41 protein-coding genes and 1 pseudogene (1 of these 42 running past the window's edge) are annotated in these 46,168 nt (G+C 72.1%); 25 read left to right on the plus strand and 17 right to left on the minus strand.

What is annotated here, in order from left to right; all coding sequences use genetic code 11:
• A protein-coding gene (locus Vau01_RS44580) for an SDR family NAD(P)-dependent oxidoreductase (RefSeq protein WP_204006313.1) crosses the window boundary here: on the plus strand, window positions 1-601 show its 3' portion. 143 nt of this gene lie to the left of the window's left edge; 601 of the gene's 744 nt are visible here — the last part of the coding sequence; the start codon falls outside the window, past its left edge; its stop codon occupies window positions 599-601.
• Here the strand turns inward: Vau01_RS44580 and Vau01_RS44585 are convergent.
• The 3 genes and pseudogenes from Vau01_RS44585 to Vau01_RS44595 all read right to left on the minus strand — a co-directional run.
• Complete coding sequence (locus Vau01_RS44585) at window positions 591-1,085, minus strand: glutathione peroxidase (protein ID WP_275424013.1); 495 nt, start codon at window positions 1,083-1,085, stop codon at window positions 591-593. The genes Vau01_RS44580 and Vau01_RS44585 overlap by 11 nt on opposite strands.
• A 9-nt stretch (window positions 1,086-1,094) precedes the next feature.
• Window positions 1,095-2,108: an ABC-2 membrane transporter-related protein gene (locus Vau01_RS44590; protein WP_204006315.1), complete on the minus strand. Its 1,014-nt coding sequence runs from the start codon at window positions 2,106-2,108 to the stop codon at window positions 1,095-1,097.
• 50 nt (window positions 2,109-2,158) lie between these two features.
• A pseudogene (locus Vau01_RS44595) lies at window positions 2,159-2,827 on the minus strand (ABC transporter ATP-binding protein); the annotation flags it as partial.
• Between the two features lie 107 nt (window positions 2,828-2,934).
• Here Vau01_RS44595 and Vau01_RS44600 point away from each other — a divergent pair.
• Window positions 2,935-4,050: a sensor histidine kinase gene (locus Vau01_RS44600; RefSeq protein WP_204006318.1), complete on the plus strand. Its 1,116-nt coding sequence runs from the start codon at window positions 2,935-2,937 to the stop codon at window positions 4,048-4,050.
• A complete protein-coding gene (locus Vau01_RS44605) occupies window positions 4,047-4,700 on the plus strand; it encodes a response regulator (RefSeq protein ID WP_204006319.1) in 654 nt (217 codons plus the stop codon). The genes Vau01_RS44600 and Vau01_RS44605 overlap by 4 nt, the downstream gene beginning before the upstream one ends.
• On the opposite strand, the gene Vau01_RS44610 is transcribed toward Vau01_RS44605, so the two are convergent.
• Window positions 4,600-5,817: an RsbRD N-terminal domain-containing protein gene (locus Vau01_RS44610; RefSeq protein WP_204006320.1), complete on the minus strand. Its 1,218-nt coding sequence runs from the start codon at window positions 5,815-5,817 to the stop codon at window positions 4,600-4,602. The two genes, Vau01_RS44605 and Vau01_RS44610, sit on opposite strands and share 101 nt — an antisense overlap.
• A gap of 142 nt (window positions 5,818-5,959) precedes the next feature.
• Here Vau01_RS44610 and Vau01_RS44615 point away from each other — a divergent pair, with 142 nt between their 5' ends.
• The 5 genes from Vau01_RS44615 to Vau01_RS44635 all read left to right on the plus strand — a co-directional run bounded on the left by Vau01_RS44615 (window position 5,960) and on the right by Vau01_RS44635 (window position 10,247).
• Window positions 5,960-7,189 (plus strand): YncE family protein, encoded by a 1,230-nt coding sequence (locus Vau01_RS44615; RefSeq protein ID WP_204006321.1) that lies wholly within the window; start codon window positions 5,960-5,962, stop codon window positions 7,187-7,189.
• Between the two features lie 14 nt (window positions 7,190-7,203).
• Window positions 7,204-8,031 carry an endonuclease/exonuclease/phosphatase family protein gene (locus tag Vau01_RS44620; protein ID WP_204006322.1) on the plus strand — a complete coding sequence of 276 codons (828 nt, stop codon included), beginning with the start codon at window positions 7,204-7,206 and terminating at the stop codon, window positions 8,029-8,031.
• Complete coding sequence (locus tag Vau01_RS44625) at window positions 8,028-9,110, plus strand: sensor histidine kinase (protein WP_204006323.1); 1,083 nt, start codon at window positions 8,028-8,030, stop codon at window positions 9,108-9,110. The genes Vau01_RS44620 and Vau01_RS44625 overlap by 4 nt, the downstream gene beginning before the upstream one ends.
• The gene (locus Vau01_RS44630; RefSeq protein WP_204006324.1) at window positions 9,107-9,757 is read left to right on the plus strand and encodes a response regulator; all 651 of its coding nucleotides are present in this window, start codon (window positions 9,107-9,109) and stop codon (window positions 9,755-9,757) included. Before Vau01_RS44625 ends, Vau01_RS44630 begins: the two co-directional genes overlap by 4 nt.
• An 82-nt stretch (window positions 9,758-9,839) precedes the next feature.
• Window positions 9,840-10,247 (plus strand): hypothetical protein, encoded by a 408-nt coding sequence (locus Vau01_RS44635; RefSeq protein ID WP_204006326.1) that lies wholly within the window; start codon window positions 9,840-9,842, stop codon window positions 10,245-10,247.
• 74 nt (window positions 10,248-10,321) lie between these two features.
• On the opposite strand, the gene Vau01_RS44640 is transcribed toward Vau01_RS44635, so the two are convergent.
• Together Vau01_RS44640 and Vau01_RS44645 are read right to left on the minus strand one after the other, a co-directional pair.
• Window positions 10,322-11,857, minus strand: a complete 1,536-nt coding sequence (locus Vau01_RS44640; protein ID WP_204006328.1) for a hypothetical protein — start codon at window positions 11,855-11,857, stop codon at window positions 10,322-10,324.
• Between the two features lie 116 nt (window positions 11,858-11,973).
• Window positions 11,974-13,011 (minus strand): DUF2278 family protein, encoded by a 1,038-nt coding sequence (locus Vau01_RS44645; protein ID WP_239152351.1) that lies wholly within the window; start codon window positions 13,009-13,011, stop codon window positions 11,974-11,976.
• A gap of 90 nt (window positions 13,012-13,101) precedes the next feature.
• Here Vau01_RS44645 and Vau01_RS44650 point away from each other — a divergent pair, with 90 nt between their 5' ends.
• Window positions 13,102-14,211, plus strand: a complete 1,110-nt coding sequence (locus tag Vau01_RS44650; protein WP_204006332.1) for an amidohydrolase family protein — start codon at window positions 13,102-13,104, stop codon at window positions 14,209-14,211.
• A gap of 1 nt (window position 14,212) precedes the next feature.
• Here Vau01_RS44650 and Vau01_RS44655 read toward each other — a convergent pair whose 3' ends face one another.
• A complete protein-coding gene (locus tag Vau01_RS44655; protein WP_204006334.1) occupies window positions 14,213-15,061 on the minus strand; it encodes a class I SAM-dependent methyltransferase in 849 nt (282 codons plus the stop codon).
• A gap of 89 nt (window positions 15,062-15,150) precedes the next feature.
• Here Vau01_RS44655 and Vau01_RS44660 point away from each other — a divergent pair, with 89 nt between their 5' ends.
• Genes Vau01_RS44660 through Vau01_RS44680 form a run of 5 tightly spaced genes read left to right on the plus strand, consistent with a single transcriptional unit; the run spans window position 15,151 to window position 21,390 of the window.
• On the plus strand, window positions 15,151-18,243 hold the full coding sequence (locus Vau01_RS44660; RefSeq protein WP_204006336.1) for an ATP-binding protein: 3,093 nt from the start codon (window positions 15,151-15,153) through the stop codon (window positions 18,241-18,243).
• 59 nt (window positions 18,244-18,302) lie between these two features.
• Complete coding sequence (locus Vau01_RS44665; protein ID WP_204006337.1) at window positions 18,303-19,865, plus strand: GAF domain-containing protein; 1,563 nt, start codon at window positions 18,303-18,305, stop codon at window positions 19,863-19,865.
• 44 nt (window positions 19,866-19,909) lie between these two features.
• Entirely contained in the window at window positions 19,910-20,311 is a 402-nt protein-coding gene (locus Vau01_RS44670) for a DUF3224 domain-containing protein (RefSeq protein ID WP_204006338.1), read from the plus strand.
• On the plus strand, window positions 20,308-20,841 hold the full coding sequence (locus tag Vau01_RS44675) for a MarR family winged helix-turn-helix transcriptional regulator (RefSeq protein WP_204006339.1): 534 nt from the start codon (window positions 20,308-20,310) through the stop codon (window positions 20,839-20,841). Before Vau01_RS44670 ends, Vau01_RS44675 begins: the two co-directional genes overlap by 4 nt.
• An 18-nt stretch (window positions 20,842-20,859) precedes the next feature.
• Window positions 20,860-21,390, plus strand: a complete 531-nt coding sequence (locus Vau01_RS44680; protein WP_204006340.1) for a DUF4240 domain-containing protein — start codon at window positions 20,860-20,862, stop codon at window positions 21,388-21,390.
• A 3-nt stretch (window positions 21,391-21,393) separates the two neighbouring features.
• Here the strand turns inward: Vau01_RS44680 and Vau01_RS44685 are convergent, their stop codons facing one another.
• Window positions 21,394-22,143, minus strand: coding sequence for an SDR family oxidoreductase (locus Vau01_RS44685; protein WP_204006341.1), 750 nt, complete (start codon window positions 22,141-22,143; stop codon window positions 21,394-21,396).
• A gap of 116 nt (window positions 22,144-22,259) precedes the next feature.
• Here Vau01_RS44685 and Vau01_RS44690 point away from each other — a divergent pair, with 116 nt between their 5' ends.
• Window positions 22,260-23,144, plus strand: a complete 885-nt coding sequence (locus tag Vau01_RS44690) for a helix-turn-helix transcriptional regulator (RefSeq protein WP_204006342.1) — start codon at window positions 22,260-22,262, stop codon at window positions 23,142-23,144.
• A 114-nt stretch (window positions 23,145-23,258) separates the two neighbouring features.
• Here the strand turns inward: Vau01_RS44690 and Vau01_RS44695 are convergent, their stop codons facing one another.
• A complete protein-coding gene (locus tag Vau01_RS44695; RefSeq protein WP_204006343.1) occupies window positions 23,259-23,756 on the minus strand; it encodes a protein-tyrosine phosphatase family protein in 498 nt (165 codons plus the stop codon).
• A gap of 94 nt (window positions 23,757-23,850) precedes the next feature.
• Between Vau01_RS44695 and Vau01_RS44700 the strand changes: the two genes are divergently transcribed.
• Window positions 23,851-25,071: an MFS transporter gene (locus tag Vau01_RS44700; protein ID WP_204006345.1), complete on the plus strand. Its 1,221-nt coding sequence runs from the start codon at window positions 23,851-23,853 to the stop codon at window positions 25,069-25,071.
• Here the strand turns inward: Vau01_RS44700 and Vau01_RS44705 are convergent.
• Window positions 25,052-25,933: an AraC family transcriptional regulator gene (locus Vau01_RS44705; RefSeq protein WP_204006347.1), complete on the minus strand. Its 882-nt coding sequence runs from the start codon at window positions 25,931-25,933 to the stop codon at window positions 25,052-25,054. The two genes, Vau01_RS44700 and Vau01_RS44705, sit on opposite strands and share 20 nt — an antisense overlap.
• A gap of 74 nt (window positions 25,934-26,007) precedes the next feature.
• Here Vau01_RS44705 and Vau01_RS44710 point away from each other — a divergent pair, with 74 nt between their 5' ends.
• Entirely contained in the window at window positions 26,008-26,961 is a 954-nt protein-coding gene (locus Vau01_RS44710; protein ID WP_373320392.1) for a sigma-70 family RNA polymerase sigma factor, read from the plus strand.
• On the opposite strand, the gene Vau01_RS44715 is transcribed toward Vau01_RS44710, so the two are convergent.
• Complete coding sequence (locus tag Vau01_RS44715; protein WP_204006351.1) at window positions 26,866-27,231, minus strand: STAS domain-containing protein; 366 nt, start codon at window positions 27,229-27,231, stop codon at window positions 26,866-26,868. The genes Vau01_RS44710 and Vau01_RS44715 overlap by 96 nt on opposite strands.
• 79 nt (window positions 27,232-27,310) lie before the next feature.
• On the opposite strand from Vau01_RS44715, the gene Vau01_RS44720 reads away from it, so the two are divergent.
• Window positions 27,311-28,522, plus strand: a complete 1,212-nt coding sequence (locus Vau01_RS44720; protein ID WP_204006353.1) for an FAD-binding oxidoreductase — start codon at window positions 27,311-27,313, stop codon at window positions 28,520-28,522.
• A gap of 1 nt (window position 28,523) precedes the next feature.
• Here the strand turns inward: Vau01_RS44720 and Vau01_RS44725 are convergent, their stop codons facing one another.
• Together Vau01_RS44725 and Vau01_RS44730 are read right to left on the minus strand one after the other, a co-directional pair.
• Window positions 28,524-29,837 carry a LuxR C-terminal-related transcriptional regulator gene (locus Vau01_RS44725; protein WP_204006355.1) on the minus strand — a complete coding sequence of 438 codons (1,314 nt, stop codon included), beginning with the start codon at window positions 29,835-29,837 and terminating at the stop codon, window positions 28,524-28,526.
• A gap of 130 nt (window positions 29,838-29,967) precedes the next feature.
• Window positions 29,968-31,587, minus strand: coding sequence for a peroxidase family protein (locus tag Vau01_RS44730; RefSeq protein WP_204006357.1), 1,620 nt, complete (start codon window positions 31,585-31,587; stop codon window positions 29,968-29,970).
• Between the two features lie 289 nt (window positions 31,588-31,876).
• On the opposite strand from Vau01_RS44730, the gene Vau01_RS44735 reads away from it, so the two are divergent.
• Window positions 31,877-33,034 carry an acyl-CoA dehydrogenase family protein gene (locus Vau01_RS44735; RefSeq protein WP_204006359.1) on the plus strand — a complete coding sequence of 386 codons (1,158 nt, stop codon included), beginning with the start codon at window positions 31,877-31,879 and terminating at the stop codon, window positions 33,032-33,034.
• The gene (locus Vau01_RS44740) at window positions 33,035-33,790 is read left to right on the plus strand and encodes an SDR family NAD(P)-dependent oxidoreductase (RefSeq protein WP_204006361.1); all 756 of its coding nucleotides are present in this window, start codon (window positions 33,035-33,037) and stop codon (window positions 33,788-33,790) included.
• On the opposite strand, the gene Vau01_RS44745 is transcribed toward Vau01_RS44740, so the two are convergent.
• From Vau01_RS44745 to Vau01_RS44755, 3 genes are read right to left on the minus strand one after another with little or no spacing between them, the layout of a single operon-like run.
• Entirely contained in the window at window positions 33,787-34,305 is a 519-nt protein-coding gene (locus Vau01_RS44745) for a hypothetical protein (protein ID WP_204006363.1), read from the minus strand. The two genes, Vau01_RS44740 and Vau01_RS44745, sit on opposite strands and share 4 nt — an antisense overlap.
• A gap of 27 nt (window positions 34,306-34,332) precedes the next feature.
• Window positions 34,333-34,911: a TetR/AcrR family transcriptional regulator gene (locus Vau01_RS44750; protein WP_204006365.1), complete on the minus strand. Its 579-nt coding sequence runs from the start codon at window positions 34,909-34,911 to the stop codon at window positions 34,333-34,335.
• A 45-nt stretch (window positions 34,912-34,956) separates the two neighbouring features.
• A complete protein-coding gene (locus tag Vau01_RS44755) occupies window positions 34,957-36,744 on the minus strand; it encodes a hypothetical protein (protein WP_204006366.1) in 1,788 nt (595 codons plus the stop codon).
• A 102-nt stretch (window positions 36,745-36,846) separates the two neighbouring features.
• Between Vau01_RS44755 and Vau01_RS44760 the strand changes: the two genes are divergently transcribed.
• Together Vau01_RS44760 and Vau01_RS44765 are read left to right on the plus strand one after the other, a co-directional pair.
• Window positions 36,847-38,370, plus strand: coding sequence for an alkaline phosphatase D family protein (locus Vau01_RS44760; RefSeq protein ID WP_204006367.1), 1,524 nt, complete (start codon window positions 36,847-36,849; stop codon window positions 38,368-38,370).
• A gap of 2 nt (window positions 38,371-38,372) precedes the next feature.
• On the plus strand, window positions 38,373-39,557 hold the full coding sequence (locus Vau01_RS44765; RefSeq protein WP_204006368.1) for a hypothetical protein: 1,185 nt from the start codon (window positions 38,373-38,375) through the stop codon (window positions 39,555-39,557).
• A gap of 499 nt (window positions 39,558-40,056) precedes the next feature.
• Here the strand turns inward: Vau01_RS44765 and Vau01_RS44770 are convergent, their stop codons facing one another.
• Window positions 40,057-41,328, minus strand: a complete 1,272-nt coding sequence (locus Vau01_RS44770; RefSeq protein WP_204006369.1) for an extracellular catalytic domain type 1 short-chain-length polyhydroxyalkanoate depolymerase — start codon at window positions 41,326-41,328, stop codon at window positions 40,057-40,059.
• Between the two features lie 240 nt (window positions 41,329-41,568).
• On the opposite strand from Vau01_RS44770, the gene Vau01_RS44775 reads away from it, so the two are divergent.
• From Vau01_RS44775 to Vau01_RS44785, 3 genes are read left to right on the plus strand one after another with little or no spacing between them, the layout of a single operon-like run.
• Complete coding sequence (locus Vau01_RS44775; protein WP_204006370.1) at window positions 41,569-42,126, plus strand: hypothetical protein; 558 nt, start codon at window positions 41,569-41,571, stop codon at window positions 42,124-42,126.
• Between the two features lie 43 nt (window positions 42,127-42,169).
• Window positions 42,170-43,204 (plus strand): hypothetical protein, encoded by a 1,035-nt coding sequence (locus Vau01_RS44780; RefSeq protein WP_204006371.1) that lies wholly within the window; start codon window positions 42,170-42,172, stop codon window positions 43,202-43,204.
• Complete coding sequence (locus tag Vau01_RS44785; RefSeq protein WP_204006373.1) at window positions 43,201-46,035, plus strand: ATP-binding protein; 2,835 nt, start codon at window positions 43,201-43,203, stop codon at window positions 46,033-46,035. The genes Vau01_RS44780 and Vau01_RS44785 overlap by 4 nt, the downstream gene beginning before the upstream one ends.
• Window positions 46,036-46,168 lie beyond the last annotated feature (133 nt).

Below are 46,168 nucleotides of genomic sequence, written 5' to 3' on the forward strand. Positions count from 1 at the left end.
CAAGGAGCTTCCGCGGGCGACGTTCGTCGCCGCGGATCTGAGCCGACGGGACGCCCACCGGCGCGTGCTCGACACGGCGCTGGACCACTTCGGCCGCCTCGACATCCTCGTCAACAACGCGGCGGTCAACGCGCTCGGGCCGGCGATCGGGGCCACCGAGGAGGACTTCGACCGGCTCGTCGCCCTCAACTACAGGGCCGTGTTCTTCCTGACCCAGGCCGCGCTGCCGGCGCTGGTGGCGAGCGGCGCCGGGCGGGTCATCAACGTCAGCTCGATCGGGACCATCAAGACGTTCCCCGGCGGGGCGGTCTACAACTCGACGAAGGCGGCGCTGGACAACCTGACCCGCAGTTGGGCGCAGGAGCACGGCCCCGACGGCGTGCGGGTGAACGCGGTGAACCCCGGCCTCGTGGCCGACGGGCCGATGGCGGCGCCGGTGCAGGCGTTCCTCGACATCGAGCGCGACGTGATCCCGACGATTCCGGCCCGCCGGCTGGCCACGGCGGCGGACGTCGCGGCCGTGGTCACGTTTCTGGCGGGACCGGGAGCGGACTTCCTCAACGGCGTGATCCTGCCGCTCGACGGTGGCCTCACCGCGTGAGCGACGACTCCACGGCCGCGACGAGCGCCGGGTCGTCGGGCGTGACCCGCGGCGAGAACCGGGCGGTGACCTGCCCACCCGGCGCCACCAGGAACTTCTCGAAGTTCCAGCGGATGTCGCCGGTGTGACCCTCGGCGTCGGGGGTGTCGACGAGGACGTCGTAGAGCGGGTGCCGGCCCGCGCCGTTGACGTCGACCTTCTCGGTGATCGGGAACGTGACGCCGTAGGTGGCGCTGCAGAACTCCGCGATCTCCTCGGCCGTGCCCGGCTCCTGCCCGGCGAACTGGTTGCACGGCACGCCGAGCACGGTGAACCCGCGGCCGGCGTACTGTTTCTGCAGCGCCTCCAGCCCGTGATACTGCGGGGTGAGCCCGCACTTCGACGCCACGTTGACGACCAGGACGGTCCGGTCCTGGAACTCACCGAGGTTCAACGGCTCGCCCTGCAGGTCGTGGATCGCCACGCCGTAGAAGTTCTGTGCCACGTCAACAATCTATACCCGACGGCGGACGATCCACCTCCCGCCCAGCACCAGGAGCGCACCCGCACCCAGGTACAACGCCAGTTCGAGCCACTGGAACGTCCAGTAGCGCGTGTTCGGCTGGTACACGACGTCGACGTGGAGGTCGAGCGCGCCGAGGCAGGCGGCGGTGTCGCCGAACGTGCCGGTGGCGCCGGTCCGGGGTGCCTCGGTGAAGCAGCGGTCGAACTCGGTGCGGCTCAACGGTTTCCCGTCGGCGGTGCGCAGCACGCTCGCGTCGGTGACCCACGCGTCGTCCACCGTGACGCCCTTGACCACGGCGGCGCCGGTGATGCTGCCGAGCCCCCGCGCGGCGTTGATCGCGTCGGCGGTCATCGCGATCCGGACGTGCTCGCCGGGCAGGTAGTGCGGCCGCACCAGGTTCGGCACCGCGAACTGGATGACGACGACCGCGAGCAGCGTCAGCGCCATCGCGGCCAGCGTGCGGCGCAGCAGCATGCCGACGACGGTTCCCAGCACCACCGCGAACGCCGCGTAGCCGACCGGCGCGAGGTTGCGGGCACCGAACACGACCGTCTCGAACCGGTCGGCGCCGATCCGGTCGACCGGGGCCGCCGCCCACGTGAGCGCGGCGCTGAGCGTGCCGCCGAACGCCATCGCGACACCGGCGACGACCAGAACCTTGACGGTGAACCAGGTGCGGCGGGAGACGCTCTGGTTCCACACCAGCCGGTGGGTGCCGGTCTCCAGTTCCCGCGCCACCAACGGCGCACCCCAGAACACGCCGACGAGCACGGGCGCGAGGCCGATCGCACCGGCGAGGTAGAGCAGGAGATTGTTGTAGTCGCCGTGGAACTGGCGCATCGCGGCCGCGCAGTCGCCACCGGCGTCGCACCGGCCGCGGTAGGCGTCGTAGGCGCTCCGGATGTCGGTGCCGAGGTACAGAAGACAGGCCAGGGCGACGGCGAGCAGCGCGGCGCCGAGGAGCGCGGGCGCGCGGAACTGCCGCCAGGTGAGCCAGATCATCGCTCCGCCCTTCCGAGGTGGTCGAGCACGAGGTCCTCCAGGTTCTTCCCGTGGGCGGCGCGCAACGGGCCGACGTCGCCGGCCACCTGCACCCGCCCGCCGCTGAGCACGATGACGTGGTCGCACACCTGCTCGATGTCGCCGAGCAGGTGCGACGACAGCACCGCGCTCGCGCCGAGTTCGGCGACGAACTCCATCAGGTTGCGCAGGAAACCCTGACGCGCCAACGGATCCAGCGCCGCCGCCGGCTCGTCGAGGATGAGCAGTTCGGGCCGCTTGGCGGCGGCGATCGTCAACGCGAGTTGCGCCCGCTGGCCGCCGGACATCCGGCCGGCCTTCTGCGCCGGGTCGAGGCCGACCTGCGCGATGCGGCGCCGCGCCAGCGCCGCGTCCCAGGTGGGGTTGAGCTTCGCGCCGAGGCGCAGGTGTTCGGCGACGCTCAACCCCGCGTAGACCGGCGTGTCCTGCGCGACGAACCCGACCCGCGCGAGCTTCGCGGCCGGCCGCGAACCGAGCACCCGCAGCGTGCCCGACGTCGGCTCGATCAGCCCGCACGCCACCTGCAGCAGCGTCGACTTGCCCGCGCCGTTCGGGCCGACCAGGCCGACGATCCGGCCGTGCGGAACCGTGAGCATCACGCCGGACAGCGCGTAGCGGCGCCCGTACCGTTTCGTCAGACCGTCGGCGTGGAGCACCGGCGGTGATTCATCATGTGGCATGAGCTCATCCTGGAAACCGGCCCGGGCGCGGGCATCGGTCCGAAGCAGGGGAGCGACCGTTCTTTCGACCGGTTCGCGGCGCGGCCGGTTCTCCTAGCGTGGGTGGCATGAAGATTGCCGACCTGGGCCTCACGGCCGCTCTCGCGGCCGCGCTTGCCGCCGCGATCGCGATCGAAGCCGTCGCGGTCGCGCAGAGTTGGGGCGCGCGGTACTGGATCGCCGGCGGCGTCGCGGCCGTCGTCGCGGGCGCGCTGGCGCTGCTGCGGCGTCGCGACCGTCGCTGGACGGCGGTCGCCGGCCTCGGCGTCGCCGGGGTCGCGATCGCGGTGTCCCGCCTGGCCGAACTGCCCGCCGAGCCGGGGCCCGCGCTGGCGCTGGCGCTGGCGGTACTCGTGGGGTCGGCGGTGCGGATGCTGCCGGTGCGGTGGTCCGCCGCCATCGCCGGTGGTGGCCTGGCGGTGGTCGTCGCCGGATTCCTCACCGTGCGGCCGGAGTCGTCCGGTGCGGCGGCCGACATCGCCGCGGTCATGTGGCTGGGCGGGACGACGGTCGGGTTGGCGCTGCGGGTGCTCGACGCGCGGGCGGCGGCCACGGAAGGGGCGGTGCGCCAGCAGGAGCGGCTGGAGCTGGCCCGGGAGTTGCACGACGTGGTCGCCCATCACATCACCGGCATGCTGATCCAGGCGCAGGCCGCGCAGGTCGTGGCGCGGCGCGATCCGGCGGCTCTCCCGGCCACACTCGGCGGAATCGAAGCCGCCGGCACCGAGGCGCTGTCGGCGATGCGCCGGGTGGTCGGTCTGTTGCGGGACGCCGACGACGCGGCGCCGGCCTCGGCCGGCCCGGAGAACCTGGCCGAACTCGTCGAACGGTTCGAGCGGCAGGGCCCGCCGGTGCGACTGTCCATAAGGGACGATGGGGCCGGCTGGCCGCCCGAGCTGACGAGCACGGTGTACCGGGTGGTGCGCGAGGCGCTCACGAACGTGGCGCGGCACGCGGCGGGCGCGCGGTCGGTCGCCGTGACCGTCGACAGTGGACCGATGGGCGTCACCGTCGAGGTCACCGACGACGCGCCGGCGGCGGCTCAACCGTCGCGGGGTGGCTTCGGGCTGACCGGCATGCGGGAACGGGTCACGAGCCTCGGCGGCAGCGTCGACGCGGGCCCGCGTCCCGGCGGCGGCTGGACGGTGTCGGCCACGCTGCCCGTCCCGGTGGGTCGACCGTGACCATCTCCGTGCTGATCGCCGACGACCAGGCGATGATCCGCGGCGGCCTGCGCCTGATCCTCGAGGATCAGCCCGACATCACCGTGGTGGGCGAGGCCGTCGACGGCGTCGACGCCGTCGAGCAGGCCCGGCGGCTGCGCCCGGACGTGTGCCTGGTCGACATCCGGATGCCGCGGGTCGACGGCATCGAGGTCACGCGGGCGCTGGCCGGTCCGGGTGTGGTGAACCCGTTGCGGGTCATCGTGGTGACGACGTTCGACCTCGACGAGTACGTCTACGGCGCGCTGCGCGGCGGCGCGGTGGGCTTCATCCTCAAGGACGCCGGCCCGGCGCTGCTCGTCGAGGCGGTGCGGGCGGCCCACAACGGCGACGCGCTGGTGTCGCCGTCGATCACCGTGCGGCTGCTCAAGCACCTCAACGCCGTCCGGTCGCCGGTGGCCGACGCCCGGAACACGTTGTCGGAGCGGGAGGTCGAGGTGGTGCGGGAGATCGCGCGGGGACGCACGAACCAGGAGGTCGGCGCGGAACTGTTCATCTCACTGAGCACCGTCAAGAGTCACGTGTCGACCATCCAGACGAAGTTGGGCCTGCGGAACCGGGTGGAGATCGCCGCATGGGCGTGGGAGAACCGCGTGGCGGAAGGCTCGTGAGCCAGGTGTGCAGCGCCCACCACCAGCGGAGCGTCTCCAGGACGGTGAGCCGCTGGTCGGCGTCGGCCGGCGCGCCGGTGAGGTCGTGCAACCGGCGCAGCCGGTACCGCACCGTGTTGGGGTGCACGTGGAGCGCCGCCGCCGTCTGGTCGAGCCGCTGGCCGTGGTCGAGGTAGCTGAGCCCGGTCGAGGCGAGTTCGCGGTGGAACGCGTCGGCCGGGCGTAACCGGTCGAGCAGCGAGTCGCGCAGCAGGCCGGCCAGGTCGGGATGCCCGCCCAGCACCGTCTCGCCGGCGAGGTCGGTCACCGCGTGCACGCCGCGCCGGCCGAACCGCTCGGCCGCGAGCCAGGCCGCGACGCACAACCGGTACGCGTCGGCGGCCTCGGACAGCAACACCGGCGGCGTGAACACGAGCAGCGTGGCCGGGTCGGCGCCGGCGGGACCCGGTGGCCGTGGGGTGAGGCCGGCGATCCGCCCCTCGACCGCGCCCAGCAGGCCGTCGCAGCGGTGCGCGGGTGGGCGCTCGGCGTCCGGGTCGCCGTAGACGAGGCAGTGGTAGCGGGCGCCCGGATGCAGGCCGAACCGGGCCAGTTCGTCGGCGTCGGGGTCGGTTCCGGCGCGCTCGCGGAGCAGCAGCCGGCGCAGGAGACGGGCCGCCGCGTCGGCCCGGTCGCGGGCCAGCCGGCGCTCGGCCGCGTGATAGCCGTCGACGAGGTGCCGCTCCATCGCGCCGGCGTAGCGTTCGAGTGCCAGCGCGCCGGTCAGGAGATCGTCGTGCGGGATCCCGGCCGCGCGGCCGCGCTCGATCGCGATCTCGAACACGCGGGTGCGGCCGGCCCGGACCCCGCACAGCAGGGCGGCGAGCGGTATCCCCTGCGCGGCACGGTCGGCGCCCAGCCGCTCGGCCTCGCCGAAGTCGGGCTCGCCGGCGCCGGCCAGTCGTTCGAACACCGCCAGGCCGGCGTCGAGCAGGACGGTGACGTGGCGGCGGGTGTCGGCGTCGGGCAGCCGGGCGATCTCCGGCGCGGCCGTGCGCGCGGCGGCGACCACCTCGTCGACGACGCGCGGATCGGCCCGGAGTTCCCGCACGAGTGGGCGCAGCGAACCGGTCGTCACGGCGTGCCTCCCGTTGTGACCCGGGCACAACCGCCGGTTCCGGCGTTGGGTCCGGGATCCTATCGATGGGCAGCGATCAGCGGTTTGCTTAGGTTACCGCAGCGTAACTTCGCTGCGCGTCCCGCCGCCTTGGGAGAATCCCGTGAGACACACCCGCGCGAGTCTCGTCATCGCCACTCTGCTCTCCGTTTTCGTCGTCGCTCCCGCACCGGTGCTGGCCGCGCCCGCCATGCAGCAGGTGATGTTCGTCGGCAACAACTGGGACGGCACCGTCGACGTCATCCGGCCCACCGGCACCTACGCCAAACTCGGCCGGCTCAACGTGGTGCCCGACCGCAGCCAGCGCCTGTGGGAGATCTACCTCAACCCGATCCGGCTGGCCTTCTACCTCGGCATCCAGCAGGGCCCCGGCGAGGGGCACGACCAACTCGTCGACGACATGTACGCCACCCCCGACGGCACCGCGCTCGTGGTGTCCCGGCCGAGCTTCGCCGACGTCGTCTCGATCGACCTGCGCACCGGCGCGCTGCGGTGGCGGTTCCCGGTGTCCGGCTACCGGTCCGACCACATGGCCGTGTCGCCCGACGGCACCCGGGTCGCGGTGTCGGCGTCCACATCGAACACCGTCCACATCCTGAACATCAACACCGGCGCACAGCTCGGCTCGTTCGCCACCGGCGACAAGCCGCACGAGAACGTGTTCACCGGTGGCGGGCGGTACCTGTGGAACATGTCCATCGGCGAGGTGAACACCGACCTCGACGACCCGTGGCTGGACTTCACGAAGGGCGACCGGCGCATCACGGTCGCCGACACCACGACGTTCCAGGTGGCCCGGGTCATCGACATGCGGAACCGGCTCGACGCCGCCGGCCGCAGCGACCTCTCCGACGCCGTGCGCCCGGCCGTGTTCACCCCCGACGAGTCGAAGCTGTACTTCCAGGTGTCGTTCTTCAACGGGTTCGCCGAGTACGACGTCGCGACCGACCGGATCACCCGGGTCAAGACGCTGCCGAAGAACCCCGCGACCAGCGAGGACCGCACCACCTGGGTCAACGACTCCCGGCACCACGGCCTGTCGATGAGCCCCGACGGCACCAAGGTGTGCGTCGCCGGGACCATGGACGACTACGCCACCGTGGTCGACCGGACCACGCTGCAGGAGGGTCCGTTGGTGACGGCGAGCAAGCCGTACTGGGCGACCGTCAGCGGCGACGGCCGCGACTGCGTCATCTCCGAGTCGGGCTCCGACCGGGTGACCGCGATCAGCTTCGCCACCGGCCAACGCGTCGCGACCGTGGCCGTGGGTGACCACCCGCAACGGGTCCGGATCGGGCGGATCCCCGCCACCTGGACGGCGCCGGCCGCCTGACTACCGTTTGACCGGTGCCCCTGCGTGTCATGACGTTCAATCTGAAGTACGCGAGCGCCGACGGTCCGCACCCGTGGCCCGACCGGCGGCCGCTGGTCCGCTCGTTGCTCGCCGCCGAGCGGCCCGACCTGATCTGCACCCAGGAAGGGCTCGCCGGCCAACTCGACGACGTCATGGCCGACCTCGGCACGGCGTACGGGTTCATCGGCACCGGGCGAGACGGCGGCACGCGGGGCGAGTACACGGCGATCCTGTACCGGATCGAGCGGCTCGCCCCGGTGCGCGACGGCGTCTTCTGGTTGTCCGGCACGCCCGACGTGGTCGGCTCGAACACGTGGGGCGCCCGCTGCGTGCGGATGGTGACCTGGGTCCGGTTCCGCGACGCGGTGACCGGTGGCGAGTTCTGCGCGGTGAACACCCACCTCGACCACATCAGCGAAAGCGCCCGGCAGCGGTCGGCGGCGCTGATCCGCGACCGGATCGCCGCGTTAGCGTCCGATATTCCTGTCGTGCTGGCCGGTGACTTCAACACGCCGGCCGGCCCCGACAGCCCCACGTACGAGACGCTGACCGGCGGACTTGTCGACACCTGGACGGCCGCGGCGCGGCGCGGGCCGGCGTACGGCACGTGGCACGGCTTCGGCCCGGTGGTCGTCGACGGGCCGCGCATCGACTGGATCCTGGTCACGCCGGACATCGCGGTGGAGGAGGCGACGGTCATCCCGTTCCGGGACGGCGACCGGTTCCCGAGCGACCACCTGCCCGTGCAGGTGCGCCTCCGGCTGCCGTCGCCTCCCTCGGCGACAAAGCCGGCTGACAGCCATGCCACAGTGATGGGGTGAGACGCGCGCTGGCCGTTCTGTCCGTCGGAGCGTTCCTGACGCTCGCGGTCGACACGATCGGGTCCGACGGATCGCGGCTGTCGCTCGCGCTCGCCGCGGTGTACGTCCTGGTCGCCACCGTCGGGTTCGAGCGGGTGTCGGGGCGGTGGGCCGGCTACGCGTACGTCGGTTTCCAGTTGCTGCTCGGGTACGCGATCTTCGTCAACTCGCCGTCGGTCGGCGCGACGCTGCTGCTCGTGGTCCTCGTGAGCCAGAGCGTGCTGCTGGTTCCGATGCCGGCGGTGGCGGCGATCGTCGCGGTCATCCCGTTCTTCCACGCGGGCATGGAATGGCGGGCCGGGGTGCGCGAAGGCGTCGGGCTGCTCGCGGCGGCCGGGTTCGCGGCCGTCGTCACCACGCTGCTCGTGCGGGAACAGCGGGCCCGCACCGAACTGGCCGAGACGCACGGGCGGCTCCGCGAGTACGCGCTGCAGGCGGAGAAGCTGGCGGCGGCGGAGGAGCGCAACCGGGTCGCCCGCGACATCCACGACGGGCTCGGGCACGCGCTCACCGTGGTGCAGATGCAGATCAAGGCGGCCCGCGCGGTGCTCGTGGCCGATCGGGAGAAGACCGACGAGGTCCTCGCGAAGGCACAGGAGCAGGCGGAGGAGGCGCTCCGGGAGGTGCGCCGGTCGGTCGCGGCGCTGCGCGAGCCGGCTGCGCCCGTCCCCTTGCCGGAGGCCCTGAAGGCGCTGGCGGAGGAGACCTCGGCCGCGGGGGTGCCGACCACGCTCGACATCGCGGGCACCGTGCGGCAGCTGCCGGAGCAGGCCCACGAGACGCTGTTCCGCGCCGCCCAGGAGGGTTTGACGAACGTGCGCAAGCACGCCCGGGCGACGCGGGCCGGGCTGACATTGGACTATTCGCAGGCGGCTCTGGTGCGCCTGGAAGTGCGGGACGACGGAGTGGGCGACGAACCCACCGAACGGGGCTTCGGGTTGCTGGGAATCGAGGAACGGGCGGCGCACGCCGGTGGCGTCGCGGCGCTGGAGTCGGTGCCCGGCAAGGGTTCCACGCTGAGCGTCGAGGTTCCGGCGTGACGGTGAGGGTGGTGCTGGTCGACGACCAGTCGCTGTTCCGCGAGGCGCTGGCGACGCTGCTCAGCGTGCGCGACGACATCGAGGTGGTGGGCGAGGCCGGCAACGGCGAGGAGGCGGTGCGGCGGTGCGCCGAACTCGCCCCGTCGGTGGTGCTGATGGACCTGCGGATGCCGGTGCTCGACGGCATCGCCGCGACCCGGCGGCTGCGGGCCGAACAACCGGGCGTGCGCGTCATCGCGCTGACGACGTTCGACGACGACGAGGACGTGTTCGCCGCGCTGCGCGCCGGTGCCGTCGGGTACCTGCTCAAGGACGTCTCGTCGGCGCGGTTGGTGGAGGCGATCCTCGCCGCGTCGCGCAACGAGTCGGTGCTGCAGCCGTCGGTCGCGGCCAAGGTGGTGGCGCGGTTCGCGCAACTGCCGGCCGACGACCGCCCGCGCCCGCAGCCGCTCGTGGTGCCGCTCAGCGACCGCGAACTCGACGTCGTGCGCCTGCTGGCCGACGGCCGCAGCAACCGCGAGATCGCCGACGCGCTGCACCTCGCCGAGGGTACGGTGAAGAACCACGTGACCAACGTGCTCGGCAAGCTCGGCGCCCGCGACCGCACCCAGGCCGCGCTCCGCGCCCGGTCACTGGGTCTCCTGTAAGCGGGGTCATGCCGGAACCGTGACCGGAGACCATGACCTCCGGCACGTCACAACACGGCGCGCGGGCGGCAGCATTCGTGCCATGCCATCCACCACCAAGCCGGAATCGCGGGCCCGCGGGCACCTGCGGTTCGCCCTCCACTACGTCGAGATGGTCGTCGCGATGTTCGTCGGGATGATCGCGCTGGGTCCGCTCGTGACGTGGCTGATTCCGTCGGTGCACGACCGCGCCGACGTGTCCGCGCTCGTCATGGCCACGAACATGTCGATCGGCATGGCGGTGTGGATGCGGATCCGCCGCCACTCCTGGCCACGGATCGCGGAGATGTGCGCCGCGATGTACGTGCCGTTCCTGGTGGTGCTCGTGCCGTTCTGGCTCGGCGCCGTCGACGGGGACGCGGTGATGATGGTCGGCCACGTCCTGATGCTGCCGGCGATGCTGGCCGTGATGATCTGGCGCCGCGGCGACTACTACCATCACCACCACTGAGCAGCGGGCCGGTCCTCGTCGAGGGCCGGCCCGCTTTCTATGTGGTGGTGCCTACTCGATGACGGCGCCCGTGCTCAGCTGGCGCCCGGCCGGCGACCGGCGAAGTACAGGCCGAAACCGATGATGATCAGGGTGACGCCGAGAGTGGCCGTGAGAGCGGCGTTGGGACCGGTGATCGGCAGGCCGTCTTCGCCGGTGAACTCGACCTTGGCGGTGTTGTTCGCGGTGTCGGGGTCGGACGAGCCGCCCCGGGCGACGACGGAGCCGGCGGTGCTGACGGCTCCGGTGATCTTCACCGTGAACGTGACGGTGTACGTCTCGTTCACGGCCATCGCCCACCGCATGCACCGGTACACCGACCTGCCGACCTGGTTCATGGTCTCGTCGACCTTGCCGTCGACGACGCCGTGGCAGTAGTTGCCGTCGCCCGCGGGGACCTGGATGCCGGTCACCTGTACGCCGGCCGGGAACGTGACCACGAACGCGGCGTTGTACGGGTTCTCCGGGTTGGAGGTCTCGCCGTCGGAGACGCCGTTGATGAAGGCGGGACCCTTGTTGGTGAGCCCGACCTTCACCGACACGGTGTCGCCGACCTTGCCCTTGGCGGTGGCGCCCTGCGCGGCGACGTCGGACGGGTTCGCCGGCGTGGTGATCCGCACGTTGCCCTGGTTGTCGGTGTAGTCGACGTCGGCGGTGGCGGCCTGCTGGCCGACCGGCTGGCGCTGGAAGCCCAGCGCCGGGCCGGTGCCCAGCGGCCACTGCTCCCAGGGTTCGTCGAGGTCGGTGCCGTTGGCGATGACGTCGGCGCGGTAGGCCACGAACGTCTGCCCCGGTACGTCGGCGGTGACCTTGGCCGACACCGCCACCGCGGACGTCGCGACCTCGCCCGGCTCCAGGTTCAGGGCGTCGACGACGCAGACCGCCGCGGGATTCGTGCCCTCGGGTGCGTAGTGGCAGTTGCTGAACCGGTCGGTGAGCGCGGCGAAGCGGTCGGTGGCGAAGCCGACGACGAGCGTCTCGGCGGGCCGGTCGCCCTGGTTGCGGAACTCCGGCCGGAAGGTGACCGTGCCGCCCGGCGTGGAGGCGTTGGTGAAGTCGCGCGCGCGCAGGTCGGGGCCGGGCTCGGCGATCCGGAGCTGGTAGGTCTGCTCCGAGGTGCGCGCGCCGGTTGCGGTGACCGTGACGGCGACCGACGCCACGTCGCCGACCTTCGCGGTGCTGCCGGCGGTGAACACCAGGTTGAAGTCGCCGTCGGGACCGGAGCCGGAGCCGGTGCTCTTGGTGCACGTGAACACGCCGCTCGTCGCCGAGCACCCGGGTACCTGGGCGGCGAGCTTCGCTTCGATGATGCCGGGCGACTTCGTGGTGTCGACCTTCACGGTGACGTCGGCGGGCAGCGTCGCGCCGCCCACGCTGTAGGCGTTGTAGTAGACCGGCACCGACTTGCCCGCGGTGCCGATGGCCAGCGCCTGCGCGCCGAGGTAGCTGGAGGTTCCGACGTAGGTCTCGGCCGCTAGCGCGGGACGCGGCAGCCCGGCGAGAACGAGGACGGTGACCGTGAGCGCGGCGGCCGCCCGGATGAGCCGGCCAGTGGCGCGGGAAGGCGACAACGCTCGATCCCCCTGTGTCGAGTCGACATCAATGATCGCAGCGTATGTTTCGGACTGCGTGGTGGCGACCCGGCAAAACAGACATCAAGCGTATCGATGCATCGAATCGATAACACTCAGCGGGAGAAGCGCACGAACCTGTCGTCGCCCTTCGCGTCGTCGGCGGTGAACACCACGGCGTCGACGTGCCGGCCGGCCGGATCGCGGAGCATCAGGTTGCCGCCGTTGTTGCTCAGTTGCGCGCCGGACCCGTCGAGCGGCACCAGCACCGACCCGCCGGGTGCCAGCGTGAGGCCGGCGATCGTGGTGACGCGGTTGTTGCGGTCGACGAGTTGCCAGCCGTCGAGCGGGGTCTCGGCGTTGGCGAGGTTGCCGATGACGACGACCTCCCGGCCGGCGTCCGGGCCCGCCGGGTTCAGCAGCGCCCGTTCCAGGTAGACCGGTCCGGCGGTGGACGTCGCCGGGGGCAGCGCGCCGCCGATGAGTTCGCGAATTGTCTTCGCGCCGGCCGCGGCGGCGCCGGACTCGGTGGTCGGCACCCGTTGCGTCTGGAACGCGAGGAACAGCCCGACGAAGCGGTCGGGGTGGGCGAGGATCAGCCCACCGTCGCGGAACACGCCGTTGTCGCCGGCGAACTGGCCGACGTTGCCCTGGTTCAGGTGGATGTTGTGGATGCCGTGCAGGCCGTCGGTGTTGCCGAACTCGCGGTCGATCGGCTTGTTGAGGTTCCGGTCGAACCGCGAACCGAACGCGTACACCTCGCCGCCGGCCTCGGCGCACGAGCGCAGGTGCAGGATCAGCAGGTCCTGGAGGTCGTCGGCGGGCTGGTCGCCGCTGGGCCGGAGCGCCACGCCCGACTCCCACGCGAACAGCGGCGCCCGCACGTAGTCCACTGTGGACGTCGCCGACGGCGGCGCGGCCGTGAACCCGGTGGGCAGCACGGGAAGCCCGGCGAGGAGCGGGTGCCCGCGCAGCGGGTCGACCAACCAGTAGACGACGTGCGACGCGTCGCTCGACTGCACGTTGACGGCGATCCGCCACGGCTGGCCGGTGCCGTCGAGCACCCGGATCTGCAGGTGCGGCGAGGACCCGTCGCCGTCCTCACGCACCCAGCGGTCGATCGAGCCGCGCAGCACGCCGTAGTTGCTCACCATGGTCGCCACCTCCGACTCCATCAGAGGGCCGGCGCGGGATGTTCGGACATCTGTGTCGGCACGACGACACCGGGATGACAAGATCGCATCATGGCCCGACCAGCGATGACCGGGATGGTCCCCTCCGAGGAGGCGGCCAGTTCGCATCCTTTGTACGACCTGCCGTTGCGGCGCTGGACGCCGCGAACGCAACTACGGGTGGCGGCGAGCGAGGTGACCGGGCCGCGGTTCCCCGTGATCGACGCGCACAACCACCTCGGCCGCTGGCTCACCGACGACGGGTCGTGGATGGTGCCCGACCCGGCCGCGCTGATCGACCTCATGGACCGCAGCGGCGTCCGCGCGATCGTCAACCTGTGCGGGCGGTTCGGCGCCGAACTGGCCGAGAACATCGCCCGGTACGACGCGGCCCATCCGGGCCGGTTCGCGACGTTCTGCCACGTCGACTGGACCGAACTGACCACACCCGGTTTCGACGAACGGATCGCCGCCGGGCTGCGCGCGTCGGTCGCGGGGGGTGCGAAGGGCCTCAAGGTCTGGAAGGACCTCGGGCTGCACCGCCGCGACCACGCCGGAAACCTGGTGCTGCTCGACGACGACCGGCTCGCTCCACTGTGGACGGAGGCGGCCGCGCTGGGCATTCCCGTTGCCGTGCACACCGCCGACCCCAAGGCGTTCTTCGACCCGATCGACGAACACAACGAGCGCCTCGAACAACTGCTGCGCTATCCACAGTGGTCGTTCGCGGGGCCCGAGTTCCCGGCGTTCGAACGTCTCATAGACGCTTTTGAATCGATGGTCGCGGCCAACCCGGCCACGACGTTCATCGGCGTGCACGGCGGCTGCTACCCGGAGAACCTGGGCCGGGTGGGCGACATGCTCGACCGGTACCCGAACTTCCACATCGACATCGCGGCCCGGCTGGCCGAACTCGGCCGCCAGCCGCGGGCCGCCCGCGACCTGTTCACCCGGCACCGCGACCGGGTGCTGTTCGGCACCGACCGGTTCCCGCCCGACGGACGCTCGTACCTCCTGCACTACCGGTTCCTGGAGAGCGCCGACGAGAAGTTCCCGCACGACCCCGACGGCGACGAGCTGAGCGGCCGGTGGGCGATCGACGGCCTCGACCTCGACGACGAGACCCTGCGCGCGATGTACGCCGGCAACGCGATGCGGCTGATTCCCGCGCTGGCCGCCTGATTCAGCGGGTTCCGGAGACGACGAGCATCTCGCACGGACCGGTGAACCCGTCCGGGCCCTCGAACGCGGTGAGCGCGTCGGCGATCTCCCGCCAGGCGGCCGCCCGTCCGTCCGGGTCGAGGCCGGCGAGCATCTGGTGCAGCGCGCCGAACGACTCCTGTTCGAACCGGACGCACTCGGCCGCGCTCGCCATCCGGACCGGCGACGGCACCGCCGTCACGGTCACGTCGTTGAATCCCGCGTCCCTGAGCGCGGCCTCGGCCACGCCGGGCCCGCCGAGACTGAAGGGGCCGGGCTGCCCTGGTGCCGGCGGCGGCAACTGGGCGCGGCGGCGGATGATGCCGACCGGGATCGCGAAGAAGCCGTTGCGGTCGGCCGTGGAGTAGACGACGCACGAGACGCGCCCGCCCGGTCGCAACGCCGATCGCATCCCGGCGAGCGCGGCCCGCTGGTTCGGGAAGTAGATCAACCCGACGCGCGAGATGACCGCGTCGAAGGCGCCACCGTCGAGGTTCTCGCCGTCGACCTCCCGGGTGTCGATGTTGGTGAGGCCCGCGTCGGTGGCGGCCTTCGCGGCGTACTCGAGGATCGCGGGTGAGATGTCCGTCGCGAGGACGTGACCGGTGGGCCCGGCCCGCCGGGCCGCCGCGATGCTCTGCCCGCCGGCGCCGGCCGCCACGTCGAGCACCCGGCTGCCGGCGGTGACACCGGCCGCGTCGAGCATCAGGTCCGTCGCCGGGCCGAGCCAGGACTCGATCGCCGGGCCCCACCGGTGCCAGGCCTCGGCGGCGTCCTGCCACTGCGCGCGGGTGGTGGTCTTGTACTTCGCGGGATCGAATTGATTGTTCATACCCGGTACCGCGCCAGAACGGGCCTGGCGAGGGTCAGATTTCGGCTGGCACTTCCCGCGCGACCGGGTGACGGGGCGAGAATGCCGGCATGGCGGAGTTCGTCGGACGGGCGGAACCGCTCGCGCGGCTGGCCGCGGCCTATCGCGCCGGCATTGGGGCCGGCAGTGAGGCCGGCGCCGGCTGCGGCGCCGGCCTGGCGCTCGTCACCGGTGAGGCCGGCATCGGGAAGACCGCCCTGCTGTCCCGGTTCGCCGCCGATACGGCGGAAGCGGGCGCAACGGTGGTGTGGGGGACCTGCTGGGACGGTGACCAGGCGCCCGCCTGGTGGCCCTGGACCCAGGCGTTGCGCGTCCTGCTCGACCGTCGCGACGACCTGCGGGCGCACGCCGACCCGCGGCTCGCCGCCGTCGTTCCCGACCTGGGTGCCGGGCCCGGCGGCACGGTTCGGCTGCCCGTCTTCGACGCGGTCGCGCGGCTGCTGATCCACGCCGCCCTCGACGGTCCCGTGGTGGTGATCCTCGACGACCTCCAGTGGGCCGACCGGTCCACCGTGGACCTGATGCGCTACCTCGTGCACCGGGTCGAGGCCCGCGGGGTGCTCCTCGTGGGCGCGTACCGGCCGGCCGAGCTCGGCGGCGGTGCGGCGGACACGCTCGCCGATCTCGCCGCGGCCGCCGAACTGGTGACGCTGCGCGGGCTGCCGCCGGGCGACGTCGACGACCTGGTGCGGACCGTCGCCGGTGACGCCGCCGCGGCGCGCTGGGCCGGCTCGGTCTACGAGCGCAGCGGTGGGCACCCGTTCTTCGCCCGCGAGTTGTGTCACCTGATCATGGCGGGTGGCCCGGCCGACGGTGTGCCCACCGCGATCCGGGAGGCCATCGCCCGGCGGCTGGCCCGGTTGCCGGCCGCCTGCGCCGCGGTGCTCGACGTGGCCGCGGTCGCCGGGGCGACGGTCCAACCCGACGTGCTCGCCGACGCGGGCGGGGAACCGCTGACGGCGGTGGTGGAACGGATCGCCGAGGCGACCGCGGCCGGCGTCCTGGCACCGACCGGCGAACGCTTCGCACACGACCTGTACCGGGAGACGATCTACACCGGGCTGCCCCCGACGCGCCGGCTCGACCTGCACCACCGGGTCGCGCTCGCGTTGGTGCGCCGCGACGAGCGGGGCAGCGAGGTGTTCCCGGCCGAGTTGGCCCGCCACTTCGCCGCCTCGGCCGCGGTGGCCGGTGCGGCGACGGTGCTGCACTGGGCCCGGGCCGCCGCCGATGCGGACAGCGCCCGGTTCGCGTTCGCCGACGCCGCGGAGCACCTCGCCCGGGCCCGGGGCGCGGTGACCGCCGCGGGTGGGACGGTGACCGGCGCCGACCTGATCCGCCTGCTCACCGCCGAAGCCGACCTGCGCCTGCGGGCCGGTGCGTCGGGTGCGGCCCGGGTACTGCTCGACACGGCCTGGACGCGCGCGCTCGGCACCGGCACCGCCGGCACTGCCAGCCCCGCCGGCACCGCCGGCACTGCCGACCTGCTCGTCCCGGTCGCGCTCGGCCTGGAGCGGGTCGGCGCCCGCTTCGCGATGCCCCGCACCGAGCTGATCGACGTCCTGGAGACGGCCCGGGCGGCGGTGGCCGACCGTCGCGACGCGGACGAGGCGCGCGTGACCGCCGCCCTGGCCCGCCAGCTGCAGCACTCGGTGCCGGCCGACCGGTCGCGGGCCCGGCCGCTGGCCGAGCGGGCGGTGGCGACCGCGCGTGCCCTCGACGACCCGTCGACGCTCGCGAGCTGCCTGCTGGCCCACCACGACACGCTGTGGACGCCGGGTACGGCCACCGAGCGGGCCGCCGTCGCCGCCGAGATCGCCGACCTCGCCCGGCGGGCCGGTGACGTGGAGCGGTACGCGCAGGCGGTGCTGCTGACCGCGAACGCGCAGCTGGAGAGCGGATCGGCGGGCTTCCGCGCGTCGATGGTGCAGTTCCGGTACCTCACCGAGCGGCTCCGCGAGCCGCGCCACACCTACCTGCTGCGGACCCGGCAGGCGGCGCTGGCGCTGCTCGACGGCGACATCGAGCGGGGCGAGCGGCTCAGCGCCGAGGCGGCCGCGCTGGGGGAGGCGGTGGGCGACCGGGACACCGGCAACGTCCGGATGTCGCAGCGCCTGGAGGTCGTGCGGGCCCGGGCCGACCCGGTCGAGTTGCGCGCCACCGCGGCGGAGGCGGTCCGGTGGTGGGTGGGCGCGCCGGCGCACGCACACGCGGTCGCGGCCGGGTTCGCGGCCCGGGCCGGTGAGCTCGAGCTGGCCCGGCGGGAGGTCGACACGGTGCTCGCGCTCGACGACTGGCGCAGCGACCGCTCGTACCTGTGGTCGATCTTCGTCGGGGAACTGGTCGTCGCCGCGATCGCGCTCGGCGACCGGGACCTGAAAGCCGCCCTGCTCGACGACCTGCTGCCGATCGCCGACACCTGCGCGGTCAACGGGGCATTCGTGTGTTTCATGGGCGCGCACGCACACCGGGTGGGGTTGCTGTACGCGGCACTCGACCGGCCCGAGGAGGCGGTCCACTGGTTGACCCGGGCGCTGGACACCCACCGCCGGCTCGGCGCCCGGGCCTGGGCGGAGGAGACGCGCGGCGCGCTGGATCGACTGCACGCTGTGCCCGTCACCTCGAAAGAACCCACGGCGGCGGCCACGCTGCGCCGGGTGGGTGACATGTGGGAGGTCCGCTATCGCGACCGCACCGCCTACGTGCGTGACGCGAAGGGCCTGCACGACCTGGCCGTGCTGCTGGCGCGGCCGGGTGTCGACGTCGCGGCGCTGCACCTGATCGCGCCGGGGGCGACCGGGGAGCGCGCCGAGCCGGTGCTCGACCGGCGGGCCGCGGCCGAGTACCGGCGCCGGCTCGGCACCCTCGACGAGGACATCGCCGCGGCCCGGGCGCGGTCCGACGCGGGCGGGCTCGCCCACGCCGCCGACGAGCGGGACCGGGTGCGGGCGGAACTGCGCCGGGCCACCCGGCCGGGCGGAGCGCCGCGCCCGCTGGGGATGACCGCGGCCGAACGCGCCCGGAAGGCCGTGACCGCACGCATCCGGGACGCGATCCGCCGGATCGGCGCGGCCCACCCCGACCTCGGCGTGCACCTCGACCGAACCGTGCGGACCGGGACGATCTGCCGGTACGACCCCTGAGTCGAGATGCTCAGGATCGACCCGCCACTGCCGATCAGGCACCTGACGAGGAGGTCCAGGTGGGGTTGTTCGGTGGGGGGAAGTCGGCCGTCGGGTCCGATTCCGGCGGCTCGGGCGCGGACGAAGGGCGGGCCAACGTCGGCGCGATTCTCGCCGTGATCAGTGCCGTGGCCGACGCGAGCAGTTCCGAAGAGGCCGCCGACATCGCCCTGGAGACCGTGCGCAACCGCTTCGGCTGGGCGTACGGGTCGTACTGGCGGATCGACCCGGACGCGCGGGTGCTGCGGTTCGTCACCGACTCCGGCACCGTCAGTGAGGAACTCCGCAACGTCGCCATGCAGGCGACGTTCGCGCAGGGGGTCGGCCTGGCCGGCCGGGCCTGGCGCAGCCGCGACCTGGTGGTCGTCAAGGACCTGGCCGAGCTCACCGACTGCGTGCGGGCACCGGTCGCGCAGCGCGCGGGCATGCGCAGCGGCGTGTGCTTCCCGCTCTTCGAGGCGGGCAACGTCGTCGGCACCATGGACTTCTTCTCCACCGCGGCCCTCGACCCGTCGGAGGACCGCAAGGAGACGCTGCGGGCCATCGGGATGCTCGTCTCCCAGTCCCTGGAACGGATCGCGGAGGCCGAGCGTCAGGCGGAGGCCGCGCTCGACCTCAGCGCGGTGAACACGGTGCTGCGCGATCTCGCGACCGCGACCACGGAAGAGGCCGGGATCCGGCACGCGCTGGACTCGATCCGGCAGGGCTTCGGGTGGCAGTACGGCTCGTTCTGGAAGGTCGACCCGGCCACGGGCGAGCTCACGTTCGCGCAGGAGTCCGGCAACGCGGGGGACGAGTTCCGCAGCGTCACGCGGTCGGCGTCCTTCAAGGAGGGTGTCGGCCTCGCCGGCCGGGCCTGGCAGGCGCGCGACATGGTGTTCGTGCCCGACCTCGGCGACCTGTCCGACGTCCGGGCGCCGGCCGCGCAACGGGCCGGGGTCAAGGCGGGCGTGTGCCTGCCGCTGGTCGTCCACGGCAAGGTGGTCGGCACGATGGACTTCTTCTCGACGCGGGCGATGCGCCTCAGCGACAGCCGCCAGGCCGCGCTGCGCAACACGGCGCAACTGATGTCACAGGCGTTGCAGCGCATCGCCGAGTCCGGCCGCATGTCGACGGCGGGCCAGGAACTGGTCACCTCCATCGAGGAGGTGGAGCGCAACGTCATGCAGGCGACCAGCGTGGCGAACGAGGCGCAGGCGCTCACCGGCAAGGCCAACGAGGCGGTGAACCGGCTGGCCCGCTCCAGCGACGAGATCGGCAAGGTCATCAAGGTGATCAGCGCGATCGCCGAGCAGACCAACCTGCTGGCGCTGAACGCGACCATCGAGGCGGCCCGCGCGGGCAGCGCCGGCAAGGGCTTCGCCGTCGTGGCGAGCGAGGTCAAGGATCTCGCGCAGGGCACCAGCCGCGCCACGGACGACGTCACCAAGCTCATCGACACGATTCAGGGCGACGCGACGAGCGTCGTCGACGTGCTGGCGGCGATCGGCAACATCGTCGAGCGCATCAACGCGAGTCAGGCGGTGATCGGCGGCGTGCTCACCGAGCAGGCGGCGACGACGCGCGAGATCGTCAACGGCTGAGCCCGTGTTTTGACATGTGACTGACTCACACATATGTTGGGTGTATGAGTGAGATCCTGGAAACCAAGCTCACCATCGACAATTGGGACGAGAAGCCGTACCGGGAACTGCCCGACGGCACGAAGTTCACCCGCGCCGAGGTCGTCCTGTCGGGCACCGACGTCACCGCGGCGACTTTCGAGGCGCTGATGTTCTACCGGGCCGACGGCACGAGTTCGTACGTCACGGTGATGCGCGTCGAGGCGACGCTCGGCGGCCGCACCGGCGCGTTCGTGCTGCGCGGCGAGGGCGCCTACGACGGCACCACGGCGCACGGCACGTCGGAGATCGTGGCCGGCTCGGGCACCGACGGGTTGGCCGGAATCGCCGGCACCGCCGAGAGCGTGTCGACCCACGCCGACTACCCGTTCATGCCGCTCACCGTCACCTACACAATGGACCGGTGACGGGCGAACGCGAGGCGAACGTGCTGGGTGCCCTGGCGCAGGCCGTCACCGACCGCACCACGGCGGCCATCACCGCCGCCACCGGGCAGTCGCCCTCGGCCGCCGCGGCGCTGACCGCCCTCGACCAGTTCCTCGACCGGCCGACGCTCGACCGGCTGCGCCTGGTGCTCGGGCTCACGCCGTCGGGCGCGGTGCGCCTGGTCGACCGGCTCAGCCAGGCCGGACTGGTGACCCGTGGCCCGGGCGGCGACGGCCGGTCGCGCTCGGTGATGCTCACCGAACGGGGCCGCGCCGCCGCGGCCGAGGTCGCCGCCGCCCGCGCCACCGTGCTGCGCGACCTGCTCGGCGACTTCTCCGCCGCCGACCGGAAGACCCTGGGCCGCCTGCTCGACCGGTTGATGGCCGGCGTCGTCGCGGGCAAGGACGGCGGCGGCTGGATCTGCCGCCAGTGCGACCTCGCCGCCTGCGAACGGGCCGCCGGCCGGTGCCCCGCCGCCAACGCCGCGGCGGCGAAGTACGCGCAACCGTGACCCGATACGATCCGCGCCGTGACCGACAAACTGCCCGCCGTGCTTCCTACCGAGGCGGACGAGGCGCGATTCTGGGCCCTGATCGAGCGGGCGTGGGCCCAGCTGGATCCGGCGGCGAACGAGGCGCGGCACGCACTCGCGCGGAGGGATCCCGAGTCCGACGAGGGCGACCTGGAAGCCGTCGAGGAGCACCGTGAGGAGTTCCTCGAGCATCTGCGCGCCCTGTGCGACGGCATGACGAGCGCGGAACTGACCGACCTCGACCGGGTGCTCGAACGCAAGCTGTACGAGATCGACCGGGAAGACATCCACGAGCACACCGACGGGTCCGACGACGGGTTCCTGTACTGCCGCGGGTTCATCGTCGCGCTGGGGCGCGAGTTCTACGCGGCGGTCGTCGCGAACCCGGCGGTGGCGGTGCTCGACGCCGAGTTGGAAGAGATGTGCTACTTCTTCGATCACCTTCACCACGAGCGGTTCGGCGAGTACGCGGAGACCGGGTCGGGCATCTCCCGCGAGTCCACCACGAACGCCGCCGGTTGGGCGTGAGGGTCAGCCCTGCTGGGTGGGTACGACGATCATCTCGGCGATGTTGACGCGGCGCGGTGCGGCGGCCGCGTAGGCGACCGCGTCGGCGATGTCTTCCGACGTGAGGATCTCCAGCGAGTCGCGCCACCGCACGAGGTGCTCGCGCTGGCCCGCGTCGCGCATGCCGTCGCCGAGTTCGGTGCCGACGAAGCCCGGCTCGATGTTCTTCACCCGCACGCCGCGCGGGCCGAGTTCGGCGCGCAGGTTGCGGGTGAGGTGCGCGACCGCGGCCTTGGTGGCGGTGTAGACGCCGTAGTTCGGGAAGACGGTGTGGCCGCCGATCGAGCCGATGTGGACGAGGTCGGCGCGCCCGCCGGCGGCCGCGGCGGCGAGCAGGTCGTCGATGAACGCCCGGCCGGTGTATAGCAGGCCGGTGACGTTGGTGCCGACCATCTCGTTCCACTCGACGGTGGACGCCTGCTCGAACGGCGCGGCCAGCATCACGCCGGCGTTCGCCACCACGAGGTCGACGGGACCGAGTTCGGCCCGGATGGTGGCGGCCGCCGCCCGCACCGCGTCCCAGTCGGAGATGTCGGTGGCGACGGGCAGCACGCGCGTCCCGATGTCTTGTGAGAGTTCCTTGAGCCGGGCCTCGCGCCGACCGATGAGCGCGACCGACGCGCCCTCCGCGGCGAGCCGTTTCGCCGTGGCCGCACCGATTCCACTGGTGGCGCCGGTGACGACGGCGGTGCGTCCAGCAAGAGTTTCTGTCATGGCTCCACCGTGACCGGTGCGGGAATCCGTTGCCAGGGCGCGGTTTTCCTGGGAGGGCCGATCCTGGGAGTGACGGGGCCAGGCTACGTCGCGGGATCCGGCCTAACCTGGTGGGCATGCAGACCGACAACCGCCTCGGCGAGTTCCTCCGGGCCCGGCGCGAGGTCGCCCGGCCCGAGGACTTCGGCCTCCCCCAGCCCGGGAGTGCCGAGCCGGGGCGGCGCCGCACACCCGGGCTGCGGCGCGAGGAGGTGGCGCTGCTGGCCGGCATCAGCGCCGACTACTACGTGCGGCTCGAGCAGGGGCGCGACAAGCATCCGTCGGAGCCCGTGATCAGCGCGCTGGCGCGGGTGTACGCGCTCAACGACGAGGGGATGGCGCACCTGCGCAAGCTCGCGCGTCCGGAGAGCCGTCGGCGGCGCCGGCCGGTGCGGGTCGAACGGGTCGCGCCGTCGCTGGTGCGGTTGCTGGAGGCGTGGCCCGACACGCCGGCGATGGTGGTCGGCCGGTACCTCGACGTGCTGGCCAACAACCGGTTGGCGGCCGCGGTCAACCACTGCTCGGTGAAGGGCCAGAACCAGGTGCGGGTCGTCTTTCTCGACCCCGACGCGCGGCGCATCTACGCCGACTGGCCCACCGTCGCGGCGGAAACCGTGGCGACCCTGCGCGCCACGGCCGGCGGCGACCTCGACGATCCGCGGCTCACCGACCTCGTCGGCGAGCTGTCGTTGAAGAGCGAGGACTTCCGGCGGTTGTGGGCCCGCCACGACGTCGGTGTGAAGACGTCGGGCATCAAGCGGTACGCGCATCCGATGGTCGGCGAGCTCGTGCTGAACTACGAGACGTTCTCGGTGAACGCGGCGCCGGGGCAGACGCTGCTGGTGTACCACGCGGAGCCGGGCAGCCCGTCGGAGGAGGCGCTGCGCCTGCTGGGCGCGGTCGCCGCGGAGGCGCCGGTGCGCGCGGGCCATGAGGCAGCGGACCGCGAGGCGGCGAAGTAAAGGCGACCCGGCGTCAGCCGGCGCGAGCAGGGCGAAGTAGGGCGACCCGGCGTCAGCGGGGGCGACAGGGCGGGCGGCGTCAGCGGCGCGGTTGCGGGGCAGGGGCGAGCGGCGTCAGCCGGGCGCGAGGCGGTGGCGGGCCAGGGTGGCAAGGTCCTCGGCCCAGGCGAGCCGGTGGTCGCCGACGCCGTCGGCGGTGATGGTGCGCAAGTGGCGGAGGGTGATGGTGGCCTCGTCGGGGTCGAGGCCCGCGGTGCGGAGCAGGGCGTAGGCGAACATGCCGGTGCGATGGATGCCGGCCGAACAGTGGATGACGGCGGTGGCGCCGCCGGTGACGAGCGGCGCGAGCATGGTGAGCGCGGTCACGACCCCGGTGCGGCTCGCCGGTGACGGCTCCTGGCCGTTGGGCAGGTCGACCCAGATCCAGTGCAGCCCGGCCGCCTCGGCCGCCGACCCCACGGCGAGCGCACCCTCCCGTTTCGCCAACAGGGTCACCAGGTGGGTGGCGCCGGCCGACGCCAGCGCCGGGAGCAGTTTCACCTTCGGCCGGTGGGTGAGGGCGAGGGCGCCCGCACCGAGCGGAACCGGGGCGATGCCGGCGGGCCAGTCCATGCGGCCCAGGGTAGGCCGCGGCCGATGGACGATCGATCAGATATCAGCGACGCACGATCAAGTGGTTGGAGGCGGTGCCGGCGAGGCTTGTCGCATGACAGTGACACCAACAGAAACGGCGACGGCGGCCGAGTCAGATACCCACGCCCCCTCGGTGCGCGCGCCGACGGCGGTCGGCCGGTCGGGGTGGCTCGCGGTCGGCGCGGTCGGGTTCGGGATCTTCGCGCTCGTCACCACCGAGTTCCTGCCGGCCAGCCTGCTGCCGCGCATCGCCGCCGACATGGGTACCACCGAGGGGGCGGCGGGCCAGGCGGTGACCGCGACGGCGGTGATGGGCGCGTTGACGGCGCCGACGATCGCGGCCATCGTGCCGCGGCTGGACCGCCGGTACCTGCTGATCGCGTTGACGGCGTTGGGCCTGTTGTCGAACGTGCTCGTCGCCGTCGCGCCGTCGTACTGGTTGCTGCTGGCATCCCGGGTGCTGCTCGGCGCGGCGCTCGCCGGGTTCTGGGCGATGGCGCTCGCGGTGGTCGGCAGCATCCTGCCCGCCGACCGGATGGGTCGCGGCATGACCATCGTGAACGTCGGGGTGTCGCTGGCGACCGTGGTGGCGGTGCCGCTCGGCACGTACCTCGGTGAGGCGTGGGGCTGGCGGCCGGTGTTCTGGCTCGCCGCCGGGCTCTCGCTGGTGGCGCTGCTGGCACTGGCGGCGTGGCTGCCGTCGGTCGCGCCGTCCGGGGCACCGGGGCTGCGCACCGTGATCGCCACAGCGCGCACCCGCGCGATGACGCTCGGGCTGATCGCGATCGGGCTCGTGGCCGGCGGGCACTTCGCCGCGTTCACCTACGTGCGTCCGGCCGCCGAACTGGTGCCGGACATGGACCCGGAGCGGCTCGCGCTGCTGCTGACCATCTTCGGGTTGGGGACGTTCGTCGGGACCGTCATCAGTGGACAGATCGCGGACCGGCGGCTGCGGCTGGGCATCCTGATCGCACCGATCTTCATCGGCGCGTCGACGAGCGCGTTCGCGTTGGTGGCCGGGTCGTACGTGGCGGTGGCCGTCACGGTGGCGGTGTGGGGTGCCGCGTTCGGGGGCGTGCCGACGCTGGTGATGACGTGGATCGCGCGGGTCGAGCCAGACCGGTTGGAGGCGGCGGGCAGCCTCGCGACCGGCATGTTCCAGGTGGCGATCGCGTCGGGCGCGGCGGTCGGCGGCGTGCTGCTGGACGTGTTCGACGTGCGGGTGGCGCTGCTGATCGCCGGAGCGGCGGCGGCCGTCGGTGGCGTGCTGTTCGCTAGCGCGCGAAAGGTGTGACCGTGGCGCCGGCGTGCCGCTCGGTCGCGAGGCCGGGCGGCGCGCCGGTGTGTCGCCACTGGGTCGGTGGTACTCCGGCGTGCCGGCGGAAGGCGCGGCTGAACGCGGCCTCCGAGCCGTAGCCGAGGCGGACGGCCACCTCCGCGACCGTGGTGCGCCCACCGAGCAGTTGCTTCGCGTGCTCCATGCGTACCCGGGCCAGATACCGTGCCGGGCTCTCGCCCACGGCGTCCCGGAATCTTTTCGCGAAGGCCGATCTCGACGCGAGCGCGACCCGCGCGAGCGAATCGACCGTCCACTGTGAACCCGGTTCGTCGTGGATCGCGCTCAGTGCCCGGCCGAGGTCGGCGTCCTGCAACGGCGCAGACAGCAGGTGCGTGCTGCCGCACCCGGACTCGATCCACGACCGGATCGCGGTCATCGCGACGGCGCCGGCCAGTTGCGAGATGACCGAACCGGCGCCGGGGCGGCCGCGACTCGCCTCGGCGGCCATGCCGTCGACGAGCGCGGCGACCATCGGTTCGCGCCTGAGCATGCAGCACGCGACGACGGTGGCGGGCATCGCGGCGAGGAGCGCGCGGGCCTCGGGTGACGTGGTGTCGAACCGGCCGGTGTGCAGCAGCGTGCCCGCCTCGCCGGCGACGACGGAGTGCGCACCGCCGCGCGGCAGCAGGAGAAAGTCGCCGGCGCTGAGGTCGATGGAGAAGCCGCGCACGCTCGCTGTGCCCTCGGCGACGAAGTGGAAGCGGACCGCGTCGCCGGCCTCGCGCCGCGACTCACCGGAGCCCATTCTGTGCAGACCGTAGTCGGCCACCGTCCAGCGGAGCCGCTCGAAGATCGTGCCCAGATCGTCCACGGTCATATCGCGGGTCAACACCCGGCCGGGGGACGCATTCCCCCCGGTGACATTCACCACGCCGAGGTAGGTTGGGCTACGTGAGCGTCACGACCCCCGTGGAATCGCAGCTGGAGGAGTACCGGTCGGAGCTGACCGGCTACTGCTACCGCATGCTCGGCTCGGCGTTCGAGGCGGAAGACGCCGTCCAGGACACGATGGTCCGGGCCTGGAAGAGCTTCGACCGGTTCGAGGGACGGTCGGCCCTGCGGTCCTGGTTGTACCGGATCGCGACGAACGTCTGCCTCGACATGCTCGGCAGCGCCCAGCGGCGGGCCCGCCCGATGGACCTCAACCCCGCCGGCGACGGCCACGCCACCAACCCGGGCGAGCCGCTCCCCGAGGAGATCTGGATCGGCCCGGTGCCCGACGAACGGGTGCTCCCGCAGAACCCGGCCAACGTGATCGCCGGCCGCGAGTCGATCCGGCTGGCGTTCGTCTCCGCGTTGCAGAACCTGCCGCCGAAGCAGCGGGCGGTGCTGATCCTGCGCGAGGTGCTCGCCTGGTCGGCCCAGGAGGTCGCGGACCTGCTCGACACGTCGGTGCCGAGCGTCAACAGCGCGTTGCAGAGAGCCAGGGCGACGCTGGCAGCGCCGGCCGGAGACGTGCACAAGCCATTGGACGACGAGCAGAAGGCCCTGCTCAGCCGCTACGTGCAGGCGTTCGAGGCGTACGACATCACCGCGCTCACCGCGTTGCTGCACGAGGACGCGACGCTGTCGATGCCGCCGCTGCCGTTGTGGCTGCACGGCGCCGACGACATCGCCGCCTGGATGCTGGGCACCGGCAACGTCTGCCGCGGCTCGCGGCTGGTTCCCCTGGTGGCCAACGGCATGCCGGCGTTCGGGCAGTACCACGACGGCGGCGACGTCCCGTGGGCGGTGATCGTCCTGGAGATCTCAGACGGGCGGATCGCGGGCATCAACAACTTCCTCGACACCGACCGCCTCTTCCCGCTGTTCGGGCTGCCGGAACGCCTCGGACAGGCCCAGTAGCCCGATCAGCCCGGCCAGGTGCGGCCCGGCGCCGTCGATCACGAGCGCGTACCCGTGCCGGCGGGCGGTCAGCCGCAACCGGGCGAGGGCTTCGAGCGTCACCACATCGGGCCGGACGACGGCCCGGACGTCGCAGACCACCGTGCCCCGGGCGGCGCCGCCGTAGAGCGAGCCGTCGCCGCGGGAGCCCCGGAGGCGGTCGGCGAGGTCCGCGCACAGGCCGGGGATGTCGGCCCGCGCGAGGTCCGCGGCGATGCTGATGACGGTCATCCAGGTAGGACCGGCCGGCGACCGGAAAGTCATCGGTGCCGGACGGATGAGTTCCGCACGGGGTGCCGGTCCTACCCGCATGACGACGTTTCTGCACCCCGGCGACGCTGGCTACGACGACGCCCGGAAGACCCTCAAGCCGACCCTCGACCCGCGCCCGGCCGTCGTGGTCCCGGCCGCCGGCACCGATGACGTCCGCGCCGCGGTGGTCGCGGCCCGCCGTCGCGGCCTGCCCTTCGCCGTTCAGGCGACGGGCCACGGGACGCACGTCGCGCACGACGGCGCGCTGCTGCTGCACACCGGCGCGATGGCCGGTGTGATCGTGGACCCGGACCGCCGGGTGGCCCGCGTCGGCCCGGGCGCGCGGTGGCGCGACGTGCTGGCGGCGGCCGCGCCGTTCGGGCTGGCGCCGCTGTCGGGCTCGTCGCCGGACGTCGGCGTCACCGGCTACACGCTGGGCGGGGGCCTCGGCTGGCTGGCCCGCAGGCACGGGCTCGCCGCCGACAGCGTCGTCGGCGCCCGGGTCGTCACCGCCGACGGCGACGTGGTGACCGCGACCGACGACCTGCTGTGGGCGCTGCGCGGCGGTGGCGGTTCGTTCGGGGTCGTGACCGGGCTGGAGTTCCGGCTGTACCCGGTGGCGTCGGTGTACGCGGGCGCGGTTTCCTTCACGCGCGAACGCGCCGCCGAGACGCTCGCCTTCTACCGCGACTGGATCGAGCGGACGCCCGACGAGCTGAGCACCGCGATCGTGCTGCACCGCGACGGGACGCTCGTCATCAAGGCCATGTACGCCGGCGACGCCGACCGCGGCCGGGCGCTGCTCGCTCCACTGTGGACGGTTGCCGGTCCGGTGCAGGAGGACGGCATGCGCGTCGTCGGATACGCGGAGGCCGCGATGGGCGGCACCGCCGCCCGCACGTTCGACCAGGTGCCCACGCTCGACGACGCCCTCGTCGACGCGCTGGTCGCCGAGCCGGACTGCACCGTCGAGATCCGCCACTGGGGCGGCCGGATCGCCCGCGACACCGGAGCGGCGGCGCACCGCGACGCGGCGCTGTCGGTCATCCTCGACGTCGTTCCGTCGGACCGGACCGCGACCGCGCTGGGCCGGTCGGGAATCGGCAGCAGCTTCCTCAACTTCCTCGCCGACCCGACGCGCACGGCGACCGCGTTCACGGCGGAGAACTGGGCGACGTTGCGTCGCATCAAGGCGACGGTGGACCCGGACAACGTGTTCGGCGCCGGGCTGGCCGTCCCGCCGGCCGCGCCGGTTGCGGTCGCCGCGTGAACTACCCCGCGGACAGCGTCTCGTCGTCGTCGCCCATCAGTCCCAACGAGTGCGCCGACGCGACCGCGCCGGACCGGTTGTGGACGCCCAGCTTGCGGAACAGCCGGGCCTGGATGTTCTCGACCGTCTTCTGCGCGATGCCCAGGGTCCGCGCGGTCTGGCGGACCGTGTCGCCGGAGGCGATCGACTTCAGGATGTCGCGTTCCCGCGACGTGAGTTCCGGCAGCGCGCGGTCGCTGTCGCCGTTGCGGGCGCGCACGCCGGCGACCAGGCCGTCGGCGAGCGTGGAGCTGACCGTGAGGTGGCCGGTCGCGGTCAACGTCAACGCGGGCAACAGATTCTGCTCCAGCCGGTCGGCGTCGATCATTCCGACGACGCCGCGGCCGAGCGCGGTCATCGCCTCCACGCGCGACATCGGCCGCGACCCGACGAGCAGGATCGGCACCGCGATCTCGGCGATCGCGTCCCACTGCTCGGGCCCGGGATCGGCGAGCACCGCGACCACCGGGTCGAGGTGCGGCCCGACCCAGGCGCGCCCGGGTTCCGGGTTGATGATCAGCGGCACGTGGGCGTCGAGCAGGGCCAGCACGAGCCGGCGGCGCGTGGTGGTCTCCGGTCCGTAGACCACCACGCGCAGGGACGTGCCGGACTCGACGAGGCGGGGCCGCGGGATGGTCTTGCGGTCGACCAGGCCGAGCGCGGCGGCCCGCGCGATCGCGTGGCTCTGGTTGCTGACCCGCATCTTCTGGTAGATCCGCCGCTTGATGTTCTCGACCGTGCACCGGCTGATCTCCAGCAACTCGGCGACCCGGTCGGCGGTGTGCCCGGCGCTGAGCGCCGCGATGATCTGCCGTTCCTGATCGGTGAGCCCGGTGTCGACGGCCGGCGCGGGATTCGACCGCAGGGCCTCGGCGTGCCGTTGCAGCAACGCCTGCAGCGCGTCGAGGCCGTGCGAGTGCGGAACGAGCGCGTCGACCCCGAGCCGGGCCGCGAGGGTGATGCCGGCCCGGGTCAGGTGCTCGTACGTCAGGATCAGGCAGACCGGCGTGTGCCGGCTGCGGAGTTCGGTCAGCAGCCGGGTGCTGGTCGCTATGTCGGCTCCGGCGTCGAAGAGCACGATCTCGGGACGCCGGAGCCGGCACAGGTCGAGCAGATCCTGCGCGGCGGTGACGTGACCGACCACGCAGAAGTCCGGCCGCGCGGCCAGGCAGGCCGCCAGCGTGTCATGGAACAGTCGACGGTCCGACCGGATGGCGATCCGGACTGTTCTCTTTTCGGGCGAAGGCGGGTCGCCCGTTGAGCCCGGTGTCTCCACACCGTCCTCCCTGGGTCCCGGCCTGGGCCAGCGATTCGGTGCAAAACGTGCAATGAGTGTAGTTACCGTGTGGGCCCGGTGACCCCGGCCAATCGGCCAGATCTATCGGCCCCGATCGATTGATTCCGGCCTACGCGCCGCGGCTCACTGGGTCGACGCGGGCGTACCGCAGGAGATCCGTCATCTTGAACGTGCCCGGCACCTGGGTCGGGAACGTGGGCCGCCAACCCGGCTGGACCACCAGGAAGCTGCGCGGATCGAGCTGCAGGAGGCCGATGAACACCTCACCGACGATGCGCCCGCCGGTCGGGCCGAGCCGCAGCCCGTCCTGGAGCCGTTCCGCCTCCGCGAGCACGTAGTACCAGAGCGGGGTCTGGTTCTCCAGCGCCACGCCGTAGTGGGCCAGTTCCTGGAGGTGGAGCATCGGCGCGCCGATGGTCTGCGCGATGCGCTGCCCGGCGGGGATGCCCCACGTCACGTGCCGCAGCAGGTTGCGCTGCGCCAGCGACGTCGGCGGTTGGGCGCCGGCCCCGATCGCTCCGAGCGGCAGGTTGAACAGCGGGGTGGAGATCTTCGTGTCGATCCGCTTGGTCGGCCGCGCGTGCTGCGTCATGTCGCCACCGAAGTCGAAGAACGTCTCCCACCCGATGAACCGGCGGCGGGCTCGCGCGCCGCCGCGCAGGTCGACCGGGTCGGGTTGGCCCTCGCCGGCCGGATCGAAGATCATGCCGAAGAACTGCGGTGCCCCGGTTGCCGGGTTGCCGCCCACGTCGCCGGTGCGGTTGGCGCGGTACGACGGGCGCACCATGCTGTGGCCGAAGCGGTACGCGGCACCCTGGAACTCCACCGGGATGAACGCCGGGCCAGGCTCGGGCCGGTACCAGCGCCGGCCGTTGTTGCGGATGTCGTTGACCATGTCCTGGCCGACGAAGTGCGGGAGGATCTCGGTCAGGATGATCCACTGGTAGTGCCAGGTGACCAGCTGCCGGGCCCGCTCGAACAGTTGGGCCTGTGGTGTACCGGCCGCCCGCAGGTCGTCGACGGTGCGGTTGTGCGCGAGGATGAACGCGGCCTGGAGGCCGGAGATCATCATGTTCTCGTCGTTGCGGGGATCGGAGATGATCGCGGATCCGTTGGCGTTGCGGGGCACGTCCTCGAAGAGCCCACCGGACTCGATCCGCAACTTGATGCGGTCGGACTGGTACAGGTTCGGGCTGCCGGAGGGGCCGGCGCCGTACACGGAGTCCAGGTCGAAGGCCGGGGTACGGCTGTTCGGCGACGCCTCCGGTGCGACGGGGATGCCCAGTTGCGACGTCTGGTCGAACGTCATGTCGTGGTCGAGGAACTGGCCGACGAACGTCAGGCCGGCGCTGAACCCCGCCGCCAGGTCGTGGTTCCGGTTGTTGGCGGAGAGCGTCAGGTCGGCGACCAGCGCGACCGGGCCGGCCGCCAGGTTGTCCCTGGCGTCGAGGATTCCGCCGGGCTTGCCCATGTCGATGAGCGCGGCGCGGCGGCGGTCGTCTGCGGGGACGAACGGCGGCAGTTCAGGGAAAATGCGTCCGAACCGGTCGGCGGGGGTGGCGAGCAGCGCCGGTTCGGCGGTGGCGGTGGCGGCCGCCTCGGTGTGCGCCGGGTCGGCGAGCGCTTCGCCGCCCAGAGCAACCGCTCCGGCGGCGCCGGCGCCCACCGTGGTGATGAACCCACGGCGGCTCAGGCTGTGATGGGTGTCCTCGTTCGGCTTGGCAGGCATGGCGGGGTACCTCTCGGCGGCCAAAATGGAACCGATCAAATCGCCAGACAGCGATGGATTTGGATTCTTTGCCCCTTTGGGCACGTCGGACAGTCCCCCAAGGGATTTCTGTGGCCTATCGAAGGCGTCGTCGAATATTCGACAACGCATCTATTGACGTCTAAGTCAAATGAAAGTTTCGCCATTTCGGGAAGTCGACGACGGCGGTTCCGGGGGCGGCGAGGGTACGGAGAATGATACTGTCGTACTGGATCGAGTACACCCAGAGCTCACACCCAGGGGGATTGCGATGCCGGTCACCCGCCTACTGCCGACGCCCGAGAGCGCCGACCTCATCAAACTGGTCCGCGACATCGCCGATCGGGAACTCGCGCCGCGGGTCGACCGGGCCGAGGCGGAGGCCGAGTTCCCCCGCGACGTCTTCCGCACGCTCGGCGCGGCCGGGCTGCTCGGCCTGCCCTACCCCGAGGAGTACGGCGGCGGCTGCCAGCCGTACGAGGTCTACCTGCAGGTGCTCGAGGAGCTCGGCGCGGTCTGGGCGAGCATCGGTGTCGGCATCAGCGTGCACGTGCTGAGCTGCTTCGGGCTGGCGCAGTTCGGTACCGCGGAGCAGAAGGAGGAGTGGCTTCCCGCGATGCTGGGCGGCGACCTGCTCGGCGCCTACTGCCTGAGCGAACCGCAGGCGGGCTCCGACCCGGCCGCGATGACCACGAAAGCCGTCCGCGACGGTGACGACTACGTGATCACCGGTGCCAAGGCGTGGACCACCCATGGCGGTTACGCCGACTTCTACCAGGTGATGGTCCGCACCTCGGCCGAGCGCACCGGCATCTCCTGCTTCCTCGTCCCCGCCGACGCCGAGGGCCTGAGCGTCGACCCGCCGGAGCGCAAGATGGGGCTCACCGGGTCGGCCACCGCCACCGTCCGGTTCGACGGCGTGCGTGTCCCGGCCCACCGCCGCCTCGGCCCCGAGGGCGCCGGCCTACGCATCGCGCTCACCGCGCTCGACGCGGGTCGGCTGGGCATCGCCGCCGTGGCGACCGGCCTGGCGCAGGGCGCGCTCGACGGCGCCGTCGCCTACGCCCGCGACCGCGAGACGTTCGGCAAGCCGATCATCGAGCACCAGGGCCTCGCGTTCCTGCTGGCCGACATGGACGTCGCGGTGCAGACCGGCCGCGCGACGCTGCTGCACGCGGCCCGTCTCAAGGACCACGGCCTGCCGTACAGCCGGGAGGCGGCGATCGCGAAGCTGGTGGCCACCGACAACGCGATGCGCGTCACCACCGACGCGGTGCAGGTCTACGGTGGCTACGGCTACACCCGGGACTTCCCGGTGGAGCGCTACATGCGCGAGGCCAAGGTCATGCAGATCTTCGAGGGAACCAACCAGATCCAGCGGGTCGTGATCAGCCGGGCGCTGGCGGCGGCCGACGGAAGGCGGAACTAGATGCGGGTCAGCGACACGGCGGCGATCGTCACCGGGGGAGCGTCGGGGTTGGGCGGGGCGACCGCTCATGCGCTTGCGGAAGCCGGGGCGCGGGTCTACGCCGTCGATCTGGCCGCGAGCATCAAGGCCGCGCCGGAGGTCGCCGGGGTCACCTACGTCGAGGCCGACGTCACCGACCCGGAACAGGTCCGCGCGGCCGTCGCGGCCGCGACGGCCGATGTTCCGTTGCGGACGGTGGTGAACTGCGCCGGTATCGGTCCGTCCGCCCGGATCCTGGGCCGCAAGGGCGTGCACGATCTGGACCTGTACGCGAAGGTCATCCAGATCAACCTGATCGGCACGTTCACCGTGCTCACCCTCGCGGCGGAGGCGATCGCACAGACCGAACCCGACGCCGACGGGCAGCGCGGCGTCATCGTCAACACGGCGTCGGTCGCCGCGTTCGAGGGCCAGGTCGGCCAGGCGGCCTACTCGTCGTCGAAGGGCGGCGTCGTCGGGTTGACCCTGCCCGCGGCCCGCGACCTGGCCCAGTACGGCATCCGCGTCAACACGATCGCACCGGGCATCGTCGACACCCCGATGCTCGCCACCGTGTCCGACGAGTTCCGGGCGGGCCTGGCGGCCGGCGTCCCGTTCCCGAAGCGCCTCGCCACGGCTGCGGAGTTCGCGAAACTGGTGCTGCTGATCGTCGACCACGACTATCTGAACGGCGAGACCATCCGCATGGACGGCGCGCTCCGGATGGCCCCGCGCTAGTCCGACCAGACTTCGGCGTCGGCGAGGAACGCCGTCGACGATGCTCCGGTCACCCGCGGAGCTCCGTCGACGCGGCGGCCGGCGATGGTGAGGCGCCCCTCCGCGCACGGCGTGTACACAGTGGACAGTCGCAGGCCGTTGCCGGGAAACGCGGCCACGTCGACCCGTCGCCGGTCCATCGGCCCGGAGATCTCGACCGTGACGTCCGCCGCGGTGGCCGTCAGGCCCGTGGCCGGGTCGAGGTCGAGGCGCACCGGTGCCGCGGTGACCGCCGGTTCGCTCCACGGCAGGCCGGCCACCTCGGGAAAGTGCCGGTTGAACGCGTCGGCGAGCCAGCGCCCGAGCTCCGGCACCGGAGTGACCACCCGCACCCGCCCGGAGTGGCTGAGCACCAACGCGGTGCCGGCTCCCCGCACCGACCAGTCCACCCGCCACACCGAGACGAACGCCACCGGCGGCCCGTCCCCGTCATGCAGAGCCAACCCCGGATTGGACCCCACCAGCAGCACCGCCATGGCTGGCAAGCCTATGCCCGGCCCGCTTCAGGTGGAGCGGGACAGGCTGTTCAGGATCAGGTCGGCGAGGTTGCGGTAGGCGGTCGCCGCGTCGAGGCCGGTCTGGGCCTGGAGTTCGCCGCGTTGGATGGCGCCCATCACCTGGGCGACCGCGGCGCCCACGAACGGGGCGTCGACCGGGCGGAGCGCACCGGCCTTGACGCCGTCGGTCACCAGCGTCTGTACGCGGTGGGCCGCGTAGCGGGTGTTCTCCTGGTACACGTCGTTGCCGGGGGAGAAATCGGCCAGGTCGGCGAAGAACTCGGCCGACACCGGCTGCAGTTCCGACGCGACCGCCTCCAGGTACACGGCCAGTTTTTCGCGTGGATCCCCGGTTTCGGCCACCCGCGCCTCGATGTGTTCGGCGGCGGCCCGGAAGTACGCGCGCACCACCGTCAACACCAGTTGTTCCTTGCTCGGCGCCAGCGCGTAGAGGGTGGTGCGGGAGCACCGCAACCGGTCGGTCAGATCGCCGATGTTGAACGCGGCGAACCCCTCCGCCAGGAACAGCGCCTGCAGCCGGGCGATCAGGTCGGCCCGACGCGCGCTCAGCCGAGTGGTGGGCATTGAGGCAGCGTATGCGGCCGGGCGCCGGATCTACGACATTGAGCGTCAGTGGTTCGCGAGAGTGTCCATGAGCCAGGCGAGCAGCGGGGTGCCGACTACCCAGAGTGCGTACAGGCCGGGTGACGGGTGGGGGCGGTCGAGCCTCGGCGGGTCTTCGGCGGGGGCGGTGGTGGCGCGGTCGCGGGCGTAGCGCAGGGCGTGGGCGAGTTGTTCGGCGTCGCGTTCGGTGTGGCCGGCCATGCCCAGGAACCGGCCGGCGCTCAGGACCAGGCCGCGATTCTCGGTGATGATCGTGACGGACTCGCCGTCGTGGTCGATGTCCCTGACGGTGCGCCACTCCGCCCGGTCCTCGTTGATGGCGCCGACCACCGCGATGCCGTGACCGTTCCAGGCGGCCCGGGCCCGCATGAACATCCGCCACGCGCCCGCGCACGACAGCGCGAGCGCCAGCCCGGCGACGAACAGCCAGACGGTGTAGGGGAGGTCGGGCAGCACGCGGGACGCGACCGTGAGGACCAGGGGCATGCCGGCCGCCGAGGCGTAGCCGACGAGCGGGTTGCGGACATGGGTCAGCACCTGGTCGGGAGCGGCGAACCGGTCGGCGGGGCGCAGGGCGTCGAGTTCCTCCGGGCGCAGCGGCGGTTGCGCCATCGGCAGGTCGTCGTCCTCGTCGTCGTCGGTCGGCATCTGTCCGTACAGGGGTGCGGCCACCCGGCCGGCCGGCACGGGACGCGCGGGGGTCAGGAGCTGCCCGTCGACGACGACGGCGCACCAGTGGCCCGGCGCCGGAACGCCGTAGAGGGTGCCCGGCCGGTAGCCCGACCCGACGTCCGGGTCGTCGTCCTCGTCGGCGCCGACGAGCGTGTGGAAGTGCACGAGCGCGGGCTCGCCGGGACGGGCGTCGGCCGCGTACACCGCGACGATCCCGAGGCCGCACAGCACCCGGACGGCGCTGACCGGCTGGGCGTCGCCGAACAGGCGGCGCGGCTGGAACGAGGTCTCCACGCCGCGGAAGTAACAGGCGGCGGCCACGCCGCCGAGCAGCACACCGAGCAGCACCCAGCCGGTGGCGTCGTACGGTTCGGCGACCGGCTGGTGCAGGCCGCGGCCGTCGACGTACAGGTCGAGGTGGCTGCCGACGGGATAGGCGTCGGCGTCGAGAACGTCGACGCGGGTGGGCCGGCCGCGCACGTCGACCTCGACGGTGTACCCGTCCGGATGCCCGGTGACGGGCGCGCTGACGACGTCGGCCGCCTGCTGCCGCGCGTCCGCTTCCTTCTGCGTGTACCACCCGGCGCCGACGCAACAAACCGCGACCACCGCGAACATCCCGGCGATCAGCCGCCAGCCGGCGCCCCGCCGCGGCGGCCCGCCGGGCGGCGGCGGTGGACGCTCGCGCGGTGCGTCGGCGAGCCACCGCTCCGCCGCCGGCTGCGACCGGTCCCGCCGCACGCCACCGACCACCGCGCACAGCACGACGAACGCCACGTCGCACAGGTACGTCCAGGCCGGTGACACCGCGCTGGCCCGCAACAGCCGCTCGGAGACCACGAGGGTCGCCAGGAACCCGGCGGCGAGCCAGGCGGGCAGCCGCGGGTAGATCTTCCCGGTGACCGCGGCGGCGACCAGGAGCCCGACGCTGGCCGCGCCCACCGGGTCGGGCGTGCAGGGTGTGCCGGCCGAGCAGTCGTCGGAGCCGACGGCGGAGACGTGCACCCCGACGAGGGCGAGGGCGGCGAACGGCACCGTCCACGTCAGCAGTCGCCGCTGCCACCGTGGCCTCGCGAGCATGCGCAGGTCACGGGCGTCCCGGGTGAGGAGCGGCGCCGCCATCCCGCCATCATCCGATGTGGACGGTGCCGGGGGCGGTATTTCGCTCGAGCCGTGTGTCGATCCGGGGCAGGTATCGATGGCGATCCATTACGATGCCGATCTATGAATAAGTTCAGTCGCCGCGTGTTCGTTCTCGGGGGAGCTGCGACGGTGGGGGTCGCCGCCACTCCCCTGAGAAGCGCGCAGGCAGCCGTCCCCTATCCCTTCAAACTCGGGATCGCCTCCGGCGACCCGGCCGCCGACAGCGTCGTGCTGTGGACGCGGCTCGCACCCTCACCGCTCAACGCCGACGGGCAGGGCGGCATGGCCAACGCCGATGTCGCCGTCGACTGGCAGATCGCGACGGACGAGCTGTTCGGCTCCCTCGTCGGGTCCGGCACGGTCACCGCGCGGTACGCCGACGCGCACTCCGTCCACGTCGTCGCCGGTGGCCTCGCCCCGGACGCCGAGTACTACTACCGGTTCCGGGCGCAGGGCCACATCTCACCGGTCGGCCGCACCCGCACCACCCCGGCCGTCGACACGTTCGGCCGCGACTTCGTGATGGCGTTCGCGTCGTGCGCGCACTACGAGGAGGCCTACTACACCGCGTACCGGCGGATGGCCGAGGACCGGCCCGACCTGGTGCTGCACCTCGGTGACTACATCTACGAGGGAGGGCCGACCGCCGGCCGGGTGCGGCTGCACGTCGGCGACGAGATCATTTCGCTGGCCGACTACCGCCGCCGGTACGCGCTGTACAAGTCCGACCCGGACCTGCAGGCCGCCCACGCGGTCGCGCCGTGGGTCGTGGTGCCCGACGACCACGAGGTGGAGAACAACGTCGCCGGCAACTCCCGGTCGGGCAACAGCCCGGCGCTGACCGCCGCGCAGTGGACGGCGCGGCGCACCGCCGCCTTCCGCGCGTACTACGAGAACATGCCGCTGCGGCCGACGTCGACGCCCAGCGGCGCCTCGATCCCGTTGTTCCGGCGGATCCGCTGGGGCCGGCTGGCCACGTTCCACATGCTCGACACCCGCCAGTTCCGCAACGACCAGGCCTGCGACGACGGGTGGAAGGTGTGCTCCGACGCCGACCTCGCGTCGCGCTCGATCACCGGCGGCCCGCAGGAAACCTGGCTCCTCGACGGGCTGAACCAGCACTTCGGTACCTGGGACATCATCGGCCAGCAGGTGTTCTTCGCCCGCCGGTTCAACAGCACCGGCGCGAGCATGGACTCCTGGGACGGCTACCGCGCCTCCCGCGCCCGCATCCAGCAGGGCTGGATCGCCCGCGGCACGCGCAATCCGGTGGTGCTCACCGGCGACGTGCACCGTGCCTGGGCCAACGACCTCAAGGCCGACTACGCCAACCCGGCGTCGGCCACGATCGGCACCGAACTCGTCGCCACATCGGTCGGTTCCGGCGGCGACGGCGACGCGTCGACCGCGGTGCCCGACCAGGCGACCAACCCGCACCTCAAGTTCTACTCAAATCGGCGCGGCTACGTACGCACCACGATCGGGCAGACGCAGTTGCGGGCCGACTTCCGGGCCGTCGCCACCGTCACCGAACACGGCGCGCCGGTCACCACGGTGAAGTCGTTCGTCGTCCAGGACGGCGTCCCCGGATTGCAGGCGGTGTGACGATGCTGAACGCACTCATCGCCGTCACCCTGGCCTTTGCCGCTCCCACCTGGAGCTCCGCGAACAGCAACTCGACCGGCGACCAGGACAACGCCGCCATCGCCACCAACCGGTCCGGTCACGTCGCCGTGGTGTGGGAGGACGACCGCGACACCGACACCGCGACGAACGACAACCACAGCGAGGTCTACCTCCGCCTGTACAAGGACGGCACGTCGCTGTACGAGATCAAGGTGTCGGCCGCCGGCACCAGCGGCGTCGACTGGCGCCACCTCACCCCCGACGTCGGCCTCGACGACAAGGGCAACGCGGTGGTGGTGTGGGCCGACGACCCCGACGGCAACGGCTACTACAACATCCCGTACCGCGTGGTGTCGCCGAGCGGGAGCATTCTCGCGTCCGGTCAGGCCAACGCCGACTCGACCGGCCAGCAGATCCGGCCGAAGGTCGCCGTCGATCCGGACGGCACGCCGACCGTCCCGGCGGCGGTGGCGTTCACGGTGGTGTGGGAGGACATCCAGGCCGCTCCCGCGACGCCGACGATCCGCGCGTCCGGCTACACGAACATCACCACGAAGGCGTACGAGGTACAGGTGAGCCAGGCCGGCGGAACCCACCAGCGGCCCGACGTCGGTGTGTCGGCGGCCGGTGACGCGACGATCGTCTGGAACGAGGACGCCGACGCGAACGGCGTGTTCAACGTCGGACTGGTGCGGCTGGCGAAGGCGACCGGCGCGGTGACGCTGTCGCGCCGCGTCGCGAACGGCTCCGGCGACGGGCAGAACGCGGCCGTGGCAACGGGACTCACCGGCGACTTCGCGGTCGCGTGGGAGAGCGCCGCGCAGGTGTGGGTGCGCTCGTTCACCGCGGCCGGCGCGGCCCGGCACCCCGACACGGCGGTCGGCGCGGGCGCCGGTGCGTCGATCGGCATCGACGACGCGGACTCCGTCGTGGTCGGGCGCACCGCGAGTCTCGATGTGTTCGTGCGCGGTTTCAACGGCACCGGGACGACCACCGGCCGGCTGCCGGACCAGACCATGAGCCAGGTGACGGCGGGACGGCAGGAGCAGTTCGCGCTGGCGGTGTCGCCGTGGGGCGAGGTGCCCGTCTGCTACACCGACGACAACGACGGCAACACCTACGACCAGCTCCTGCTCGGAATCGGGCTGACGAACTCGGACTGGTAGGGCGTCGAGAGTGACGCACCGCCGGGTGCCCCCGTGGCCGCCCGGCGGTGCGTCTGTCCTCGCCGGTGACGAGGAACCTCAGGGGCGATCGGGTTTCGCACGGAATTCATTTTCCGGTAAACCTCCACGCGCGCGTGGGTACCGGCCGGCGGACAGTTGGGGGGAATTAGCCATCCGCCGGCCGGCACGATTGTGGCGGGGTTATTCCCCGAGCTTTGTCAGCCGGAAACCACTGACTTCCAGCCGGAGTAGGCCAGAAAATTGAGGAAGTCTTGAGGTTGCCTGAGAGCGCCTCTGAACAGGCCGTTCGCGCGCGTGGAAAATCACCACGATACCCCCGTATCGAGCGTTCCTGATTCAGTTGGATGTGGGCCGAGGCCAATTCTTGGCGCCCAAAATACCGGCTTGATCACGTAGTTGCAATAGCAACAAATCGAGTACCGCCGAATTAACGACGGGTGCCGTACGCAGATCTGCGTACGGCACCCGGTTCGTGGGGTCAGCTTGCGGTGCAGGTGTTACCCGAGTTGCTCGGGCCGGTGCCCGTCCCCTGGAAGCCGAACTGGATCGACTGCCCGGCGTTGATGCGGCCGTTGTAGCTCACGTTGCCGAACGAGGTGCCGTTGCGGGTGGTGTTCCACGCGTTGGTGATGCCGGACGCCGACGGGATCGACACCGTCCAGCCGTTGATGGTCGACGACCCGGCGGTGACCGTCACCGTGGCCACGTACCCGCCGGTCCACTGGTTCAGCGACACCGACGCCGAGCATGCGCCGCCCGGCTGCGGGTTCGACGGCGTGCCGGGGCTCGACGGCGACGGTGACGACGGGTCCGGTCCCGGTCCGCTGGTGTTGAGGCCCATGAACGCGATCGCCATCGCGGCCTGGCCGCTGAGCGGAAGGTTGTGGCCGACGCCCTGCAGCGAGATGCCCTCGACCGGTGCCTGCACGCCGGTGCCGCCGTACCGGGTGCGGGTCCAGCCGGACTGCGGGGTGTCGGTCATGCTCGGCGTCTGGCTGAGACCGTGGACGTTCGTCCACTGCTTGATCTGTTCGCCGAAGTTGGGGTACTGCAGCGTGGTGTCGGCGGTGCCGTGCCACGTCTGCATCCGCGGCCGCGCGCCGGTGTAGCCGGGGTACGCGCTGCGGACGAGGTCGCCCCACTGCTGGGCGGTCATGATGCGCTGGCCGTTGGCGCACTGGGAGTTCCAGCTCGACCCGTCGGTGGTGGCGAAGCAGGCGTGCGGCACGCCCATGAACGCCGCGCCCGCCTTGAACACGTCGGGGTACGTGGCGAGCAGGACGTTGGTCATCATTCCGCCGGACGACGCGCCGGTGGCGTAGACGCGGCTCGCGTCACCGTTGCGGTTGGCCACGACCCACCGCACCATCGACACGATGCCGGCCGGGTCGCTGTTTCCGCTGTGGCTCAACGCCGCCGGCGACGACACGTCGAAGCACTGTCCGCTGCGGGTGGCCGACGGATAGATGACGATGAAGCCGTACTGGTCGGCCAGCGACGCGAACTGCGTGCCGGAGAAGAACGCCGGCCCGGTACCGGTGCAGTAGTGCACCGCCACCAGGATCGGTGGCCGGGGGCTGGCGACCCGGTCCGGCACGTACAGGTGCATCCGCAGGTTGGTGGGGTTGGTCCCGAAGTTGGTCACCTCGACCAGCGAGGCGGCCGACGCCGGGCGGGCGATCGTCAGCGCGACCGTGGCGAGAACAGCGGCGGCGCCGAGTGTCAGCGCAGCCCTGATCGACTTTCTCATCGCAGCTCCTGGGGGTGGCGGCAGAGGGCGTGTCGGCGATTGTCGATGTCTTAGCTGGAGGCGTCAACGTGTGATTTCGTTGGGATTTCGGAAATGTCTCGGCTGTCGCGGGTGATTTGGCGGCTTTCGAAGCGTTATTGCGGACCGTTCACCGTCGATGCGTCGTCGAATACCCGAAAGTTTTTCGGACGCGATCCCATCTGATTGTGTACCCATACCCCCTTGGGGTATTGTCTCGGCATGGCTGTCATGGATGACGTTCGGACCACCCATCCACGCCGGTACCTGCCGGCCGCGTTCGGAGTGGCCTTCGCCGGTCTCAACATCGTCGGGCTCGCCGAGGGTGCCGACCTGGCGCCGTTGCTCGCCGCCTCCGGCTTCGTGTACCTGGGCGCGGCGGCGCTGCGCCGGCCCGGCACCGCGTGGCCGATGTTCTGGTTGACGTTCGTGGTCATCGGCATCAGCAAGGCGGTCGGCGGCCCCGACTCGGTGTGGGTCCTGCTCGGCCTCGCCGCGCTGTTCGCGGTGTACGGCCTGGTGCGCGGCGCGGCCCGCGACCCGGGCGGGCTGCCGCTGCAGGCGGTCGCGATGGCGGTGGTCGGAGCGGCCGCGGCGGTGACGCTCGTGGTCGGTGGCGACCTCGGCGGCTACCTGGTGGCGGCGGGGCTGCTCGGCCACGCCGGGTGGGACGCCTATCACCACCACACCGGAACGGTCGTGACGCGCTCGATGACCGAGTTCTGCTTCGTGCTCGACACGCTGGTGGCAATCTCGATGGTCGTGGTCATCGTGATGTGATAAGACGGGTGGCTTCCCGTTCTCACACCGAAGGTGGTACCTCGTGACCGATCCGCATTTCGGCCGCGATCCGCTGTTCGAGGCGGTGCAGGACGTCAACGCCAGCTACCGCGCGGCGCGCACCGGATACGAGAAGCCCGACGAGTTCATCGACGACACGATCACGCCGGTCAATCTGCGGCCGCACATCGCCCGGACCATCGTCGGTTTCCTGCTGGCCACCGTCGTGGGCTTCTTTCTCGCCTGCTGCCTGGGCTGCCTCACGATCTCGGGCAACGCCAGCGTCGACGAGACGTTCGATACCTCCGGCACCAACCCGCTCGGCAGCGGTTTCTACACGTTCTCCGCCATCCTCGCGCTGGCGTACATCGCCTGGGTCGTCAGCCTCTTCTTCCGCATCCGCGAGCCGATCGCCGAGTACTCGCTGCTGATCGAGGGCCGGGCGATGGCCGCGCCGAGCGCGTACGGGTTCGTGCTCCGGGCGGCACAGGCCCGGTCGACGCCGTTCCCGTTGTACCCGGTGCGCATCTCCGGCCAGTACTGGCTCCGGCTGGGCGACGACCGGCTGCAGTCGCTGATCGTGGTGCAGACCTACGGCACCGACCTCTACGTCGGCTGGACGATGTGGCGGTCGCGCTCCACGATCGTGGTCCTCTGGCACATCATCCGTGACCTGTTCCGCATCTTCGCCGGCGGCACGGCGTACCGGTCGGCGCTGCAGAACACCCACGCGCGGGCGCTGCGCGAGATCACGCACAGCCTCACCCGGCTCGGCGTGCAGGCGGCGGTCCTCAACGTCACGGCGCCGCCGGAGGTCGCGTACCTGGTCAGCCAGGTCGCCGAGGTGTCGCTGGAACAGGTCGCCTCGGTGGCGCCGCCGCCCATCCAGCCGCCGACGCAGACCATCCCGACCGACCCGTCCGGGCAGCAGTACTACCCGCAGCCCGGTGTGGCGCCGGCCAGCGGTCCGCCGGTGAGCGGTCCGCCCAGCGGGCCGTACGGTCCGCCGGTGAGCGGTCCGCCGACGCCGCCGCCGGGGTACCCGCAGGGTCCGTTCGGCCCGCCGCCGTCCCAATGACCCTGGAGCCAAGCTCGCCGCCGCAGGCACCCGCGCCGTACGTGTCGGTGGGTGCCGACCGCGTGTGGTGCTGGGTGGCCTACCGGATCGGCGCGGCCGTCGACATCTCGCTGCGGTCGGGCTACGCCAGCCTGACCGCCGAGCAGCGGCTGGCCCGCGCGGTCGGCGAGCAGGCCGAGTACGTGGGGCACCTGCTCGGCCTGCCCGAGTCGACCGTGGTCGCGCTGCGGTTCGTGCACCGCCAACCCGGTCTGCTCGACGCGTACCTGATCGTGCGCGTCGAGGCGCCGAGCCATCCGCAGGCGCTCGCCGGCGCGCAGTCGGCCGCCACGACGCTCGCCACCGTGCCCGACCACGTGCGGCTCACCCCGCTCGGCGACCCGGCCGAGGTGGCCGCGGTGCTCGCGCCGTTCACGCCGGTGGCGGGCGGGCTGGCGCAGATCCACAAGCGGATCCGGATGGCGCGGCCGTCGCGACCCGACGCCAGGGTCGCGAGTTACATCGCGGTCGAGCCGTTCGGACAGCGGCCCGCGCGGTGGGACGCTTTATTGGACGCGCTGCGCACCCACCCCACGTCCCTCGCGCTCTCGGTCGAGTTGATGGCCGGGCCCGTGCCGCCGCTGGTGCGGCGGATGCTGGAGGTCGAGGCCACCCGCTACAGCCGGTTGGCCAAGCCGGTCGACCAGGCGAGCGAGGTCGGCGGAATGATGCGCCTCGGCGCCGACGCGAGCGCCATGACCATCGAACCGTTCTACCTCGACGCGTTGCGCCGCTACGACGCGCGGGCGTTCCGGTTCGCGGTCACCCTGGCCGCGCCCGATCCGTTGCCCGACGCGCTCGTCGCCCTGGTCGGCGCGACGGTGAGCCCGCCCGCGGCGGCCACGCCGAACCGCGACGATCCGCGGACCGTCCCCAGTGGACACCTGGCGGCCCGGCCGGCGTCCCAGTCCGAACACGACACCCTCGCCGCCGCGTTCACCACGCTGCAGCCCACCACCTGGGGCGCGCAGGATCTGACCGTGGCGCTGCGGTCTGACAACCAGCCGTCGCCGCGGGACGCCCTGCGGATGCTGCGGCTGCTCGTCGACCGCGACGAGGCGGCGTCGCTCTTCCGGCTGCCGCTGGCGTTGGAGGGGCACGTTCCCGGGCTCGCGGTGGTGCGGCCGCGCGACTTCACCCGCGTCGTGGCGCAGCCGACCGGGCCGTCGCTGCTGCTCGGCAACCAGGACGGTGAGTCACCCGTCTCGATCGCCGTGGCCGACCTGCCGCGGCACGGGTTCATCGTCGGAACACCGGGTTCCGGCAAGACGAACACCGCGCTGCACCTGTGCCGGCAACTGCGCAGCCACGGGGTGCCGTTCGCGGTCATCGAACCGGTCAACGCGCAACTCAACGACTACCGCTGGCTCGCGACGCTGCCCGAGTTCGAGGACCTGCTCGTGTTCACCGTCGGAGACGACGACGTGGCACCGTTCCGGCTCAACCCGTTCCAGGTACCGTTCGGCGCGACCGTGACGTCGCACGTGTCGAACCTGCTCGCCTGCTTCGAGGCGGCGTTCGGGCTGTGGGACCCGCTGCCGTTCCTCTACCGGCGGGCGCTCGTCGACACGTACCGCCGGCGCGGCCTGCACGCCGGCGACCGCGCCGGACCCGCCGACGGCGACCGGTGGCCGGTGCTGGCCGAGTTCGTGACGGCGCTCACCGAGGTGGTCGAGAACCTCGGCTACGCGGGCGAGGTGCACGCCAACATCGACGCGGCGGCCCGCCTGCGCGCCGAGGCACTGATCGAGGGTGCGTGCGGAACCACCCTCAACTGCCAGCGCTCCTACGACATCGGCGCGCTGATGCGGCGTCCAATAATCTTTGAACTTGCCGGCGTGGGCGACAACGCCAAGGAACAGTCGTTGATCACCCTGTTGATCATCACCGCGATGCGCGGCTGGTACCGGCAGCACCGGCGGTCTTCCGACACCCCGCACGTGTTGCTGTTGGAGGAGGCGCACCGGGTCTTTCCGCGCTTTGTTGCTGGCACCGGTTCTGGCGATTCGAAGGAGGGCAACGCGCAGGCGCTGGCTGCGGAACGCATCGCGCAGGGCCTGGCCGAGGACCGCAAGTATTCGCAGTCGTATTTTCTGATCGACCAGCAGGTGGGCAAGGTCGCCGACGACGCCTACAAAATCACGAACCTGAAGGTCATGCACCGCACGTCGGCCGAAGACGACCGGCGGCTGCTCGGGCAGACCATGAGCCTCACGGCCGACCAGGAGAAGACGGCCGCCGGCCTCAAGCCGTTCGAGGCGCTGGTGTCGCACAACACGCTGGAGCAGGCGGTGCACGTCACCGTCCCCAACGTGCGCGCGGTCGACGCCGCCGCCCGGGGCATGGCCGACGCCCCGTTGGCCGAGAACCACGACCTGTCCGTACGATTCGCCCGCTGGCGCTCTTTCGAGCCCTCGGTCGACGAGGCGCTGGCGCCGTTCCCGGAGTGCGGCCCGTGCCGCCACCGCTGCATGTTCCGCCGCCACGCCGAGTCCGTGGTAAGCCGTGCGACGGTGGACGATCTGTTCGAAGACAACGACGACGGCGAACACGATTCCGACGAGTGGTGGGGCGGCTTCCCACCCCGCCTGGCATCGGTCTCCGGCGCCGCACCCCCGACCGTTCCCGGCACCGACCCCGCCGGCTGGTCCGTCGACTACCGGGCGTGCGTGTTTCTGCATGCGCAGCGGAGGCAGTATCCGCCCGAGAACTGGAGCTCGACGGGGCGGGCGTCGGCGGTAGCGTGGGTGGCGAAGGTGCACCGGGCGCTGAGCGCGGGCCCGGATGCCTGAACGTCCCCCGGAGGGACCGCGAAGTCCGGAGCCTTCCAAGCCGGAGCCCCCGAAGGGCGGTGATCCGCCCGCGCCGAAGCAGGGCGATCCGCCAGGGCCGAAGGGCGGTGATCCGCCTGCGGCGAAGGGTGGT

Origin of the sequence: Virgisporangium aurantiacum (assembly GCF_016863635.1) — a bacterium.
In the GTDB taxonomy this organism is placed as follows: Bacteria; Actinomycetota; Actinomycetes; order Mycobacteriales; family Micromonosporaceae; genus Virgisporangium; species Virgisporangium aurantiacum.

What these genes read in the sequence shown, in the direction of transcription:
- Vau01_RS44590 (WP_204006315.1), bottom strand. Translation starts at nt 2,108, where the DNA reads ATGATCTGGCTCACCTGGCGGCAGTTCCGCGCGCCCGCGCTCCTCGGC.
- Vau01_RS44600 (WP_204006318.1), top strand. Translation starts at nt 2,935, where the DNA reads ATGAAGATTGCCGACCTGGGCCTCACGGCCGCTCTCGCGGCCGCGCTT.
- Vau01_RS44635 (WP_204006326.1), top strand. Translation starts at nt 9,840, where the DNA reads ATGCCATCCACCACCAAGCCGGAATCGCGGGCCCGCGGGCACCTGCGG.
- Vau01_RS44645 (WP_239152351.1), bottom strand. Translation starts at nt 13,011, where the DNA reads ATGGTGAGCAACTACGGCGTGCTGCGCGGCTCGATCGACCGCTGGGTG.
- Vau01_RS44650 (WP_204006332.1), top strand. Translation starts at nt 13,102, where the DNA reads ATGGCCCGACCAGCGATGACCGGGATGGTCCCCTCCGAGGAGGCGGCC.
- Vau01_RS44655 (WP_204006334.1), bottom strand. Translation starts at nt 15,061, where the DNA reads ATGAACAATCAATTCGATCCCGCGAAGTACAAGACCACCACCCGCGCG.
- Vau01_RS44660 (WP_204006336.1), top strand. Translation starts at nt 15,151, where the DNA reads ATGGCGGAGTTCGTCGGACGGGCGGAACCGCTCGCGCGGCTGGCCGCG.
- Vau01_RS44670 (WP_204006338.1), top strand. Translation starts at nt 19,910, where the DNA reads ATGAGTGAGATCCTGGAAACCAAGCTCACCATCGACAATTGGGACGAG.
- Vau01_RS44685 (WP_204006341.1), bottom strand. Translation starts at nt 22,143, where the DNA reads ATGACAGAAACTCTTGCTGGACGCACCGCCGTCGTCACCGGCGCCACC.
- Vau01_RS44690 (WP_204006342.1), top strand. Translation starts at nt 22,260, where the DNA reads ATGCAGACCGACAACCGCCTCGGCGAGTTCCTCCGGGCCCGGCGCGAG.
- Vau01_RS44695 (WP_204006343.1), bottom strand. Translation starts at nt 23,756, where the DNA reads ATGGACTGGCCCGCCGGCATCGCCCCGGTTCCGCTCGGTGCGGGCGCC.
- Vau01_RS44700 (WP_204006345.1), top strand. Translation starts at nt 23,851, where the DNA reads ATGACAGTGACACCAACAGAAACGGCGACGGCGGCCGAGTCAGATACC.
- Vau01_RS44705 (WP_204006347.1), bottom strand. Translation starts at nt 25,933, where the DNA reads ATGACCGTGGACGATCTGGGCACGATCTTCGAGCGGCTCCGCTGGACG.
- Vau01_RS44715 (WP_204006351.1), bottom strand. Translation starts at nt 27,231, where the DNA reads ATGACCGTCATCAGCATCGCCGCGGACCTCGCGCGGGCCGACATCCCC.
- Vau01_RS44720 (WP_204006353.1), top strand. Translation starts at nt 27,311, where the DNA reads ATGACGACGTTTCTGCACCCCGGCGACGCTGGCTACGACGACGCCCGG.
- Vau01_RS44730 (WP_204006357.1), bottom strand. Translation starts at nt 31,587, where the DNA reads ATGCCTGCCAAGCCGAACGAGGACACCCATCACAGCCTGAGCCGCCGT.
- Vau01_RS44735 (WP_204006359.1), top strand. Translation starts at nt 31,877, where the DNA reads ATGCCGGTCACCCGCCTACTGCCGACGCCCGAGAGCGCCGACCTCATC.
- Vau01_RS44740 (WP_204006361.1), top strand. Translation starts at nt 33,035, where the DNA reads ATGCGGGTCAGCGACACGGCGGCGATCGTCACCGGGGGAGCGTCGGGG.
- Vau01_RS44745 (WP_204006363.1), bottom strand. Translation starts at nt 34,305, where the DNA reads ATGGCGGTGCTGCTGGTGGGGTCCAATCCGGGGTTGGCTCTGCATGAC.
- Vau01_RS44750 (WP_204006365.1), bottom strand. Translation starts at nt 34,911, where the DNA reads ATGCCCACCACTCGGCTGAGCGCGCGTCGGGCCGACCTGATCGCCCGG.
- Vau01_RS44755 (WP_204006366.1), bottom strand. Translation starts at nt 36,744, where the DNA reads ATGGCGGCGCCGCTCCTCACCCGGGACGCCCGTGACCTGCGCATGCTC.
- Vau01_RS44760 (WP_204006367.1), top strand. Translation starts at nt 36,847, where the DNA reads ATGAATAAGTTCAGTCGCCGCGTGTTCGTTCTCGGGGGAGCTGCGACG.
- Vau01_RS44765 (WP_204006368.1), top strand. Translation starts at nt 38,373, where the DNA reads ATGCTGAACGCACTCATCGCCGTCACCCTGGCCTTTGCCGCTCCCACC.
- Vau01_RS44770 (WP_204006369.1), bottom strand. Translation starts at nt 41,328, where the DNA reads ATGAGAAAGTCGATCAGGGCTGCGCTGACACTCGGCGCCGCCGCTGTT.
- Vau01_RS44775 (WP_204006370.1), top strand. Translation starts at nt 41,569, where the DNA reads ATGGCTGTCATGGATGACGTTCGGACCACCCATCCACGCCGGTACCTG.
- Vau01_RS44785 (WP_204006373.1), top strand. Translation starts at nt 43,201, where the DNA reads ATGACCCTGGAGCCAAGCTCGCCGCCGCAGGCACCCGCGCCGTACGTG.